Below are 56,829 nucleotides of genomic sequence, written 5' to 3'. Positions count from 1 at the left end.
TCCTCGGCCTTCTTCGCGGCGGCGGCGGCCTTGGCCTTCTCCGCGGCGTCGGCGTGGGCCTTGATGGCGTCCTCGGCCGAGGCCTTGCCCTCGGCGACCTTGACGGTGCTCTTGGCACCCTTCTCGCCCTTGAAGGTTCCCCAGTCGCCGGTCAGCTTGAGCAGGGCCTCGACCTGCTCGCTCGGCTGCGCGCCGACGGAGAGCCAGTACTGGGCACGCTCGGAGTCGATCTCGATGACCGAGGGCTCCTCGGTGGGGTGGTACTTGCCGATCTCCTCGATCGCGCGGCCATCGCGCTTGGTGCGCGAGTCCATCACGACGACGCGGTAGAACGGGGCGCGCTTCTTGCCGAAGCGCTTGAGGCGAATCTTGACAGCCATGGCTGTGTGCTCCTTGTATTCGGTGTGAGCCGGGCGGTGACCCTGCGGGGAAATCGCAGGACGCCTGGCAAGACGAATAGCGTGCGCGGGTAGAGGGCCACGCATGCCAGCGACCAAGTATGCCAGATCGGGCACGTCGTTCGCGACCCTGGGAGCGTCGGCCGTACGGTCCAGCGCGGCCCGCGCACGTGCCCGCCCGACGCGACGGCCGGGTCAGGCTGCCCAGGCCCACCCGGGCGAGCGCTCGGCGACCACGCGGCCCCCCTCCACGCGCAGCGCGAGCACGTCGAGTCCCCGCTCCTGGGCCGCGAGCGCGGCGGACTCGCCGCGAGCGACGATCGCCGTCGCCCACGCGTCGCACTCGATCAGGTCAGTGCCGATGACGGTCGCCTGCACGTAGCGCGTCGAGGACGCTGAGTCGCCCGCGGCGGGATCCCAGATGTGCTGCGCGTGGATGGTCGTGCCCGAGGTGGCGATCGCGGTGCGTCCCCTGCCGAGCTCGACGGCGCCGACGTGGCGAGAGCGATCCTCGGGGTGAGCGATGCCTACCCGCCAGGGCCCCGCGTCGGGCCCGAGCCCCGAGACCATCGCGTCGCCGCCGCAGCCCCACAGCCACCCGCGCGCCGGCAGCGCGTCGAGACGCCAGCGCACGCGGTCGATCGCCCACGTCTTGACGATTCCCGTGGGGTCGAGGGTGCCGTCGGGAGCGACCGCGTCGAACGCGCCGCCGGTCTCTTCCCGGTACTTCTCGCACAGCTCCAGTACCTGCGCGACGGCGGGCGGAGCATCGTCAGGAGAGATCTCACCGCGGTTGAGGCGCGAGACATGGGAGCCCGCCTTGAAAGTCGAGAAGACCTCGTCGATCCACCTCAGGTCGTGCTCCACGTGCGCCATCGTGCGCGCGAGCAGGGCATCGTCGGGGTCGCCTGTGGCGAGCTCCACGTCGAGCGTGAACTCCATGGCCATCGCCCGCGCTGTGAGGATCATGACAGCCCCGCTTGCGCGAAGGCGTCCGCGACGGACTGCGCGAAGCCGTCGGAGGTGTAGCTCGCGCCGGAGATGTAACTCACGTCCGAGCTTTGGGTGTCGAGCACTTCCTGCATCAGCGTGGGCAGCGCGTACGCGTTGATCTGGCGGGACTCGTGGTCGCTGTCACCTGACTCGACCATGGCGACGTCGGTGACCACACCGTCGACCGTGGTGATCTGGACCGAGAACGACCCATACCGGGTGCGGACGGACTCGCCCGTGAAGGTGCCGCTCGTGCCGGCCGTCGCGTCGGAGGTCGCGCTCGCCTCCGTCGAGGGCTCCTCCGTGCTCGTGTCCGTGGAGTCCTCCGTGGACGTGCCGCTCGAGCCGCTCGACCCGGAGTCGCCTGCCGTGCCGGCGGCGCCGGTCGCTGAGCCGGAGGATGAGGTCGCGGATGAGGTGGAGGCCGAGGCGCTCAGGGCCGCCTCGGTGGCCTTCGGCGAGACGGCCCATCCCGTGGTGAGGATGGCCGCGGCGGTGCCGCCGACGATGAATGCGCGTGAGGTCTTCATGGTGTTCCCGCCCTTACCAGGCGAACTCCTCTCGGTGGATGGCTTCCTTGGGGACGCCGGCTGCGAGCGCGTCGGCCTGGACCACGCGGCCCCACTCGTGCGGACCGCAGATGAACACGTCGGTGTCGTGCGGGCGGGCGATCGCGCCTACGAGGGTGACCTCGCGATCGGCCGTTCCCCACGTGCGGCCACGACCTCCGGCGAGCAGTGCATAGGACGCGCGCCGCTTCCGCGCGAGCGACTCGATCTCGTCGAGCAGCGGTACCTCGTCGCGGGAGCGGCCCCGCAGCACGACGGAGATGCGACCGCCCTCGGGAGCGTCCTCGAGCAGCGAGCGCAAGGGCGACACCCCGATCCCTGCGCCGATGAGCACGAGGTCGCGCCCGGACCGCGAGCCGTGCGTGAAGATCCCCAGCGGCCCTTCGATCCACGCCGCCGTGCCGACCTTCAGCGAGGCGATCCTCGCCGAGGCGTCACCGAGCGGCTTGACGGTGACGCGCAGCGTGTCCCCGGGCGCGGCGGAGAGCGAGTACGGGTGCATCTCGCGCGCGAATGCGAGCCGGCCGAAGGCGATGCCGATGAACTGGCCCGACTGCGCTCCGAGCGAGCGCACGGCGCGTCCCGCGAGCGTCACGGTGATGGAGCCGTCGCTCTCGCGCCGCAGGGCGCTGACGGTGAGTCGATGGCGACGGTTGACGACGACCGGCTTCACGACGCGCCAGAACAGGAACGCCGAGCCCGACCCAACCCACAGCGCGAACCAGAACCACCACGCGGCGCCCATGCCCCGGAACGTCTCGCCCTGGAGGAACTGGTGAGGAACCGCGAGCGCGATCGACACGTAGCTGAGCAGGTGGATCGCGTGCCATCGGTGATACGGGAGGCGCGCACGGGCCGAGGCGAACGAGGTCACCAGCACGATCGCGGTCGCCGCGAGCGAGACGAGCGCCCAGGCGAGGAACCAGTCATAGCTCCAGTACGCCAGCAGTTGCGAAGCGGGGTTGTCACCAGCGACGTGCGCGTCGGCCACCGTCACGGCACCGATGTGCAGGAGCATCACCACCACCGACGTGACGCCGTACTCGGTGTGGAGCGTGATGGCCTTGTCATGGCCGATCACACGGTCGATCCACGGCGCGCGAGAGGCGAGCAGCAGCTGCGCGAGCATCATCACCGCAGCGACGATGCCCAGAGCACGGCTGATCATCCTCAACCATCCCCACACTCCCCCGTCGAGGAACGCGCCGGAGGCGATCATGAAGGCGATGCCGGTGAGGGCGGCGAGCCATACGGCCGCCTGGAGCGCGTCGGCGCCCCGGGCGCGACGCCGGGCCGCGCCCGGGGGGACCACGGGCGCGCTCACGCGGGGAGGAGCATCGATCGCGGCAGGAGCCTCGCGGTCAGGGTGACTCGCGGGCGGAGCGGGCGCGGTGAGCGTCATGCGGGGTCCTTCCCGGGTGCGGCGAGTGCGTCATCTCTCGATGGCACTCCCCACTGTTCCGCGCAAGTCTCAGAGCACGCTGAGAGCCCCTCCGGAGTATCCCGGGAGCCGGGTGCGCTCACGCAGGTCGGGCATCCGGCCAACCGGGCGTGACGACCGCGTCGAAGCCCCCGCCCGAGCGTCGGCCGGTGACGGCGAGCACCTCGAAGCCGTCCGCGTGGGCACGCGTCAGCGCGCGGGGTCCGCCTCCGGCGATCGCCGTGGCCCACGCATCGCATGCGACGAGATCGTCGCCCAGCACGCTCACCTGCAGGTAGTGCCGCGCCACCTCGCCGGTCTCGGGGTCCCAAATGTGATCCCGCACCTGAGCGCCGCCCGACGTCGCAAGCGCACGAGGCCCGTCACCGCCCAGCTCGACCACGGTGATCGGGGCAGAGCCGGTCGGGTCGCCTGTGAGGGACGGGTCAGCGATTCCCACGCGCCACGCGCCGTCGCCTCCGACGCACACATCGCCGGCGGCATCGACGAGCCAGCCCGTGGCCCCGACGCTTTCGAGAGACGTCAGCGCCCGCGCGACCGCCCACGTCTTCACCAGGCCAGTGGGGTCCGGCGCGCCTTCCGGGTACGTCACCGGCAGGCCCCGCGCGGCCAGCGCCGTGAGCCGCGGCGAGAACGCGCCGGCGGTGCGTTCGACCCAGAACTCGCACAGCGCGAGCACCTCGCGCACCTCCGCGGGCGCGTCGGCGGTGTCCAGCTCGCCGCGCGCGAGCATGCTCAGCGGGCTGCGGGCGTCCCACAGCGAGAGCATCGCCTCGTCGTGGCGCAGAGAGCGTTCGAAGTCGAGCATCGCGGTGCCCAGCGCGGGACCTCCGACGCCGCGCGCACTGACGCGAAAGGCCATCGCCATGGCGCGTGCCTCGCGCGCGACCGCCTCGGTCACGCGGTCACAGGCCCGCTGCCTCGAACGCGCCTGCCACGGACTCGAGGAACCCAGGAGAGCTGTAGGACGCTCCCGAATAGGCGTCGACGTCCGCGCTCTGGGCGTCCAGCACCCGCGCGGAGAGCGCGGGGATCGCCTCGGCATTGATTCGCTGCGACTCAGCCGCGCTCGTTCCTGCCGCAAGCGCGACGACATCCACCACCACGCCGTCCTCGACCACGATGCGTGCCTGGAAGTCGCCCTTGATGTTCGTCACGACGGGTCCGTCGAACGTGTCGCCCGCGCCCGCGTCTGGCGTGCCCGACCCCGCGTCCTGAGGCTCGCCCGCGTCTTCGCTGGACCCGCCGTCCCCGGAGGAATCGAGGAACGACGTGTCAAGGCTTCTCTCCGCTGTCGCGAATCCCGCGGCGACGATCGCCGCCGAGCTCGCGACCACGCCTGCCATCCTGCTCGCTCTCATGCGCCCATCCTCCACGTGTCCATGAGAGTCACCAGCCGAACCTCTCGCGATGGATGGCACGGGGCTCGACTCCGCCCGCGAGCGCGTCGCGCTCGACCTGGTCGGCCCACGGCACCGGCCCACAGATGAACACGTCGCGATCGGAGAGATCGCCGACGAGCTCGGCGAGCGACACGTCCTTGTCGCGCGGCGCCCAACCGGACCCGCGCTCGCCGATGAGCACCGTGAGCTCGGCCCGAGCGCGTGCCGCGAGCTCAGTGATCTCGTCGAGCAGCGGCGCCTCGCCGAGCGAGCGTGCCCTCACGATCACCGCGCACGGCTCCGTCGGGTCGTGCGCTTCGAGAAGTGTGCGCATGGGCGTGATGCCCACGCCCGCGCTGACAAGCACCACGCCGCCACGGCACCGCGCGGCGTCGGTGAACACTCCGAGCGGACCCTCGACCATGACCCTCGTGCCGACCTCGACGTCAGCGAGCGAGCGCGAGTGGTCGCCGGACGGCTTCACGGTGAGCCGTAGCGCGTCGCCCGTGGGCGCGGCCGACAGCGAGAAGGGGTGCGCCTCGCGCCACCGCGTGCCGTCGAGGAAGCGCCACAGCATGAACTGACCGGGCTGAGCCCGCAGGCGGTCCAGATCGCGCCCGGTCACCGTGATCGTCGCGGAGCCGTCGGGTTCGCGACGCACGTGCGAGACGTGCGTCCCGTGACGACGCAACCGCGCGAGCGGCCGCACCACGCGGAACGCGAGCAGCGCGCCGAAGGCGACCACGTACAGCGAGAGCCAGTACCACGCGGCCGCGCTGAACCCCCGGAACGTCGAACCCTCGAGGAACTGGTGCGGCACCGCAGCGGCGACCGCGACGTAGACGATGAGGTGCACCGTGTGCCAGCGCTCGTAGCGCCACCGGCGCCTGACGATCGCGAGCGACAGCGCGAGCACCACGAGGAAGAGCGCCAGTGCGACCTGGGCGGTCGCAAGGAACCACGACTGGGTGAACAGCGCGACAGCCTGCGCGAAGGGCCCGCGTCCGTCGTAGTAGCCGTACATGGACGTGATGACGGCGGCGTGCGCGAGCATCAGCACGATGGCCCACTTGCCGAGCTTCGTGTGCAGCGCGGTGGTGCGGTCGTGGCCGACGGAGCGTTCGATGAACGGCGCGCGCGCGACGAGCAGCACCTGGGCGAGCATCAGCACCGTGGCCACGATGCCGAGCGCGCGGCCGGCGGAGTACACGTAGTCGATCGGCGCGCTGGCGAGCAGGCCGCCCGCGCGCAGCATGAGCGCGACGCCGATCGCGGCGGCGAACCAGATCGCTGCCTCGAGGCCGTCGGCCCACCAGGTGCGGCGTGCGGCGCGTCGTGCACGGTCGGCGGTGGGGATCCGCGGGCGGGCGGGCGCGGTTCCGTGGGTCGTCGACGAGGTCATGGGGGCCTCTCGCGGGTTTGGGGACTCGGAGGCGTCCGAGCGCGTGGCACCACTGTCGCCTGGCGGCGGCACGTCGGGCAAGGGTCCCTGGGGCATCCTCAGGCGTTCCTCAGGTCAGGGCGCCACGCGCGCGCCCCGCAGCACCACGTGCTGGGGGCGTGCGAGCTCGGTGATGTCCTCGCGGGGATCCCGGGCGTAGACGACCAGATCGGCGCTGGCACCCTCCTCGAGCGCGGGGACGCCGAGGAACGCGCGCGCACGCCACGTCGCCATCGCGACCACATCGCTGGCCGGGATTCCAGCGTCGACGAGCGCGGCGGCCTCGAGCGGCAGGAGCCCGTGACCGAGGGTCCCGCCGGCGTCGGTGCCGAGCAGCAGCGGCACGCCCGCCTCCCACAGCTCGCGCGCGTGGGTCGCGCGCCGCTCGTACATCGCGTCCATGCGCGTGGCGTAGGCGGGGAACCGCGCGCGCCCCTGGGCGGCGAAGCCCGCGAAGTTGTCGATCTGCAGCATCGTCGGCACCACGGGGATTCCCTCGGCCGCCGCGCGCTCCATGTGCGCAGGCGTCATGCCGGTGCCGTGCTCGAGGCAGTCGATGCCCCCGTCGAGCAGTGGATCGATGCTCTCGGTCGCGAACGTGTGCGCAGTGACGCGCGCGCCCGCGTCGTGCGCGGCGGCGATGCCCTCAGCGAGCACCTCGGCGGGCCACAGCGGCGCGAGGTCGCCAGCGTCACGGTCGATCCAGTCCGCGATGATCTTGACCCAGCCGTCGCCCTTGCGGGCCTCCTCCGCCATGACGCGCGGCAGGTCATCCACCTCGATCTCGCGCGCGTAGTACCGCAGGTAGCGCTTGGGCCGTGCGATGAACCGCCCCGCGCGGATGAGGCGTGGCGCCTCGACCACGCCGTCGAGGAAGCGCGTGTCGGTCGGCGAGCCGGCGTCGCGGATCAGCAGCGTGCCGGCGTCGCGATCGACGAGGGCCTGCTTGAGCGCGAGCTCGGGCTCGACCGCTCCCCCGCTGTCGAGGCCCACATGGCAGTGCACGTCCACGAGGCCCGGCACGGTGACACCCTCGAGCACCTGGTCGACCGGCGCGTCGGGCTCGTCGAACGTGACGGCACCGCCGACCACCCACGCGCCGTCGCGCACCTCGTCGTCTCCGACGATCACCGGGCCCTCGAGGCGCAGAGTCGGCACCTGCCCGACGCCGTGGTCGCCCGGTCGCGCGACGCTCACGTCAGCGGCCCAGGAACTTGCCGAGGTCGGGGATCGAACTCGGGTCGAACTGCTTGGGCTCCTCCTGCGCAGGAGCGCCGAAGGACGCCCCGGGGGCTGCCTCGCCTGCTGCCTTGGCACGGGCCGCGGCCTCCTGCTGCGCGCGCTTGGCGGGGTTGCCCGACTTGCCCTTGACCTTGCGCTGGGGCGCCTGCTTGCCCTTGGACTTCTTGCCGCCTGGCAGGCCGCCGAACGAGCCGGGAGCGCCTCCCATGCCGGGCATGCCACCGCCCTTGGCCATGGCCTTCATCATGCGCTGCGCGTCCTCGAAACGCTTGACGAGGGCGTTGACCTGCGCGACGGACGTGCCGGAGCCGCGCGCGATGCGCGAACGCCGCGACCCGTTGAGCGCCTTGGGGTTGTCGCGCTCGTAGGGCGTCATCGAGTGGATGATCGCCTCGGTGCGGGTGAGCTCGTTCTCGTCCAGGTTCTCGATCTGGTCGCGCATCGCACCCATGCCGGGCAGCATGCCGAGCATCTTCTTCATCGAGCCCATGTTCTTGAGCTGCTGCATCTGCGACAGGAAGTCGCTGAAGGTGAAGTCCTCGCCGCGCTCGACCTTGGTCGACATGCGTTCGGCCTCGGCCTTGTCGAACACGCGCTCGGCCTGCTCGATGAGCGTGAGCATGTCGCCCATATCGAGAATGCGAGACGCCATGCGGTCGGGGTGGAAGACCTCGAGGTCCTCGGGCTTCTCTCCCACCGACGCGAACATGATCGGGCGGCCGGTGACCTGCGCGACCGAGAGCGCGGCGCCGCCTCGTGCGTCACCGTCGAGCTTGGAGAGCACGACGCCGGTGAAGTCGACGCCGTCCTGGAACGCCTGCGCCGTCGCGACGGCGTCCTGACCGATCATCGCGTCGATGACGAACAGGACCTCGTCCGGTTCGATGGCCTTGCGGATGTCGCCCGCCTGCTTCATGAGCTCGGCGTCCACGCCCAGGCGGCCGGCCGTGTCGACGATCACGACGGAGTGCTGCTTGTCCTGGGCCTCCTTGAGGCCCTTCTTGGCGACCTTCACGGGGTTGCCGCGCACGCGCTCGTCCTCGCGCGTCACGCCCGGCTCGGGCGCGAACACTGGCACGTTCACGCGCTCGCCGACGACCTTGAGCTGCGTGACCGCGTTCGGACGCTGCAGGTCCGCGGCGACGAGCAGCGGCGTCGCGCCCTGCTGCTTGAGGTGCAGGGCGAGCTTGCCTGCGAAGGTGGTCTTACCGGCGCCCTGGAGACCCGCGAGCATGATGACCGTCGGCCCAGACTTGGCGTACCGCAACGGGCGCGCCTCGCCTCCGAGGACCGAGATGAGCTCCTCGTGGACGATCTTGACGACCTGCTGGGCGGGGTTGAGGGCCTCAGAGACCTCGGCGCCGAGCGCACGCTCGCGGATGGCCGCGGTGAAACTGCGCACCACGGCGACCGCGACGTCGGCGTCCAGGAGGGCTCGACGGATCTCGCGGATCGTGCCGTCGATGTCGGCCTCGGTCAGCCTGCCCTTGCCCCTCAGGGACTTGAAGGTCTCGGCGAGCCGATCGGAGAGGTTGGCGAACACAGGTGTCCCTTCACGATTGCTAGGCGTCCCAGCCTACCGGGGCCTCGCGTGACCGACCTCAGGCAGGGTCGGGCGGAGGCCCTGCCTCGAGCGCACCGCGCGCCTTCAGGTAGAGCTGGTCCACGAGCTGCGCGCGCCACGCCGTCCATGCCTTGGGGCCCGCGGCCTTGGCGTCGGCCTCGGTAAGAGCCCTGAGCGTGTCCAGCAGGTCGACGCGACGGTCCACCGCATCGAGCAGGCGCTCAGTCGTCGCCGGGTCGTCCGGGTCCGCGCTCGTGGCGAGGTCGGCGAGCGTGAGGTGTTCACGGATGAGGCGCTCGATGTCGGCAGCCATGCTTTCCGAAAGGCCGAGCCGTGCCGCAATCGCCGGCACGAGCGCCGCGCCAGCCGTGGAGTGATCGGACGCGCCCGCTCGCTTGCCGATGTCGTGCAGCCACGACGCGATCCTCAGCAGGTCGGGGTCCGGCACGTGACGTCGCAGGCGGCCCGCGAGCACGGTCGCCTCGATCATGTGGCGGTCCACGGTGAAGCGGTGGATCGGGCTGCGCTGCGGGCGGTTGCGCACGCCCTCCCATTCGGGGAGCCAGCGCACCGCGAGGCCCGCGAGGTCGATCGCCTCCCACACGGGAACCAGGTGGGCGGAGCCGCGCAGGAGCTCCTTGAGCAGCGCACGCGCCTCAGGCGGCCACGGGACCGGCAGGTCCGGGCAGCGCTGCAGCGTCGTGAGCAGCGTCGGGGTGAACGTCAATCCCGTCGAGGCGGCGGTGGCGGCCGCGCGCAACGGCAGCAGCGCATCGTCCTCAGCCGCGTACCCCGGCGCGAGTGCGAGCTCGCCGTCCACGTCGATGAGCCCCTCCGCGACGACGATGTGCCGCGGCGCCTTCGCTCGTCGGCGCGCAAGGAAGGCGCGCGATCCCACGCCTGAGCGTTCGAGCGAGCGCCGCGCGCCGCGCTCGGTCGTGTCGACCGCGTAGGCGACGGTGCGCCCGGCCTCAGCGAGCGCGGCGAGGAGCTCGTCGGGGTGGCCGAATCCGAGGCCCTCAGCCACCTCGTCGGCGATGTGCCGGCCCAGCACGCTCTGCTGGCGTCCCAGCTGCATCTGGATCTGGTCGCGCACATCCATGAGGAACGCGCCGGCGTCGTCGACGGCGCCATGCGGGCGGTCGGTGAGCCACGTCGCTGACAGTCCTGTCAGGCTCACGAGGTCGCGCAGGCCTCCCCGAGACTCCTTGAGGTGTGGCTCGATGAGGTACGCGAGCTCGCCGAAGCGCTCCGCCCGGGCGCGCGACGCCGCGAGCAGTTCCGGGAGGCGCTTGCGCGCCGCCGCGCGCCAGTCCTGATAGATCGTGGCGCGCGCGTGCTTGGCGAGCGCCTCGTCGCCAGCGATAGGCCTCAGGTCGAGCAGGCCCGACGCGGCGGCCAGGTCCTTCGCGGCCACCTGGCGCACCTCGGTGAGGGAGCGCGACGAATAGTCGAGTTCGAGCCCGGCGTCCCAGATCGGGTACCAGAGGCGCTGCGCGAGGTCCGCCACGGCATCGGCCTTGAGAGTGCGCCCGTCGTGGATCAGCACCAGGTCGAGGTCAGAGGCGGGACCGGTGTCGCCGCGCCCCAGTGACCCGACGGCGCCCAGCGTGACGCCTTCGCCCAGGTCTCCCGCCACCTCGTCCCAGTGCTGCCGGAGGGCAGAGACCGTAATCTCGGTGAGGCGCGTCCTGCGCGTGTTCCCCGGGGCCCCCACCCGGTACAGCTCGTGTGCCAGCTCCTGCCTCAGACGCTTGAGGTCCCGCACCCCATCGGGATGCGGGACCTCAGCGTGTGAGCCTTCGCGGAACTGGCCGTTCCGGCTCGGCATGTGCGGTGTGTCTCCTTAGAGAGCGTCCGCGCCGTGCTCGCCCGTACGGACGCGGGCGACGTCGTCCACCGGGACGACCCAGACCTTGCCGTCGCCGATCTTGCCGGTCTGCGCGGCCGAGACGATGGCCTCGGTCACGGTCGGGGCGTCGGCGTCGTCGACGAGGACCTCAAGACGGGTCTTGGGGACCAGGTCGACGGTGTACTCAGCACCGCGGTAGACCTCGGTGTGGCCCTTCTGGCGGCCGTAGCCGGCAGCCTCGGACACGGTCACACCCTTGACGCCGGCAGCCTCCAGGGCTGCACGGACCTCGTCAACGCGGTGCGGCTGAATGATGGCGGTCACGAGCTTCATGGTTTACACAGCCTCCTCGTAAGCGGACTCGCCGTGCTCGGCGAGGTCGATGCCGGACACCTCGACCTCCTCGGTGACGCGCAGGCCGATCGTGTACTTGATAGCAAGTCCAATGATCAGCGTAGCGATAGCCGAGTAGACGATGACGACCAGAGCAGCGAGAGCCTGGACGCCGAGCAGCGTGATGCCGCCACCGTAGAACAGACCCGCGTCGCCGTTGATGGTGCCGGAGGCGACCAGGCCGATGGCCAGGGTGCCCCAGAGACCCGAGACGAGGTGGACGCCGACGACGTCGAGCGAGTCGTCGTAGCCCAGCTTGTACTTGAGGCCGACCGCGAGGGCCGAGAACACACCGGCGAGGAAGCCGATGATGATCGCGCCCCACGTGTCCACCGAGGCGCACGACGGGGTGATGGCGACCAGACCGGCGACGACACCGGAAGCGGCGCCGAGCGACGTGGCCTTGCCATCGCGGATCTTCTCGGTGAGCAGCCAGCCGAGCATCGCGATACCGGTGGCGACCGTGGTGTTGACCCACGCGATAGCCGCGTAACCGTCGGCAGCGAAGGCCGAACCGGCGTTGAAGCCGAACCAGCCGAACCACAGGAGCGCGGCGCCGAGCATGACGAACGGCAGGTTGTGCGGCTTGAACGGCTCCTTGCCGAAGCCCTTGCGGACACCGAGCAGCAGCGCGAGGACGAGCGCGGCCACACCGGCGTTGATGTGCACGACGGTACCGCCGGCGAAGTCATACGGGCCGGGCAGGTCGCCGAACCACGGTCCATCGGGCCCGAGCAGCGCGGCGAAGCCATCTCCCCACACCCAGTGGGACACGGGCGCGTACACGAGGATGACCCACACGAAGGCGAAGAGCATCCAGGCGCCGAACTTCATGCGGTCGGCGACCGCACCCGAGATCAGCGCGACCGTGATGATCGCGAAGGTGGCGCCGAATCCTGCCGAGATGATGCCGGCAGCGTCACCGGACTCCATCGTGGCGATCATGCCGAAGTCGTAGCCGGGGTCACCGATGATGTCGTTCATGGTGTCGCCGGCCGAGATCGAGTAGCCGACCAGGACCCAGGCGAGCACGCCGACGCCCATGGCGCCAAAGCTCATCATCATCATGTTCAGAACGGACTTGCTGCGCGACATGCCGCCGTAGAAGAACGCCAGAGCAGGCGTCATCAGCAGCACCAGCGAAGCCGACACGAGGAGCCAGGCGACTGCCCCGACGCCGTCGGCGTAAGCCATTGCGTCTTCCATATTGATTCTCCCTTTCGCTGACCCTCCGGCCAGGTACAGCCACCCTCCCGCAGATCTGTTACACCCGAACTGCCCTTGTGTTTCCGGACGGTTACAAGACGGGTGTACGGGTAAAGAGTGTGTTGCCCTGTCCACCTGGTGAGACGCGCGGGAGAGTGCGAGGGGCGAGGCGCGCGGAAGCGTACGCGCCCGACGCCGCGGCCGGGCTCCGGGGAGGAACCGGACTATTCGCCGAGCAGGCCAGCGACGAACTGCTCCGCATCGAACGGCGCGAGGTCGTCCTCGCCCTCGCCGAGTCCGATGAACTTCACGGGCACGCCGAGCTCGCGCTGCACCGCGATGACGATGCCTCCGCGGGCAGTGCCGTCGAGCTTGGTGAGCACGATGCCCGTGAGAGGCGCGACCTCACCGAACACGCGCGCCTGCGTGAGCCCGTTCTGACCCGTGGTCGCATCGAGCACGAGTAGCACCTCGCGCGGTGCGCTGACCTTGGACACGACGCGCACGATCTTCCCGAGCTCGTCCATGAGGCCAGCCTTGTTCTGGAGGCGGCCCGCAGTGTCGACCAGCAGCACGTCGGTGCTCTCGTCGCGCGCCTTCGCTGCGCCTTCGAACGCGACCGAGGCGGGGTCCGCTCCGTCGGCATGCGAGCGAACGACGGGCACGCCGACGCGCGAACCCCACGTCTCGAGCTGGTCGGCTGCCGCGGCACGGAACGTGTCGGCGGCCGCGAGCACGACGGACTTGCCCTGCGCGACGAGCACGCGGGCGATCTTGCCGACGGTGGTCGTCTTGCCCACGCCGTTGACGCCGACAACCACGACGGTCGCCGGCGCCTCTCCGTCGAGCGCGAGCGAGCGGTCGAGCGAGGGGTCCACGATCTCCAGCAGCGCCTCGTGGAGCAGTGCGCGAGGATCCTCGTCGGGCGTGCGCTGGAGCCGGGCGCGCAGGTCCGCCAGCAGCTCGTCGGTGGCCGCCGCTCCCACGTCTGCCGCGAGGAGCGTCTCCTCGAGCTCGTCCCAGTCGTCCTGAGAAAGGGAGTCACGCGAGAAGATCGCGAGGAGCGAACCGCCGAGTCCCCCGCCCAGCCGCGAGCGCAGCCGCTGAAGCCTGCTCGCCGGCGCCTCGGGGGCGGCGACCGTCGTCGCGGTCGACTCCGCGTCGACATCGCCCGATGCGGGTGTGGCCGGCGTTGCGGGCGACTTCGGCGCCGGCAGTCCACGCCTGCGGGTCAGGAGCGCCGCGGTGCCGCCTCCGACGGCAAGCACGGCGACGATGACGACGACGAGGTCAGCGCTTCCAGGAATCCATGAGACGTCCACGGGCACAGTCTCTCAGAGGCGCGCGGCGCGTCAGCGCTTGACGACCTCGCGCACGGTCTCGCGGAACGACACGCGGGGCCCCTCTGGCGCGTCCACGTCGCCGACCAGCTCCCACTCGCCCGAGCGTGGCACCTCGGTGCCGAACATCTCCGCCCGCACCTCTTCGACGATCTCGGCGCGAGGTCGGCCCTTCAGGGGACGCTCGGTGAGTCGCAGAACGCTGCGCACGAGGTGCGCGCCGCGGCCCTCCGCGAGCAGCGCGGCGACGATCACGATGACGGACAGCGCGATCGCGGGGATCATCGCGCCCTGCATGTCGTCGAACGAGAACAATGTGCCTCCCAGGCTCAGCGCCACCAGGGGCGCGAAACGGATATTCCGGACACCAGCATCAGGCGTGCGCCACGATCGAGCAAGCCCCCTGCATAGGGGGCGCCACCGCGAGCGTCCTCCCCCTCAACGCGCGAGGCGCCGTCTACGCTTCCCTCATGAGTGATCGCGAGCAGCCGGACGAGGCGTCGGCGGCACCCGAGGCCACGGAGACCGCATCTTCTGGCCCGCTCGCGAGGTACGTGATCATCGCCGCGATCGGCGTGGCCGTGATCGCCGCCGGCGCGCTCGGCTGGAGGCTCGCGCGTGGCGAGGACCCCGAGGCGACGGAGTCGCCGACCGCGGGCGCCTCCGCATGCGAGGCCCTGGGCGTCGAGCAGATCGCGCTCGACAGTCAGACCACGGACGCGCCCAGCGAGTTCTGCCTCGTGCTCGAGGACCGCGTCGAACTCACCTTGGGCGTCGCGGCACTCGACGTCTCCGAGGGCATCTCCATCACTCTCGAGAACTCCGGGGGCACGCCGCTCGCCCGCGCGGATTCCTCGCTCGGCGCCGACCCGGTGCTGACGCTCGTGCTCGATCCCGGGACGTACGTGGGCCGGGTCACTGCGCTCGACGGGGGCGACGCTCCCCCGTTCCTCGTCTACAGCGCGACGTTCGCGGCCTCGTCACAGGCGCCCTCCGCGTCGGGCGCCGTCACCCCCACGGCCGACGCGTGCGGCGCCGAGGTGCCCCTAGTCACCGGGGCGGGCGAGATCGAGGCCTCGTCCGACGCGCCGTTCCTGTGCCTCGAACTCGAAGAGCCCACCTTCATCGTCGCAGGCGCGATCTCGCACTCCGACCTCGCGCCAGACCAGGGCGGCCCGGACCTCCAGCTCGCAGTCTCCACGTTCGACGCGGACGGCATCGCACGCACCGTGCGGGCGAACGACGACGTGTACGGCTACGACCCCGAGGTCACCGTCGACCTGCCTGCAGGACTGCACCTGATCGCCGCCGAGGCGTGGTTCGGCGTGGAGACGGGCGACCTCACTCTCTACGCCGGTCCGGCGGGCTCCGTGATGCGCACCGGGGAGGTCAGCTCCGTGCTCGCCAGCATCACCGCGTCGGTGTGCGACGGCTCCCCCACGATCGCAGCCGGGGAGCAGCGCACGTTCGCCGAGCCCACCCAGTACGTGTGCCTTGACAATCCGACCGCACAGCGGCTGAGGGTAGAGGCTGCCACGCTCGGCGAGCAGGACCTCGTGCTCGAGCTCGTCCAGTTCGTGGACGGCACGCCGGTGCGGATCGGCTGGACCGATGACAGTCCCGAGGCGACCTCGCTGGCGCTGACCGACCCCATGATCGATAAGGTGCTGCCCGCCGGCCGCATCATCATCGCCGTGACCACGTTCTTCGGTGGCGAGGCTGAGAACTACGACCTGCGGGTCGTGCTGATCGACTAGGCGGCGTCGCCCTCGTCGCGCAGTCGCTGCGAGATGACCGTCGTCACGCCGTCGCCGCGCATCGTCACGCCGTACAGCGCATCGGCGATCTCCATGGTGCGCTTCTGGTGCGTGATGACGATGAGCTGCGAGTCCTCCTGCAGCTCCGTGAAGATCTCCAGCAGACGCCCCAGGTTGACGTCATCCAGCGCCGCCTCGACCTCGTCCATCACGTAGAACGGGCTCGGGCGTGCCTTGAAGATCGCCACGAGCATCGCGACGGCCGTGAGGGAGCGCTCGCCGCCCGACAGCAGCGACAGCCGCTTGACCTTCTTGCCTGCGGGACGCGCCTCGACCTCGATGCCCGTGGTGAGCATGTTCTTGGGGTCCGTCAGCACGAGCCGTCCCTCGCCCCCGGGGAACAGTCGCGGGAAGATCCGCTCGAACTGCTTCGCGGTGTCCTCGAAGGCCTCGACGAAGATGCGCTCCACGCGCTCGTCGATCTCCTTGACGATCTCGAGCAGGTCCTCACGCGACTTCTTGATGTCGGCCAACTGCTCCTGCAGGAACGTGTAGCGCTCCTCGAGCGCCGCGAACTCCTCGAGTGCGAGCGGGTTGACGCGGCCCAGCTGGCCCATCGCGCGCTCGGCCTGGCGCAGCCTCTTCTCAAGTGTCTCGCGCACGAATGGCTCGGTGGGCGTCCAGTCCTCGGGCAGCTGCTCGCCCGACTCCTGCGCCGATGCGCGCGCCCGGTCACCCGCCTCGCCCAGCAGTGGCACGGGAAGGTGGGGCCCGAACTCCTCGACGAGCACGGCGGGGTCGGTGTTCAGCTCGTCGATGGCGCGCTGCTCGAGCTGCTCGAGTCGCACCTTCATCTGGGCCTTCGCCACCTCGTCGCGGTGCGCGTCGTCCGTCAGTCGCGCGTACTCCTGCGCGAGGTCATCGACCTTGCGGCGCACCTCCGACAGCTCCCCCGCCCGCTCGGAGCGCGCGAGCTCAGCCTCGGCGCGCGCGTCGTCGGCGCGCTGCACGGACACGTCGATCGCCTGGAGGGCATCGGTAGCGCCCGCGATGACCTCGCGCGCCGCGACCGCCTGGCGCTCGCGCCGCGCCGCCGCTTCCGCCGCGCGCGCTCGCGCGTCCCGTTCCGCCTGGGCCGCCTTCTCGAGGCTCTCCGCCCGCGCGGCGAGGGCGCGTGCGCGCTCCTCAGCGGTGCGCAGCGCAAGACGCGCCTCGGTCTCCCGCGCACGGGCCGCCACTGCGGCCTGCGCGTCGGCATCGCGCGCCTGCTGCGCGGTCGCGACGTCCGCCTCGAACTGCTCCGGCTCGGCCTGGGCGGCGGTGAGACGCTCGGTGAGCTCCACCAGCGCCTCCTGATCGGCGGCGATCCGCTGCGCGGCCTCGTCCAGCTGCACCTGCAGGCGCTCTCCCTCGGCCTTCGCGGCCCTCGCGGAGGCGTTGAGGTGGCCGAGTTGCTCGGCGACGGCGGCCATGCGCGCATCGGACTCGTTGAGGCGCTCCAGCGTGTGCTGATAGGCGGCGCGCGTCGTGGCCTCCGCCTCCTCGGCTCCGCGGATCTCGAAGCTCGTGGCCTCGACGGTCCGCGCGGCGGCGTCGCGCTTGTCGCGCGCGTCATCGAGTGCGGCCTGCATGTGCAGCACGCTGGGCGCATCGCCGGCGCCGCCGTACGCGCTGCGTCCGCCCAAGAGGTCGCCACGCCGGGTGACGGCAGTGATGCCGCGGTGAGCCGTGACCAGCGAGCGAGCCGCGACGAGGTCCTCGACGACGGCGACGCCGGACACGGACGCCCTGACGGTGTCGACGATCCCCGCGGGCCCCGACAGAAGCTCGGACGCCCACGCGGCACCCTCGGGAAGAGCGATGCCGGGGTTGTCAGCGACCGCGTCCGAGTCCGCGACGACGAACCGAGCGCGGCCGGCGTCCTCGTCGCGAAGCCACCGGATCGCGTCCACGGCATCCTCGACGGAGTCCACCGCGAGCGCATCTGCCAGAGGTCCGAGCGCCGCGGCGATCGCGTCCTCGGCGCCCGCCTCGATCTCCACCAGAGAGGCGACGGTGCCGCGCACCGCGCGCACACCCTCGGCGAGAAGCGCGCCCGCGCCATCCTTGCGCGCAAGCGAGAGTTCGAGCGCCTCGGCCTTCGCGGCCCACGTGTCGCGCTCCCGCATCGCGGTGTTGAGCGCATCCTTCAGTTCCGACAACCGCTCCTTGGCGGCGTCCCACGCCTCGGTCGCGCTCTCGTGCTGCGTGTCGAGGTCCTCCTCGCCCTCCTCCACGGAGGCGACGGTGGTCTCGAGCGCCTGGAACTCGGTCGTCGCCTCGTGCGCGCGCTTCTCGGCGGAGGCGAGCGACTCCTGGAGTCGGCCGATCTCGGCCTCGGACGCTTCCACTCGCGAGCGCTTGGCCGCGACCTGGCCCGCCACGCGGGCGACGCCCTCGCGCCGGTCGGCGACCGAGCGCAGCAGGGTCGCGTGGTGCCGCTCCGAGTTGTAGGCCTGGTCCTCGGCGTCCTTGCGCGCCGCCTCGGCGGCTTCGAGTTCCGCGCCGGCGGCCGTCAGCTCGGAGTGCAGCTCCGCGCGCGCGGACTTGGCGCGCTCGACCTGTTCGTCCAGATCCACCAGGTCGGTGGGCGGCGACGAGTCGACGTGCGTGCCGAGCATGCGGAGGCGCTCGTCGGCGAGGTTCGCGAGGTTGCGCAGGCGTTCGCGGATGGCGCTGAGCCGGTAGTAGACGTCGTTCGCCTTGGTGAGGGCCGGCGTGGCCTCGGCAGCGATGCGCTCGAGCTCCGCGAGGCGCGTGCGCGCGGCAGTGAGCGAGGCCTCGAGCGTCGCGCGCTGCTCCTGCAGCGCGGTCTCGTCGGCCTTCTCCTGCTCAAGTTGGGCGGTAAGGCGTGCGAGGTCATCGGCCAGCAGTCGAGACCTCGCGTCGCGCACCTGGATCTGAATGACCTGCGCCTGTCGCGCCACCTCAGCCTGCTTGCCGAGCGGCCCCAGCTGGCGGCGGATCTCCGTCGTGAGGTCCTGCACGCGCGTGAGGTTGGCCTGCATCGCGTCGAGCTTGCGCAGCGCCTTGTCCTTGCGGCGGCGATGCTTGAGGATTCCCGCGGCCTCCTCGATGAAGTGCCTGCGGTCCTCGGGTGTGGCACGCAGCACCGCGTCCAGCTGACCCTGGCCCACGATGACATGCATCTCTCGGCCGAGGCCCGAGTCCGACAGCAGGTCCTGGATGTCGAGCAGGCGGCACGGCGAGCCGTTGATCGCGTACTCGGACCCGCCCGAGCGGAACAGCGTGCGCGAGATCGTGACCTCGGCGTAGTCGATCGGGAGCGCGCCGTCGGCGTTGTCGATCGTGAGCGACACCTCGGCGCGACCCAGCGGTGCGCGACCGGAGGTTCCGGCGAAGATGACGTCATCCATCTTGCCGCCGCGCAGGGTCTTGGCGCCCTGCTCTCCCATCACCCACGCGAGCGCGTCGACCACGTTCGACTTGCCGGAGCCGTTGGGCCCGACGACGCACGTCACCCCTGGCTCGAACTCAAGGGTGGTCGCCGACGCGAACGACTTGAAGCCGCGCAGCGTCAGCGTCTTGAGATGCATGCCAGGGAGTCTAGGGGACGGGAGTACCCGGCTCGGGGAGCCTCACGGGAGACCCTCCAGGTCGCCAGCCGCGCCCGACGCCCTTTCAGGAGAGTCGCGCCCGACGCCGGTGCGGTCAGGCGGTGACGGCCGCTCCGGGGATCGCTGAGATGAGCTCGCGCGTGTAGGCGGTTCCCGGGGCCTCGAGGACCTGCGCGGCCGGCCCACGCTCGACGATCGCGCCCTGGGACATCACGGCGATGCTGTCGGAGATCTGGCGGACCACCGCGAGGTCATGAGAGATGAAGAGATACGTGAGGCCATGCTCCGCCTGGAGATCCACGAGCAGCTGCAGGACCTGCTCCTGCACGGACACGTCGAGCGCCGAGACCGGCTCGTCGAGCACGAGCAGCTCGGGCCGCACGGCGAGCGCTCGGGCGATCGCGACGCGCTGCGCCTGGCCTCCCGAGAGCTGGGCGGGCCGCCGCTCGAGATGCTCCGGACCGAGCCTCACCTGGTCGAGCAGCTCGGCGGCCGTCGCGGCGCGCTGCCTGCGCGACATCGTGCCGCCCGCCCGGAGCGGCTCCGTGACGAGCTTCTCCACGCTCATCCGCGGGTCCAGCGATCCGACGGGGTTCTGGAAGACGACCTGGATGTATCGGCGGAAGCGCCGCAGCCGCTCCCCTTCCATCGCGGAGAGCTCCTCGCCGTCGAAGCGGATCTCGCCCGAGTCTGCATCGATGATCCGCGCGATCATGCGCGCGGTGGTGGACTTGCCGGATCCCGATTCGCCGACGATGGAGAAGGTCTCCCGCCGACGAATCTCGAGGTCGACCCCCGTGACGGCGTGGACCGCGCCGGAGCCGCCGTCGCCCGGGTAGGTCTTCACGAGACCTCGCGCGCTGAGCAGCGGAGTCCCTGACGCGTCGGCCGTGACCGCAGTGACCTCGGCACGCGGACGGAGCCGGGCCGAGTGCAGACCCGGCGCTGCCGCGACGAGCGCACGGGTGTACTCGTGCTGGGGCGCCGCGAGGACCTCCGCCGCGGGGCCGGACTCGACGATGATCCCCTGCTGCATGACGACGATGTCGTCGGCGCGATCGGCCGCGACGGCGAGATCATGCGTGATCAGCAGCACGGCGGTGCCGTGGGCCGCGCGCAGTGACTCCATCCGGTCGAGCACGTGCCGCTGGACGGTCACATCGAGTGCGCTGGTGGGCTCGTCAGCGACGACGATCTGGGGTGTGCACGCCCATGCGATACCGATGAGCACGCGCTGCCTGAGCCCGCCGGACAGCTCGTGCGGGTACTGGCGGGCTCGCCGCTCGGGGTCAGGGATGCCCACCTCGTCGAGGATCTCGATGGCGCGCGAAGCGGCGTTGGCACGGCTCGCGCCGGTGTGGCGACGCAGAGCCTCGGCGATCTGCTCGCCGATCCTCAGCACCGGGTTGAGACTGCGCGACGGGTCCTGAGGGACGAAGCCGACTACGTCTCCCCTGAGGCGTCGGAGCGCACGCTCGCGCAGCGCGGTGAGCTCGATGCCGTCGACCTCGACCGTGCCCTCGGTGCGGCGCGCCCCGTCAGGCAGGAGCCCGAGCACCGCGTTGGCGACGGTGCTCTTGCCGGACCCCGACTCGCCGACCACAGCGAGGATGCGGCCCGCGGCGAGCTCGAGATCGACGCCGCGCACGGCGTGATGGCGGGCAGCGCCGGAGCCGTAGGTGACGTGGAGGTCGGTGACCTTCAGCACAGGGACATCGCTCATCGGTTGCCTCCGAGGTTGCGGGCGACGCCATTGACGGCGAGCACGACGACGAGGATCACGGATCCGGGCATGATGCTCAGCCACGGCGCGGTGGCGATGAACTGGCGTCCGTCGGATACGAGCGACCCCCACTCGGGAGTCGGCGGCTGGGCGCCGAAGCCGAGGAAGCTCAGCGCGGACACCGCAAGGATGGCGAGCGCCAGTTCGGTGGACGCCATCGCGACAATCGGCTTCGAGGCGTTCGGAAGCACGTGCCGCAGCAGGATCGTGGGGCGCCGCAATCCCATGGTGCGGGCAGCCTCGATGTACTCCTCGTTCCTGACGCGCATCACCTGGGCGCGCATCACGCGAGCGAACGAGCCGGTGGCCCCGAGGCCGACGCCGATCGCGATCGAGACCGCGCCAAAGCCCAGCGACGCGACGACGATGAGTGCGAGGAGAATCCCGGGGATCGCGAGCATGACGTCGACGACTCGCATCACCGCGAAGTCGACGCGACCGCCTGCGGCGCCGCTGACGAGTCCGATCAGAGCACCGAGCACCGCACCCGCGGTGGTGGCGAGAACCGCGGCGAGGAGCGAGAGACGTGCACCATGGACGACGCGGGAGAAGACGTCACGGGCGAGCGCATCGGTGCCGAACAGGTGGTCCCAGCTGGGCGGCTCGAGTCGTGCGGTGCCGACGGAGTCGAACGGGTCATAGGGCGCGAGCAGCGCGGGCCAGATCACGGCGACCAGGGTCACCGCGAGCACGAGCACTGAGAGCAGCGCCACGGGGTTGAGCAGCCGCCTCATGCGTCTGCACCTCCTGCCGGAGTCGTCGCGCGTGCGCGGGGCTTCGCGGCGACGCGAGTGCGGATGCGGGGGTCGAGCACGCCGTAGAGGAGATCCACGATCATGGTCGTGACCGCATAGATGACGGCGACCACCATGACCACGCCGGTGACGACGTTGATGTCGCGAGCGAGGACCGCGTCCACGGTGATGCGTCCGATGCCGTCGCGGGAGAACACCGTCTCGACGACGGCGGTGCCGCCTGCGAGGTAGCCGATCTGGATGCCGATGATCGTGATCGCGGGCAGCACCGCGTTGCGGAGGATGTGGCGCCCGATGACGACAGGCTGGCTGAGGCCCTTGGCCTGCGCAGTGCGGACGAAGCCCGCATCGCCGGCCTCGAACACCGCCGCGGAGAAGACCTGATAGAAGACGGCACCGGTGGGAAGGGACAGCGTGATGGCGGGCAGCACGATCGAAGAGAATCCGTTGGCGCCGGAGGCGGGGAACCAACCGAGCTGGAACGAGAAGACGCTGATGAGCACCACTCCCGTGAGGAACGCGGGGATCGCGATGCCGAGCGGCGGGATCTGAGAGATCGTGCTGCGCAGCCAGTGGGGGCGGGCGAGGTACGCGGCGATCGTGAAGGAGAGCGCACCGGCGAACCCGAGCGCGAGCGCGAGTGCCGCGACTGCGGCCGTCTTCGGGAGCGCCCGCGCCACCATGTCGGACACCTCGTATCCGGTGGCCATGGAGACGCCCAGGTCTCCCCTGAACAGGGCGAGGAAGTGGGTGACGTACTGGTGGAGGACCGACCCGTCGAGGCCGTACTGCGCCCGGAGCGCGTCGAGCACCTCCGGGTCGGTGGTCGCGGCGTCCCCGGCGCGCACCGCGAGAGCGGCGAGCACCGGGTCGCCGGGCAGGGCGTGGATCAGCAGGAAGGTCACCGTGTAGGTGGCCCACACCACGAACAGGGCCTGGAGCACCTTGGGAGCCACGAACCGCACGAGCGGTCCCGCCCGGTGAAGCCTTCCTGCTGATCTCACGTGGGTCGCCCTTCGCTTAGTCGACGACCACGGCGTCGTAGAGGTTGATGCGCGCAGCCGAGTCGAAGGTCAGACCCTCGACGGACGACGACGAGGCGTGCAGCTGCACGGTCTCGAGCGTCGGGATGACGTAGGCCCTCTCGGCGACGAGCTGCTGGATCTCGTCGATGATCGCCTGGCGCGCGTCGGTGTCGACCGTCGCGGCCTGCTCCTGGAGCAGCGCCTCGAGCTCGTCGTCCTCCGCGATCGCCCAGCGCGAGCCCCCGTCGACGGACAGCAGCACCCGGAGAACGTCAGGGTCGGTGCGAGTGAGGCCAGCGCCGAGAGCGTCGTAGTCGCCCGTGGCGATGGCACCGAAGAAGTCACCTGCGGAGACCATGTTGATCTGCATGTCGATGCCGTTGTCGGCGAGCTGGATCTGCGCCGCCTCGAGCACGTCCTGCGCGTAGAAGGCGGTCACGGTGAACGTCAGGGCCTCACCGTCGCGCTCGTAGATGCCATCCGCTCCGAGCTCCCAGCCATCCGCCTCGAGCAGCGCGGCAGCGCCCTCGGGGTCGTACGCGAGGGTGTCGCCGAGATCGGTGTAGCCGGGAGTCGAGGAGGTCAGGACGCTCGTGGGCGCCTGACCGCTGACCGAGCCGGTGAGCACGTTGATCTGATCGCGGTCGAGCGACTTGGTGATGGCCTGGCGCACGGCCTCTTCGCCCATGAGCCCGTGCGTGGTGTTGACGAGGAACGCGTTCGGGACACCGGGGTTGGCAGCGGCGTAGAGGTGGTACTCGTCACCGGCGAATCGCGCTTCGTCGATGTACGGCACGTCCTGGATGAGGTCGTACTCGCCGGACTCGAGGCCACCGGTGCGGACTGAGGCCTCGGTGATGATCGGGAAGGTGACCGAGTCGAGGTACGCCTCTCCGGTGTGGCCACGCAGCTCGGAGCCCCAGTCATATCCTTCACGCTTCACGATCTTCACGGAGTCGTTGACGACGTAGGAGTCGAGCACGAACGGGCCAGTGCCCACCAGGGACAGGCAACGCTCCTCTGCCGAGGCCGCGACGGTCTCCGCGGACAGGATGCCGAGGCTCATGGTGGTGGCGCCCTGAGCGAACTGGACGTTCGGCGCGGAGAAGTTCACCGTGAACTCGGTGTCACTGATGACGTCGGTACCGGCGTAGCCACCCAGGTAGGCGCTCGCCAGGGACGCGGCGGCCCCGAGCTCCACGATCGCGTCGAAGTTCGCTGCGACCACGTCAGAGGTCAGCGCGGTGCCGTCCGAGAACGTGACCCCCTCGGCGAGGGTGAACGTGTACGCGGTCGCGTCGTCGTTCACCGACCAGTCGGAGGCGAGCCAGGGCACGATATCCCCAGTCTCAGCATCCTGGTCGAGAAGAGAATCGGTGAGCTGGCGGCCGACGTTCAGCGAGGTGGTCATCGAGGTCTGCTGCGGATCGAGGCAGGTGGGGTCTTCCTTGAGTGCGAAGACGACGTCCTGCACTGCGGCCGGCTCGGCGTCTGGGGTGTCCGACGTCGGCGTCTCCGACGCGCCGGAGCACCCGGCGAGCACGGTGGCGAATGCGACGGCGGCCACTGGCATGGCCAGGCGCCGCGGGGGAATGCGGGCGGGGATGGTCACTTGCTTGCTCCTTGAGTGGGGGTGAGCTCCGGCAGCGCGCCGAAGATGGTCTCGCCGCGGCTGACCACGGCGACGATCGAGTCAGAGGTGAGGTCCTCGAGACGCTCCCAGGGGCGTCCCTTGACCACGACGAGATCGGCCTCGGCACCTCGCGCGATGCGACCCAGGCTCGGCATTCCGATCGCGTCGGCGGCGTCGGAGGTCGCGGCGATCATCGCCTGCTCGGCCGTCCATCCGAAGAGCGCCTGCATGTGGCGCAGTTCCTCGTGCTGGTCACCGAACCGCACCATCACCCCATTGGCGTCGGTTCCGAGCACGAACCTCACCCCGGCCCTGGCGGCGCCGACGAACCGCTCGTCACGCTCAGCGACCACGCCCTTGGCCTTGTCAGCCGCCTCGTCCGTGACCGGGATCTCACGTGCAGCGATGCGGTCGTTGATCAGGAGCGTGGGCGCAACAGGAATGCGCCGCTCGGCAAGCTCGGCCCAGTGACGCTCGAGAATGCCCGTGCCATGCTCGATCGAGTCGACCCCGTGGGCGAGAGCACGGTCCACGCCTTCGACCGAGTGCGTGTGCGCCGCTACCAGCATCCCCAACGCGTGGGCCTCGTCGATGGTCGTGGCAATCTCAGCGTCGGTCTGGTTGCGCCAGCCCACGCCGTCTCCCATCGACAGCACGCCGCCAGACAGGTGGATCTTGATGCCGTGCACGCCCTGGCGTGCCCACTGCCGCACAAGCTTCCGGCACTCGTCGGGCGAGTCTGCGGTCGGAGCCCGGTGTGGGTAGTGCGGAGGAGTGAAAAGGTCGCCGTGCCCTGCCGTCATGCCGACCGTGCCATACACGCGCAGGCGGGGACCAGGAACGAGTCGATCGTCGAGTCCACGCGCCGCTGCGAGCTGCACCTCTGAGCCCGCGAGATCACGCAGGGTCGTGACGCCAGCGCGCGCGGCAGCGGCAGCATGCGCGACGACGTGAAGCGATTTCTCCGCTGCGGGGGTGATGATCGGCCAGGTGGCCCAGTCCGTCGGCGCGCTGCCCGCCGACGAGTCGAGGTGCACGTGGGTGTCGATCAGGCCCGGAATGACGCTGTACTCGTCGGCAAGAACGGAGGCCTCGGATGCTGTGACGTCGTCGATGCGGCCTGCGCTCCAGGTCACTGTCGCGACGCCGCGCGCGGCCGTGCCGTCCCAGACGGGCAGTCCTGCGAGGGTGCGTGCGGGGTCGCTCAAGAGGGCTCTCCTCAGTGCTGTGGGGGTGTGCCGCGACCGGCGATGTCGCGTGGGGATGTGTGCCACGTTAGCGCCGACCGGAGGCTCAAATGTCAACAAGTGGGAAATGCAACGAGAAGTTAACACGCAGGAAATGCGCGTCGCCGTGCGTGTAATGCGCACGTGTACGTGACAGAACTAGGATCGCAATCAGCGCCCTTGTCAATAAGTGCGCGCGCACCACTCTTCTCTCCCCGACCTCAGGAGGCACCATGCACTCGACAGAGATCGCCAGCGGGCGCCGCCTCGCTCTCGCGCTCGAGCCCGGGGACGACGTCCTCGGATCGATCGGACAGGCGTGCTCCGATCACGGAATCGCGCAGGCAGTGATCGTGACGTTCAGCGGTGCGTTCCGGCGGGTACGCCTCATCGCGACGCACCACGATGACCGCCTGGACCCGGAGGAGCCGCTGACAGACGCGGTCGAGGTGACGCACGTCGAGGGAGTCGGCTCCGGCACCGTCGCCACGCTCGACGACGGCACGCTGTCCGTCCACGTGCATGTCGCAGTCGGCGTCCGCGCGGAGGCGGGCGCCGCCTACGCGGGACACCTGCTTGCAGGTGAAGCCCAGTATGTGGTCGAGGTCGTGCTGGACGAGGTTCTGGAGCCGCGCACCTTCCGAAGTGCGAGCGACGCCACCCGGGGGGTTCCTGCGTGGCGGTTCCTGGACACTTCCGCCGATGCGCCCCCGGCACTAGCCTTGCGGCAACGACACGAGGGGACGATGCCGTGACCTTCCTTCCGTTCTCCACGCCCGATGTGGACTCGATCCAGATGCAGCTGCTGCGGTTCGCGCGCGAGGCTGCCGCGCAGCGCGCACCGCTGCCCGGCGAGCTCGAGCTCACGAGCCGGCTGGGCTGCACGCGTCAGCAGCTGAGGAATGCGCTGCAGGCACTCGAGCGGCAGGGAATCGTGCGCCGCCGCCAGGGCACGGTCACCACGGTGGACCCGATCGCGCTGCGGATGAGCGTGCGCCTGGAGGAGCAGTTCGAGCACACGGATCTGCTCAACCGGCTCGGGTATTCCGCGACGGTGGAGGGCCTGTCCTCCGAGACGATCCCGATCCCCGGCCACATCGCCGCGCTCATGGAGCTCCCCGACTCGACTCTGATCGCCTCGATGCGCAAGCGCTGGAGAGCGGACGGCAAGGTCGCGATGATCGCTGACAACTCGATGCCCCTGCCCGACGGAGGCGACGTGGACCCGCAGGAGTCGGTCTTCGACGCGATTGCGAGACTTCACGGAGAGGCCGTCGTGTGGGAGGTCACGACGCCGGGGCTCGCCACGCTCGAGGGCGAGCTCGCTGAACAGTTCGAGCGCGAGCCGGGCACCCCGGTGATGACATTCGAGTTCATCGGCATCGGCGCGAGCGGCACGCGGCTGCTGCACTCGATGGAGTACCACGACCCCTCGCTCGTGAGCTACTCCATGGTGCGCACCGCGCGCCCGCCGTGGGCATGAGCCGCGGAACGCTCACCACGCGATCCATCACTAGTTGACAAGCGGACGCCGAAGACTCGCAGTAGTCCCAAGCGCCGTGCTCCGGTTTCGTCGATGTTACGAGTGTGAAAAAGGTTCGCGACCGGCTTGTCAACAAGTGCCCCGCTCGTGTTGAGTGGCACCATGACCGGTTCCTCCCTGACCTCCGCCCCCGCCGAGACCCTCGGCATCGACATCGCGACCGCACGCGCCCTGCCCAAGGCCGAGGTGCACGTGCACCTCGAGGGCGGGCTCGCGCTCGCCGACCTGCTGTGGCTCGCGAAGGAGAACGGCGAGTCGCTTCCCGGGCCGGCTGCCACCCTCTTCGACGTCTCCACCCATACGGACTTCGAGATGCCGGAGGAGACCACAGGAGGCGGCGACGGCGTCGGCACCGGCGGGCTCAGCGGCTTCCTGCGCTTCCTCGACTGGCAGTGCGGCCTGGTCCGCACCCCCGACCAAGCCGCACGCGTGGCATACGCCTTCGCCGCGCGCCAGTCGAGCTCCGGGGTGCGCTACACCGACGCGATCGTGAACCCCACCCATTGGCACGGCTGGCGGGGCAAGGAGCACGACCTCATGGCCGCTATCGCGGCTGGCCTCGCCGAGGCCGAGCAGGATGGGCTGTGCGTGGTGAACCTCGCGTGGTCCCTGCTGCGCAGCCAGACGGCCACCGAGGCCCGCGAGATCGTCGAGCGCATCGTCGCAGGCCCTTCGCCTCGCATCGTCGCGCTGTCCGTCGACGGCGATGAGAAGGTTGCCGGACGCACCGGCGAGAAGTTCTCCGAGGCGTTCACCCTGGCGCGTGACGCGGGACTGCATCGCACGGTGCACGCGGGCGAGTCGTCCGGTCCCGAGGGCGTGTGGGACGCGGTGGACCTGCTGCACGCGGAGCGCATCGATCACGGCGTGCGTGCGATCGAGGACCCGGCGCTGATCGAGCGCCTGATCTCGGACGGCATCGCGCTCGGCGTGTGCCCGCGCTCGAACCTCACGCTGGGCGTCTACGACGGCTGGGCGTCACACCCCCTGCCCGCGCTGCTCGATGCGGGCGTGCTGGTCACGCTCAACACTGACGATCCGGAGCCGCTCGGCACGACCCTCGCGCACGACTGGGTCGAGACGTCGGCGCACTTCGGCTGGGGACTCGACGTCATGGCGGGCTTCGCGGCGCGCTCGATCGACGCCAGCTTCGCCGACGACTCCCTCAAGGCCGCACTGCATGCCGACCTCAGCGAGACCGTGGCCACGGCGCGCGCCAAGCAGAAGAGCACGGAGATGGCGCGATGACGCAGATGCGTGACCTGTACCCCAGTACCGCCGAGCTCGTCCGCCTGCGGGCGGTGGCGTCGGGCGCCGAGACGCCAGACCTCATCATCCGAGGCGGGCTCGTGCAGTCGCCCGGCACCGAGGAGTGGCTCGAGCGCGACGTGGTCGTCGCCGGCCGCCACATCGCCGCGCTCACGCCATGGGGAAGGTTCGCCTCGGCGACCGAGGAGGTCGACGCGTCGGGCTCGTACGTGGTGCCGGGGTTCATCGACGCGCACCTGCACATCGAGTACACGAACCTCACCCCCGGGGAGCTCGGCCGCGTCAGCGTGCCGCAAGGCACCACGACCGTGCTCACGGACCCCAATGCCGCCGCCAACATCTGGGGCGAGCGGGGCCTCGAGTTCATGCTCGACACGACCACTCCCCTGAGAATCCTCCATCAGGTCTCCCCCACCGCACCCGCGTCCGACACGCTTGAGCGCGGCGGCCAACGGCTCGCGGAGGAGACGGTGCTCGCGCGGCTCGCAGAGAATTCCGCTGTGACGCTGGGCGAGTCCAATCCCTTCGACTACTCGGAGGTCTCGAGCGCGCGCTTCCGCGAGGCCCTCATCCAGGGGCGCCGCATCACGGGTCACACCGCCGCGCAGACCGAGGAGTCGCTGTGGGGCTACCTCGCTGCCGGAGTCAGCGACGACCACAACTCGGTGACGATCGACGAGGTGCTTGAGCGCACTCGTCTGGGCGCCATGATCACGGTGATGGCCTCGTCACTCGCGGACAACACGCACAGCATCTTCGCCGATCTCGACGCCGTCGCACCCGCGCTCAGGTCGCTGTGCTTCTGCGCTGACGACAAGCAGGTCGCGGACCTGGTGAGCGAAGGCCACATCGACCACCACGTGCGCCGGGCGATCAGCATGGGAGTGGACCCGCAGCTCGCCTACCGCATGGCCACCACCCAGCCGGCGCAGTACTACCGGCTCGACCAGGTCGTCGGCGTGCTCGCGCCCTCGCGGCTCGCCGATGTGCTGGTGATCCCCGAGCTCGCCGAGGCCCGTCCGTCAGTGGTGCTCAGCTCAGGCGCTGTCGTCGCCCGCGAGGGTCAGCCGCTGTTCACCAACGAGGACGTGCTTCCTGAGTGGACTCGCGGCACGATCCGCCTGCCCGACACCCTGGACCCGACGACGCTCGCGGTCACCGCTCCGGCGGGCGTCGCCGCCGTCGAGGTGCGCGCCATGGAGATGTACCACGGGTACTTCAAGCGTGCCGTGACGGCCACCCTCCCCGTGGTGGACGGCACCGTGCGTGCAGATCCCACGCAGGACATGCTGAAGATCACCGTCATGGACCGCCACCACGGCAGCGGCGAGCGCGGCGTCGGCTTCGTCCGCGGCTTCGCCCTCACGCGCGGAGCCATCGCGGTCAGCATGAACTGCATGAACATGAACATCGCGGCAGTGGGCGTCACCGACGCGGACATGCTGCACGCCATCGAGGAGCTGCGTGCGCTCGGCGGCGGCTTCGTCGCTGTCGCCGACGGCGAGGTGCTCGCGCGCGTTCCGCTGCCGATCGGCGGGGTGATGAGCGACGCCCCGTTCGAGGAGACGAATGCTCTGCTGGTTGCCGCACACGACGCCGCTGCGTCGCTCGGATGCGAGATTCGCGCGCCGTACATCATCCTCTCGTTCGTCGGCATGTTCGTCGTCCCCGAGATCGGGCTCACCGAGCTGGGCCTCATCGATGTGGAATCCCAGCGATTCATCGACCTGCTCACCTCCGGCGACACTCACTCCCACTCCCACTGAACCGCACCCCGAGCGACAAGGACTGCCTCATGACCACCGCCTCCGCCGCCCCCGTCGACGTTGCCCCCAGCCCCACCGCCGTACCCGAGCACGAGCGAGTCTGGCTCGACAGGGTCGCCGCGCTCCTGCCTGAGCTCGCCGCCACCGTCGCGCAGGACGATAGGGACGCACGGATCCCGCTCGAGCACCTCGAAGCGCTGCACGCGACGGGCCTCGACGCCGCCTTCCTGCCGCGTGAGCACGGCGGCGAGGCGCTGTCCTACGCGACGCTCGTGGCCGTCGTGCGCATGATCGCCACGGCTCACCCGTCGGCCGCGACGCTGTGGCTCATGCACCTCGGAGCCGCTCACGCACTCGTCACCCTCTCGGCTCCGGAGCAGGCGACCTTCTTCGCGTCGGAGCTTGCGCGTGGCGCGCGGTTCTCGAACGCGCTGTCCGAGCCGGGCGGGGGCAACCTGTTCCTCACCTCGCAGACGGACGCGCCCGCGACCGATGCCGGCTGGTCTTTCACTGGCCGCAAGATGTTCATCACCGGCTCCGAGGTCGCGACGCACTTCTTCATGAACGCCCGCGTCGACGGCCACCGCGGGTTCTTCGGGGTGACGGTGGATGACACGGTGTCCTTCCCGCCGATCGACGAGACCAGCGGCATGCGTGCCACCCGCTCGCGCGGCGTCGCGTTCGCCGCCACTCCTCTGCTGAAGGAGCGCCTGTGCGCGCCGCCTGCGCCGACATACGCGAACCTCATCACGGTCGGCTTCGCCTTCATCTCGATCGGCATCGCCGAGGCCGCGCTCGCGCAGCTCAAGGCGTCCGCCACCAAGCCCAAGCCCGGCGCCACGGCGACCCTCGCGGACGCTGAGTGGGTGCGCATGGAGACCGGCATGGCGTGGGCCGAGGTCGAGGCCGCCAAGGCCCTCGCCGAGCGGGCCGCGTGGCTCGCCGATCAAGGCGACGAGGCCTGGATCCAGGCGTCGACCACCGCGAAGATGCTCGCCAACGAGGTGGCCAAGCGCACCGCTGCGCTCATGGTGCGCGTCGCGGGCGGTGGCGGCTACCTGGTGAAGTCTCCGGTGCAGCGGATCCAGCGCGACGCGCAGGCCGGCGCCCTCATGGCGTACTCGGTGCCGTTCAGCCAGGGGCTGGTCGGCGGCTGGTTCCTGGACGAGGCATGAGCCTCCTGATGCCCGAGCGCGACCAGGTCCTCGCCGCCCATATCGCGGGAGTTCTCACCGACATCGTCGAGCATGCGGCCGCCGACCCCTCGTCGCGCCGTCCCTCTCCCCTGCCCGACGCTCGTGCCGGCTCCCGCGCGCGCGACGAGCTGGGCGTGGATAGGGATCAGCTGAAGGCAGCGCTCGGCACGTTCGGCTCGGGCGTCACCATCGTGACGGGCATGCACGACGGTGCACCCGCAGGATTCACCTGCCAGAGCTTCTTCTCCGTGTCTCTTGACCCGCCGCTGGTCGCCCTGAGTGTGATGTCGACCTCGACCACATATCCGACGATCCGTGACGCCCACCGCATCGCCATCTCGGTGCTCGCGGAAGATCAGCGCGAGCTGTCGAATCAGTTCGCGCGCTCAGGCACCGACAAGTGGGCCGGCGTCGCGTGGGCGGCGACGCCGGGCGGCGCGCCCGTGATCGCTGGCTGTGTGTCCTGGTTCGAGTGCGAGATCGAGAGCGAGATCGAGGCGGGCGACCACATCGTGGTCATCGCCCGCGTCACGGCCCTGCGCGGATCCCAGGACGCAAGGCCGCCGCTCATGTACTGGTCGGGCGGGTACCAGCGCTTCGAGGCGTAGCCAGCCCAGGCGTCGGGCAGGCAGCTCTCACGGGATCCTGTCGACCGGAGCCGACTCCACGTGCGAGACCCCGCCCGCATGGGGGCCTGCGACCGACGTCGGCTCGTCCTGGTGCGCCTGCGCGAGCAGCACCTGCCGTTTGGCGGCCCAGTAGTCCATGACGGAGAACAGCACGCCGGAGATCACGAACGTCACGTGCAGCCCGATGCGCCACGCGATCGGCTCGTAGTCGACGTCGGGGTCGTCGGCGACCGCCACGAAGTCCTTGAGCAGCAGGATCACGGAGATCGCGACGAGCGAGCCGATGAGCTTCATCTTGAGGCCGGAGAAGTCCACGTGGCCCATCCACGAGGGACGGTCCACGGAGTCCTCCGCGGTCTTGATCTTGGACACGAAGTTCTCGTAGCCGGCGAAGATCACGATGAGGATCAGGTTTCCCAGCAGCGCGATGTCGATGAGCGTCAGGATGGCGACCGTCACCTCGTCGGCGGGCGAGTCGAGGCTGAACCCTTGGGCGAGATGGATGAACTCCAGGAAGAACTTCACCGTCACCAGCACGAGACCAGCGACGAGCCCCAGATACATCGGCGCCAGGATCCATCTGCTCGCGAACAGGACGGTCTCAAGCGCGTCCTCGTATCATTCCCTCACGGCGCCTCCCTCAGCACGGTGCCCTGCGGATCAGATGCGATCGCGGGCCGAGCCCAGCACAGGGCGCCGACGCGGGGGACGTCCGGTTCCGTGTGATCTACGTCACACCGACCGCATTCGCACCATACCGGTCAGGGCATGCGGAAGGAAGGCCCCACGTACACAGAAAGCCCTGCTCGAGGGGACAAAAGGGAGAAACCGGGAAGGGCGGTGCCCTGCGCTAGAGCTCGGGGAACCAGATGCCGATCTCGCGCGCAGCCGACTCGGGCGAGTCCGAGCCGTGCACCAGGTTCTGCATGACCTTGAGGCCCCAGTCGCGTCCCAGGTCGCCCCTGATGGTGCCTGGAGCCGCCGACGTCGGGTCGGTCGTGCCCGCGAGGGATCTGAACCCCTCGATTACTCGCTGGCCTTCCGCGACGATCGCGAGCGTCGGGCCGGAGAGCATGAACTCGACGAGCGCCTCGTAGAAGGGCTTGCCCGCGTGCTCCGCATAGTGCTTGCCGAGCAGCTGCGGCGTCGCCTGGCGAAGCTCCACCGCGACGAGGCGGTAGCCCTTCCCCTCGATGCGGCGCAGGATCTCCCCCGACAGGCCGCGCTTGACGCCGTCGGGCTTCACGAGGATCAGAGTGCGTTCCATGCCTGCGAGCCTATCGCCCTCGCCGCGGACCGCGCCCGGCTCGTGCCAGGATGGATGCATGATCACGCTCGAGGACTTCGACACGTATCCCGACTTCCCCGTCGACGGCATCCTGTTCTACGACATCGCGCCCATTCTGGCGAGCCCCGAGCGCTTCCGCGAGGCGTGCATCGACCTCATGCCACCGCGTGGTTCCCAGGTGGACATCGTGGTCGGGGTGGATGCGCGCGGCTTCATCTTCGCGCCCGTCGTGGCGCAGACGCTCGGCGTCGGCATGGCGATGGTGCGCAAGAAGGGCAAGATGCCCGGGGACCTCCTCGAGGCCGAGGTCACGATGGAGTACGGCTCGTCCGAGCTGACGATCAACCCGCAGGGAATCGAGGGCAAGCATGTCCTCGTGATCGACGACGTGCTCGCGACCGGCGGCACCGCTCTCGCGGTCGCGGAGATGCTCGAGCGTGCGGGTGCCGCGAGCGTGCGCTTCAGCTTCCTCATGGAGATCGCCGACCTCCCCGGCCGCGAGGCGCTGGCGGCGTACGACCTGAACGCGATCGTCTCCGTCTAGGCCACACGCCCGACGCCGCACTCCCGGTCGCTTCGCACGCGCCTTCGAGGCGGGTCCGGTCAGATCAGGCGGGCACGTGCTTGTAGCCGGGCGCCCATCGCGCGCCGAGGAGCACGAGGCAGATGCCGATGATGGCTCCCATGGACGCCTGGAAGGCGATGTAGCCCTGGTTGGGGTCCACCGGCACCACGCTCAGGGAGCGTATGTAGGCGGCGTGCGTGGCGATGGCCGTGACGAGTGCCGCCACCGCGAGGCCGCCGACGATCACGAGCAGCCACACGGGCGCCTGCGGCGTGCCGGGGTGATCCCGCAGGTAGCGCGACCATCGCAGCAGCGCGAGGAAGCCTGCGATGCTCGAGATCGACAGGCCCAGGAACAGCAGCACGTAGATCCTGAGCGGTGGGTTCGCGTCGGCGCCAGCCGCGTAGCTCACGAGCACGGTGCGTTCGAGAGCCCAGAACAGCATGCTCAGTCCGATCACGCCTGCGGCGAGCAGGCCGCCGACGCTCCACAGCAGCCGGCTCATGCGTCGTCCTCATGGCCCGCAGCCACCGCTGCGCGCTCGGCACGCTCGCGGTCGATGCGGCCGCCGAGCCGCAGCGCCGTGATCCACAGCGCGAGGAACATGAGGCCGATGACGCCGATCGCAGGCACCGCGACGCCGGCGGCGATCATCGGCGCCTGAAGCACCCATCCCAGCCAGCGCCCCCAGGGGCGCTGCTGCACTCCCGAAGCAGCAAGGAGCAGCAGCATCAGGACGAGCCCGCCGATCACGAGCGCCTGGGGCGCGAGGTCGACCCAGCCGCCGAGCATGCCGGCCTTGCCGAGACCCAGCGACACGATCGCGGCGAAGAGCGCCGCGATCCCCTGCAGCGCGAGCACCGTCTGCGTGAAGATCAGCCGCGCCGAGCGCTGCGGCCTGGTCTGCGTCTCGCTCATCGCGCCTGCCCCGTCCCCTTGCGCTTGTCGGCTCCGAGCAGCACCCGCGCGTCGGCGACGAGCGTGATCGAGCCCACGACGAGCACGCCCGCACCCATGTCGTGATCGCGTTCCGCGATCTGCACGGCCTGGTCGAGCGCGTCGGGCACCGAGCTGGCAACCGAGACCCGATCATCCCCGAAGACGTCGCGCGCGATGGCCGCGAGGTCGTCCGCCGGGATCGCGCGCGGCGAGCTCGACGCGGTGACCACGACGTGGTCGAGCGCAGGCTCGAGCGCGCCGAGGATGCCCTCGGCGTCCTTGTCGGTGAGCACGCCGACCACGCCCACGAGCGCCTCGAAGTGGAACGACTCGTCGAGTGCGCCCACGAGCGCCTCGGCGCCCGCCGGGTTGTGCGCGGCGTCCACCAGGATCATCGGCGAGGTGCGCACCGCCTCGAGACGCCCGGGCGACGTCACGGCGCCGAACCCCGCCTCGACGGCGGAGCCGTCCAGCGCGCGCGGCTCTCCCCCGTCTGCCATGAGCGCCTCGACCGCCGTGAGCGCGAGCAGCGCGTTGTGCGCCTGGTACTCGCCGTACAGCGGCACGAAGACGTCGGCATAGGTGGCCGCGGGAGTGCGCAGCGTCACGAGCTGACCGCCGACGCCGGGGCTGCGGTCCACGACCTCGAGCTCCTCGCCCTCCCACAGCGCTCGTGCGCCACGTTCCCTGGCGGCCTCCGCGAGGACGGGCTCGACCGCGTCGGGCTGGTGCGCGACGACCGCGACGGCGCCGTCCTTGATGATCCCCGCCTTCTCGCTCGCGATGTCGACGAGCGAATCGCCCAGCCACTGCGCATGATCCATCGCGACGGGCGCGATGACGGAGACGTCGCCGTCCGCGACGTTGGTCGCGTCCCACACGCCGCCCATCCCGACCTCGACCACAGCGACGTCCACGGGGGCGTCGGCGAAGGCCGCGTACGCGAGCACCACGAGCACCTCGAAGAAGCTCATGCGAGGTCCGCCTTCGGACGTCGAACGCGCGTCCACCATGTGCAGGATCGGCGCGACGTCCTGCCACAGCCGGATGAAGTCCTCCTGCGAGATCGGCTCGCCGTCGATCTGGATGCGCTCGCGCACCGTGGTGAGGTGCGGCGAGGTGAACAGTCCGGTGCGCAGCCCGTGCTCGCGCACCAGGGACTCCGCCATCCTCGCTGTGGAGGTCTTGCCGTTGGTGCCCGTCAGGTGGATCACCTTGTAGGCCCGCTGTGGGTCGCCGAGCAGTTCGCACGCCGCCTGCACACGCTCGAGCGTGGGCTCGAAGTCGTGCTCGGGGCTGCGGGAGATGATGTGGGCGTAGATCTCACGCTCGGCTTCGTCGAGCGACAGGCCGCCGAGGTCCAGGTCCGTCATGCGCACCAGTCTCCCATGCCCGACGCGGGGCCGGGCATGGGCGGCGCCGCCGGGTGCGCGCATTGCTACGGTGGGCGGAGGGGTCGCCGCGCGAGCGGCGCCCGCGGCATCCAAGGGGGGATCCGTCATGACATCACCACGCCGCTCCGACCCGACGCACGGTGACGTATGGGAGTCGCCGACCGAGTCGGGAGGCCCGTCGCCGCGACGGCGCGGGCCGCGCACAGACCGGCTGATCCCCATCACCCTGGGGGTCCTGGTGACCGTCGGCGTCGTCCTGATGCTCGCGTTCCGCATCAGCGCCGCACTCTCGGCACCGCCCCCGGGCGATCACGACGAACTCTCAGGGGTCGAACTCAGGTACGCGCAGGCCGACGACGCGCGCATCGACGCGAGACGCGTGTGGGATCAGGTGGACCGCTACCTCATCCGACACCCGGGCGAGGGCCTGCCGCGCATCGAGAACGAGGACGACGCGTACCTGGTGATCGGCCCCGGCACCGAGGTGTTCGCGGAGGTGCCCGCCACTCCCGGCGTCGCGTGGGGCGGCATGACCGGCACCTCCAGCGAAGACCTGTGCGTGTACATGGCCTCGGCAGGAGGGGACTACGCCCGTTGGCCCTGGGAGGTCGACAAGGAGTTCAGCCCCTGCATGCCCTGAGTCCCCGCGTGAGCGCGCTCAGGCAGGCTGGGTCTCCGACGTGCCATCCGCCGCGCCGTGACGCGAGGGCCTCGCCTGCGTGACCCCGGCGTCGGGCATTTGCACCCCGGCCACACTGTCCAGGGACGGCACCGCGAGCGCCCGACGAGCCTCTCCCACGAGCGTGATGGAGCCGGCGACGAGCACGCCGGCTCCCTCGCCGTGAGCCGCAGCGAGCGCGCGCGCCTGCGTGAGAGCCGTCGCGACGTCGGGAGCGACCGAGACGCGCTCGTCGCCGAGCGCCAGACGCGCCTGCGCCGCGAGCGCGTCCGCGGGAAGAGCGCGCGGGGACGCCGTGCGGGTGATCACGGCGTGGTCGAGGATGGGCGCAAGGCCCGCGAGGATGCCCTCGTAGTCCTTGTCGGCGAGGACGCCCACGACGCCCACGACGCGGGTGAGACCGAAGGCCTCCTCGAGAGAGTGCGCGAGCGCGGCGATGCCGTGCGGGTTGTGCGCGGCGTCGCCGACGACGATCGGGTCGGCGGCGATCACCTCGAGACGACCGGGCGACGTGGCAGCCGCGAAGCCGCGGAGCACCACCTCGCGGTCCAGCGAACGAGGGATGCCGTCGCCGAGCGCGACCTCGACCGCGGCGAGCGCCGTGAGAGCGTTCTGGGCCTGGAACTCGCCGTGCAGCGGCACGAGGACGTCCTCGTACGTGGCCGCGCCGGTGCGGAGGGTGACGATCTGGCCTCCGGGGCACACGCGTCGGGCCTCGACGCTCATGTGCGCTCCCTCCCAGAACACGTCGGCTCCGCGCTCGGCAGCGACGGCCGTGATGATCTCGGCCGCCTCGTCGCGCTGCGTCGCCGAGATGACCGCGGCGCCGGGCTTGATGATGCCGGACTTCTCCTGCGCGATCCCCGGCAGGCCGCCGGTGAAGTAGCCGTCGTGGTCGAGCGCCATGGGCGTGAGCACCGCGACGCGACCGTCGCCCACGTTGGTGGCGTCGCGTCGGCCGCCGATGCCCACCTCGATCACCGCGATGTCCACGGCGGCGTCGGCGTACGCCGTGAAGCCCAGGACCGTCAGCACCTCGAAGAAGCTCATGCGCGGACCGCCGCGCTGCAGCGACGCGGCGTCGACGGCGTGGATCGCCGGTGCGACGCGTTGCCACAGGCGCACCAGGTCCTCCTGCGGAAGCGGGCGCCCGTCGATCTGGATGCGCTCGCGCAGGGTCGTCAGATGAGGCGACGTGTACAGGCCCGTGCGGAGGCCAGAGGCGCGCAGCAGGGACTCGATCATGCGGCTCGTGGACGTCTTGCCGTTGGTGCCGGTGACGTGCACGATCCGCAGGGATCGCTGCGGATCGCCGAGCATGCCGAGCGCCTCGGAGACGCGCAGAAGCTTGGCCTCGTGGTCGGACTCGGGGTGGCGGGCGAAGATGTGCGAATCGATCTCGCGCTCAGCCTCGTTCAGGCTGATCTGGGGGAAACCTGGTGTGGTCACCGGGCAATTCTGAGGCACGTGAACGAGTGCTCGTGACCACTTCCGGGAACATTTTTCCGGAGGTGTCACTCTCCCTCTATCACCCCTGGCAGATCTACAGATTCGGGCGACTGCGTGTCGCCCGTCGGCAGGCTGCGACCGAGGTCAGAACATGCCCTCGAAGAACTTCAGCGCCACGATCACACTGAAGATCGCCATGGCGACCTTGCCGACGTTGGACTTGGGCGTGGCGCCCGTCCCGGTCGGGGGCTTCGGCGGAGCCTGGAGCGGTCGCACCGGCCCGGCCTGAGGCGCGCGGGGAGGCGGCGGCGCACCCGCGCCCGACGCCGGCACTGGCGCTGCGTTCGGGGCGCCCACAGGGCCTGCGACAGGTGCCGGAGCGGAGCGGGCGGCGGAGGGCCGTGCGTGCCCCAGCATCTCTGGCGACAGCGTGGCCGGATCGAAGTCACCTCCGACCCACTGCAGACCGTCCCAATAGCGGGCACGCCCGCCCACGATGTGCCATCCTGCCGCTCGCGTCACTGCGCACCCCTTCGTTACTCCCATCCTGGCACGGGGTTCACCCACGCGACCAGGACCGTTAGCGTGGGTGGTGGACGAAGGGAGCATCATGTCCTCACTCGTGGTCTGCGGCTCGCCCGCGCTCGGCATGCCGGCCCAGCCGTCTCGCCTCGAGGACCCGTCCACCCCCCTGGCCTCTGCCACTGATCTGGGGCTCACACGCGGCGACGGCGTCTTCGAGTCCGTGGGCGTGCACCATGGCGTGATCCACGACCTCGAGCCCCACCTGGAGCGGCTCGCGCAGTCGGCACGCATGCTCGACCTGCCCGCGCCCGACCTCGACGCATTCCGTGCCGCGATCCTCATGGCGATCGATGACCTCCTGTCGCGCCGCGACCAGCCGCCAGTCACCGCGCTGTGCAAGGTGGTCTACACCCGCGGACTCGAGGCCGCCGCCTCGACGCCGCCGGGCCACCCGCTGGGCTTCGCGCTCGCATACGAGTTCCCCGACCCGACCGACGCGCGTCGCGACGGCTGCTCGGCGGTGATGCTGTCGCGTGGCTACCCGCTGCGCATCGGCACGCAGGCGCCCTGGCTGACCATCGGCGCCAAGACGCTCTCGTACGCCGTCAACATGGCGGCCCTGCGCCACGCCGCCTCGCTCGGAGCCGAGGAGGTCATCTTCACGACGACGGACGGCTTCGTGCTCGAGGCTCCTCGCTCCACAGTGCTGCTGCGCACCGGCGGCACGGTGCTGACGCCCGCCGTGGACGGCGGCCTGCTGCACGGCACCGCGCAGCAGGCCGCGTTCGAAGCATGCGAGGCCGAGGGGCTCGCGTGCGAGTACCGCGACATCACCGTGGAGCAGCTCGCGAGCGCGGACGCGGTGTGGCTCGCGGACTCGGCGTTCCTCCTGCGGCCCGTGCACACGCTCAACGGCCGCACCCTCGACGTGGACCGCTCGCTCACGCAGGCGGCGATCACCCGCATGCTCGCGCGCTGACGCGCTCGCGAACGCGCGGAGTCGAAGCTAGCGGGGATCGGGTCCGCGCACGACGTCCCTACCCTGGTTCGACCACTCGGACCATGAGCCGGGGTACAGCGCCGCGCCGGTGAGGCCCGCGATCTCCATGGCCGCGATCTGGTGCGCGGCCGTCACTCCCGAGCCGCAGTACACCGCCACAGGGCCAGACTCGTACCCGATCTCGGCGAAGCGCGTCGCGATCGCCTCGGGCGTGCGGAACGTCCCGTCGGGCTCGGCGTTGCCGGTGGTGGGCGCACTCACGGCGCCGGGAATGTGGCCTGCCACCGGGTCGATGGGCTCCACCTCGCCGCGGTACCGCTCGCCAGCTCGCGCGTCGAGCAGCATGCCGGGGAACTCCGCCGCCTGATCTGCGTCGATGACGGGCATGTGGCCCCAGCCGAGCGTGATCCCACCCTCCCACGGCTCAGACGGACCCTCGGCGACGGGAAGTGCGAGGTCCTCCCACGCGGGCAGCCCTCCGTCCAGGATGCGCACGTCGACCCCTGCATGTCGCAGCAGCCACCACGCGCGCGCCGCACCGAACGAGGTCCCACCGTCCATGACGACCACGCGGTCGCCGTCGTTGAGCCCCCAGGCGCGCGCGACCTCCTGGAAGCGCTCGTGCGTGGGCAGGGGGTGCCGGCCCTCGGTGGGCTCACCAGGCGTCGACAACTCCGTCTCGAGGTCCACGTAGACGGCGCCCGGGATGTGCCCGGCCTCGAACTCGGCGCGGCCGTCGGGCTGCGCAAGCGACCATCGCACGTCCAGCACCACGGGCGGGTGCGCGCCGGCGCGCTCCTCCGCGAGCTCTGCGGCCGTGATCAGCACGGTCATGTCGTCACCTCTCGTCACCGTCGGTCGTCATCATTGCGGGGGACGTCGCCTTCGAGGCTAGCCCCGTCCCGGCGCTCGGGTCAGCCGAAGACGCCTGTGGACAGGTAGCGGTCGCCACGGTCGGGCGCCACGAAGAGCACGACCGATCCAGGCTCCTCGACCGCCAGGTCGATCGCGATCGCGGCCGCACCTCCTGCGCTGAGCCCCAGCAGCAGGCCCTCGCGCTTGGCGAGGTCGCGCGCGGTGGCGACGGCGCGCTCCGCGGAGACCGTGCGGACGCCCGCGAGGTGAGTGTCGTCGAAGATCGCGGGCAGGTACTCCTGGGGCCACGCGCGAATGCCGGGGATCGACTCGCCCGGCTCGGGCTGCACGCCGTACACCTTGACGTGCGGCGTGATCGCGGCGAGACCGCGCGAGACTCCGGTGACCGTGCCCGTCGTGCCCATCGTGCACACCACGTGCGTCACCCGCCCGTGGGTCTGCTCCCAGATCTCGCGGGCAGTCGCATCCACGTGCGAGGCGGGGTTGGCGGGATTGGAGAACTGGTCCAGACGGACGGCACCTCGGTCGCGCTCGATCTCCTCGGCGACGTCGCGCGCGTGCTCCATGCCCAAGTCCTTGGGCGTCTCCACGACCTCGGCACCGTAGGCACGCATCGCGTCGATCCGTTCGCGCGACGAGCCCTCGGGGATCACGAGCACGAAGCGGTAGCCCAGCACTGCGGCGGCGGCCGCGAGCGCGATGCCCGTGTTGCCGCTGGTCGCCTCGACGATCAGAGAGCCCGGCGCGATGCGTCCGTCGCGCTCGGCGGCGGCGATCATCGAGAACGCCGGGCGGTCCTTCACCGACCCCGCGGGGTTGTCCCCCTCCAGCTTCGCGAGCACCGTGGACCCCTGGGGCGCGAGCCGCTGAAGCCTCACCACGGCGGTGCCGCCCACGAGGTCGGCGAGCGTGGGGAAGGCGCCCGACGCGTCGGCCGGGCCGCCCTCTCCCTCACCCCGAGCGTCGGGCATGTCAGGCCTTGGCGACCGCGATGGCCTGGTCGCCTGCGGTGACGTCGAGCGAGGTCGCGAGGACCTCGCCGGCGATGAGGTCGCGGTGCGCCTCGACCGCGGGGACGCGCTCGGCGGGCACCGTGAGCGACAGCGCGATGCGGTCGCCCACGTTGAGGCCTGCGGCCTTGCGCTCGTCCTGGATCGCACGGATGAGGTCGCGCGCGAAGCCCTCGGCCTCGAGCTCGGGGGTCAGTGCCGTGTCGAGCGCCACGAAGCCGCCGCTGAGCAGCACGGAGGCAGCCAGCGCGTCGTCGCCTTCACCGCCGATGACGGTCACGAGCTCGTACTCGCCCTCGACGAGCGCGATGCCGCCCGAGGTGACGACGCCATCGACCTCGGACCAGTCGCCGGTCTTGGAGCCCTTGATGGCCTCCTGAACCTGCTTGCCGATGCGCGGGCCGGCGGCGCGGGCGTTCACCGTGAGGCGACGCTCGACCGGGTTGGCCTCCGTGAACTCCCCCGTCGTGGTGAGGCGCACCGCCTTGACGTTGAGCTCCGACGCGATGAGGTCCGCATAGTCCGCGAGCGCGGCGGGGTCGGCCACCGCGACCTCGAGAGCCGGCAGCGGCTGGCGCACGCGGATCTGCTCCTTCTTGCGCAGCGCGTGGGCGGAGGAGACGACCTCGCGCACCTGGTCCATGACCGCTCCGAGCGTGTCGTCGTGCCAGGCCGACGGTGCGGTCGGGTAGTCGGTGAGGTGCACCGAGCGCTCGCCCGTGAGTCCGCGCCACACCTCCTCGGTGGTCAGCGGCAGCAGGGGCGCAGCGAGGCGCGAGACGGACTCGAGCACGGTGTAGAGCGTGTCGAACGCGTCGCGGTCCTCGTCCCAGAAGCGGTCGCGCTGCGTGCGGACGTACCAGTTCGTGAGCAGGTCCATGAACTGCGCGAGCGCGTCGGAGGCGCCCGGCACGTCGAACTCGTCCATCTGCGCGGTGACCGTGTCGATCAACTCTGCGGTCTTGGCGAGCACGTAGCGGTCCATGACCGGGAGTTCTGCGATGCGCTCGGGCACGAGCTTCTTGCCCAGCAGCCCCTTGCCGCCGTTCGCGGCGCCTGCGTACAGCGTGAAGAAGTAGTACGTGGACCACAGCGGAAGCATGACCTGGCGGACGCCCTCGCGAATGCCCTGCTCGGTGACGATGAGGTTGCCGCCGCGCAGGATGGGCGAGCCCATGAGGAACCAGCGCATCGCGTCGGAGCCATCGCGGTGGAACACCTCGTTGACGTCCGGGTAGTTGCGGCGCGACTTGGACATCTTGGTGCCGTCGTCGCCCAGCACGATGCCGTGCGAGATGCACGTGGTGAACGCGGGGCGGTCGAAGAGGGCGGACGCGAGCGTGTGCATCACGTAGAACCAGCCGCGCGTCTGCCCGATGTACTCCACGATGAAGTCCGCCGGGTTGTGGCTGTCGAACCACTCGCGGTTCTCGAACGGGTAGTGCACCTGTGCGAACGGCATGGAGCCCGAGTCGAACCACACGTCGAGCACGTCGGGGATGCGGCGCATGGTCGACGTGCCGGTCGGGTCGTCCGGGTTGGGGCGCGTGAGGTCGTCGATGTACGGGCGGTGCAGGTTGGGCTCGCCGTTCTCGTCGAGCGGCAGACGGCCGAAGTCGGCCTCGAGCTCGGCCAGCGAGCCATACACGTCGATGCGCGGGTGCTCAGGGTCGTCGGACACCCACACCGGGATGGGCGTGCCGAAGTAGCGGTTGCGGCTGACCGACCAGTCGCGCGCGCCCTCGAGCCACTTGCCGAACTGGCCGTGCTTGATGTGCTCGGGCACCCACGTGATGTCCTCGTTGAGCTCGACCATGCGGTCGCGGAACTCCGTGACGCGGATGAACCACGAGCTCACGGGCTTGTAGATCAGCGGGTTGCGGCAGCGCCAGCAGTGCGGGTAGCTGTGGTCATAGGTCTCGTGGCGCACGACGACGCCGCGCTCCTTGAGGTCAGTGATGATCTGCTTGTTCGCGTCGAACACCTGGACGCCCTGGTACTCGGGCACCAGCGACGTGAAGCGGCCCTTCGCGTCGACGGTCTCGACCGGGTGCACGCCCTTCTCGCCGAGCACGTGCAGGTCGTCCTCACCGTACGGGGCGAGGTGGACCATTCCGGTGCCGTCCTCGGTGCTCACGAAGTCCGCGACCCACACGCGGTGCGCGTTCTCGTTCCCCACGAAGTGCGGGAACGGCGGCGTGTACTGCAGTCCGTCGAGGTCAGCGCCCTTGACGGTCGCGAGCGTCTCGTAGCCCTCTCCGAGCTCGCGGGAGTATGCGCCGACGCGGGAGGCGGCGAACACGAGGCGGCGGCCCACGAAGGCGCCCTCGACGGGACGCACGACGACGTAGTCGATATCAGCGCCGACGGCAGCGGCGAGGTTGGACGGCAGGGTCCACGGCGTGGTGGTCCACACGACCAGCTCGGCGCCCGCGAGGTCACTGGGGCCGTCGACGAGCGGCAGCGTCACCGTGAGCGCCGGGTCCTGACGCATCGCGTACACGTCGTCGTCCATGCGCAGCTCGTGGTTGGACAGCGGCGTCTCGTCGCGCCAGCAGTACGGCAGCACGCGGAAGCCCTCGTACGCGAGTCCCTTGTCATACAGCGTCTTGAAGCCCCAGATCACGGACTCCATGAAGGTGACGTCGAGCGTCTTGTAGTCGTTCTCGAAGTCGACCCAGCGGGCCTGGCGGGTGACGTACTCTTCCCACTCCTTGGTGTACTTCAGCACCGAGTCCTTGCAGGCCTTGTTGAACTGGGCGATGCCCATCTCCTCGATCTGCGCCTTGTCCGTGATGCCGAGGATGCGCTCGGCCTCGAGCTCGGCAGGCAGACCGTGGGTGTCCCACCCGAAGCGGCGCTCGACCTTCTTGCCCCGCATCGTCTCGAAGCGCGGCACGACGTCCTTGACGTAGCCGGTGAGCAGGTGGCCATAGTGCGGCAGTCCGTTGGCGAACGGCGGTCCGTCGTAGAAGACGAACTCCTCGGCGTCGGCCCTGTTGTCGATCGACGCCTGGAACGTCCCGTCGGCCTTCCAGTACGCGAGCACGTCCTCCTCGATGGAGGGGAAGCTCGGCGAGGCGGGGACCTCGGAGGTGGGCCGGTGGAGCGGATAGCGGGCGTCGCTCATGCCTGTATTCCTTCTGCTGGTGGTGCGTCGACTCGGGGACCGTGATGCTGGTCTCCTGCGAGGACGCTCGCCGCCGGCCTTCACCGGGGGCACGCGCGGTACCACCTCGCTTGCCGCTCTCCCCTGCCTCGCAGGCGGATCACGGCCGCTCATGCCCCGCAGCCACGGGACGGACGCTGTGACGGGCTGCCCGTGCGGTTCTACCGCCCGACGCTGGGGCCGGGTTTCTTCCGCAAGCTCGCCGGTGATGGCCGGGTCGACGCTGTTGGTGCCAGAGTCTACGGCACCGCCCCCGGAGGAGGCCACCTCCACCTGCTCGAGCGCCCCACCGCTCCCGCACGCAGTTCGCGCTGCATGCGGCGTGTCGGGCCGCTCAGCCCCGGCGACACGCCGTGTGCAGCGCAAGGTGCGTGCGTCACGGTCGGCGGGCGCCGTGGACCGCATACTCGGCGGCCCCTTCGGACACACGGCGCGAGCCAGCTCGGCGCGTCCCACGAGCCTGCCGGGCCAGGTGACCGACCCACGTCAGAGAGTGTCCGCGGCACCGTCTCGGACCTCCCTGCGGGAACCGCGGCCAGGACGCGACGTCAAGCGCCTCTCGACCCCTCGTCAAGGCCTCGCAAGGACCCCGGCGTGTCCGCTGCGACACGCCGACGCGGTTCGACGCGTGGAGGCTCGGAAACATACGCTGACCTGCGTCGTTGATCATTCCGAGGGACCCGGCTCCCCGGCGTGCGGCGCACATCCCCATGTGACCCGACCTGCAGATGCGGGCGCCGCCGCATGCCCCCACACTGATCCGTACCAGCACCTGCCACACCCGGGAAGGAACGCGTTGTCACCCACCACCCGCACCCTCGAGCTCCCCGTCCTGGAGGAGCTCTTGGATTCGCACGCGCCGGTGGAGCCTGCACACGCCGATCCTCACGAGGGCGAGCCAACCACCGCGACGATCCCCATCCTCGGCAGCGCCGAAGCGATCGTCATCGAGGAGACCGATCCGGCGGAGCGCTCCCTCACCGAGCTGACGCTCTCGAGCCGTCGCGCGAAGACCGCACTGTGGGTGCTCGCCGCCACCACGTTCGCGACCGGCGTGAACGAGGCGGCGATCGTCGCGCTGAGCCCGGCCATCGCGTCGGGCCTGAGCGTGCCCGTGACGCAGGTGGGGCTGCTGGTCACGGCTTTCGCCCTCACCGTGGTGATCGCGACCGTGCCGCTGACGCTGCTCACGGGCCGCTTCGCTGCACGCACCACCCTGACCGCGACCCTCGCAGTGTGGACCGTGGGCGTCACGATCGCCGCGACCGCGGACTCGTTCGCGCAGCTCGCCGCGGGACGAGTGGTGTCCGCGGCGGCTCACGCACTGTTCTGGGGCATCGTCGCTCCCACGGCGGCGAGCCTGTTCGCGCCGCACCTGCGGGGCATGACGGTCACGCGCATCATGGTCGGAGGTGCGGCGGTCGGCGTGATCGGCACGCCGCTGATCACGGTCGCCGGCAACCAGATCGGGTGGCAGGCGCCGTTCTGGGCCTTTGCGGGACTCGGCGTGATCCTGACGATCGCGCTCGCGCTCGCGCTGCCGGGACCCCCTCCGAAGATCGTCGACGCCGAGCCGGACGAGGACGAGCCCGAGCCTCCGTTCCCTGAGACCGTTGCGCCGCATTCGCGAGGCGACCTGCCTTCGCTGCCGCTGTTCATCCGCGTGCTCGCCGTGGGCTTCGCCGTGCAGATCGGCATGAGCGCCACGTGGACGTACATCGTGACGTACTACGTGGACGTCTCAGGGGTGGGGACCTCCTCCGTACCTGTGCTGTTCGCGCTCGGCGGCATTGTGGGCGTGGCCTGCACGCTCGCGATCGGTCCGGTGCTGGCGCGGCGGCCTGTGCACACCGTGGGGCTGGGCCTCGTCGGCGTGACCCTGTCGTGGATCCTGTTCGCGACCGGCGAGCGGTGGGGCGCGATCCTGGGCCAGGTGGTGGTCTCCGCAGGCTGGGCGGTGCTGGTCGCTGCGCTGCTCAACTGGGCCATGCGCCACACGCCGTGGCGCACGGACGTGGGCGCGAGCATCTACATGGTGACGGTGAACTCGGGCGCCGCTCTCGGTCCCCTGCTGGGCGCGTTCGTCGTGTCGCAATGGGGTGCACGCATGCTGCCGTTCGTGTCGCTGGGTCTCACCCTCGTCGCGGTGGTCGTGGTCGGCACTGTCGATCCCAAGGTGCTCGGTCGCCTTGCCGTGCCGCGCAGCGTGCGCCTCGCGCTCGAGAGGCGCGAGGAGCTGCGGGTGCGTCGCGACGAGTGGCGGCGCCGTGCGGCGCAGCCTGCCCGACGCCCGATCGGCGCCGCCTGGTTCGCAGGCCAGAACGCCGCACGCCACGCGGGCAAGCAGGCGCGCACGCTCACCGCGAAGCGCATGCCGAAGGCGCCCAAGCCCGCCAAGGCTCCCAAGGAAGCAAAGCAGGTCAAGAAGGTCAAGGCAGCAAGGCCACCCACGCCTGCGCCCCCGCACGCACCCAAGGAGCGCTAGGACCGCGGCCCCTGGCCGAACGCGGCACGCGGTGTCACGAAGCGGCGGGAGCCGGGCGTGCGGGGGTAGCGTCGCTTCCATGACGCAACTGACTGATCTCGCCGATGACTTCTACGACTTCGCCATGGCCGCGAGCCCCATCGCGCTGCTGTGGAATGGCAAGCTCCAGCGCCTCGCGGACTGGGACGACTTCTCGCCCGAGGCGCGCGCCGCGCTCGACGCCCGCTTCCTGGAGTTCGCCGAGGAGGCGGAGGCCATCGAGATCGACGGCGAGGGCGAGCGCGCGCTGCGTGACGTGATCGCCACGACAGCGCGCTCCGAGGTGCGCGGCGGCGCCTGGCAGCCGGAGCTGTTCATGCTGAACCCGCGCATGGGCGCGTGGGAGATGATCCTCTCGTTCGGCGTCTCGTTCCCACTGACGACGGCGCAGCACGGCGCGGACTACATTGCGAAGCTCCGCGCGATGCCGGCGATGCTCGAGCAGCTCATGGACGTCGCCGAGGCCGCCGCGGGCGAGGGCCGCGTCGCTCTCGCACGCCATCTCAAGGAGACCGCCGCGTCGGTCGAGTCCTACCTGGCCACGCCGTCGGGCCCGGACGAGAGGCTCGCCCAGCAGGCGCCGCCCACCGAGCTCGACGAGGCCACCCAGAAGGCGTGGCGCGCCGAGCGAGACGAGGCGCTGCGCTCCGTGGTGCGCCCCGGCCTGGCCGAGTTCCGCACGCGTCTGCTCACGCTCGCTGAGCGCGGCATGCCGGACGAGAAGCCGGGCCTGGTGCACCTGCCGGGCGGCCTCGACGTGTACCGCGACAAGATGTGGTCGCACCTGTTGCTCGACAAGACCCCCGAGGAGGTCCACCAGCTGGGCCTCGACCAGATCGCGAAGCTCGAGGACGAGTACCGCGCGATCGCGGGCCCGCTGCTGGGCACCGACGACATCCAGGAGATCTACCGGCGTCTGCGCGAGGACGAGAGCCTCAAGTACACCTCGGCGGAGGCGATCATCACCGACGCGCGCGCCGCGCTGGCGAAGGCCGAGGCGGCCGCGCCGGAGTGGTTCACGAACCTCCCCGACTCGAAGTGCTCGGCCAACGCGACCGACTTCGGCGCGATGGGCTACTACAGCGCACCCGACCCCGAGACGGGCAAGCCCGCCGCGTTCTTCGTCAAGACCTCGAACCCCTCGGCGTGGTCGAGCTACGAGCTCGAAGCCCTCACGTTCCACGAGGCGATCCCGGGCCACCACCTGCAGATCGCGCTCGCCGCGGAGAGCACCGACCTGCACAAGGTGCAGCGCGAGTTCCACAACACTGCCTACATCGAGGGCTGGGGCCTGTACACCGAGCGCCTGTCGGACGAGATGGGCATGTACTCCTCGGAACTGTCGCGCGTGGGCATGCTGAGCCACGACTCGCTGCGCGCCGGCCGCCTGGTGCTGGACACCGGCATCCACGCGCTCGGCTGGAGCCGCGAGCAGGCCATCCAGTACATGTGCGACCACTCCCCGATCGACCGTGCCCACGTGGAGCAGGAGGTCGACCGCTACGTCGGCATGCCAGGCCAGGCGCTGTCGTACATGGTGGGCCGGCTCGAGATCCTCGACATTCGCGCGGAGGCAGAGAAGGCGGCGGACTTCGACATCCGCGACTTCCACGACAAGGTTCTGCGCCACGGCGCGGTCCCCCTGACGACGCTGCGCGCGCAGGTGCTGGGTTCCTGACGCCCGACGCGAGGGCCGGGCGGGTGCACCGTCTCAGCGAGCGCGTCGGGCATGCCTGACGCACACTGGAGACGACACCGCCCGGCTCCGCGGGGGCCGGCGCCGGACGGCGCCACGACCGCAAAGGAGCCCCCGCCATGACCATCACTGCCACCGCCGTCGCGACGTTCTCGACGGACTCGATCGATGACGCGATCGACTTCTACGGCACCAAGCTGGGCCTCAAGGTTCTTGGCCCTGACACGATCGGCGTCGAGGACGCTATCGCACTGGCGCTCGCGCACGACAGCACGGCGTTCATCTACCTGAAGGACGACCACGAGCCTGCCAAGCACACGGCGCTCACGCTGCTCGTGGATGACATCGACGCGACGGTCGCCGCGCTCGATGCCGCAGGGATCAAGCCCGAGCCTCTCGAATGGACGGACGAGACCGGCGTGGCACGCGGGGTCGAGGGCATGCCGCCCTCGGCGTGGGTGCGCGATCCGGCGAAGAACTGGGTGTGCTTCACCGAGGCGCGGCTGACGGACCTGCCTGCCTAGGCCCCGTCCTCCGCTTTCACCGTGTGCGGGAACGCCGTGATGTTGAGCACGGTGGCCGTGGTGCCGGGCCGGGGGCGCGAGGCCTGCACGCGCTCGATGATGCTGCGCAGCTGACCCTCGATCTCCTCACGCTCCTCGTCGGTGAGATGCGCCACCTCACGGCTGACGATCGTGAAGTCATCCACCCAGCTCGCGCCCTCGGACGTGATGTAGCGCGTCGCGTCCTGCGCGAGCATGCGGCTGTACGCCTCGATTCCGGCGACGAACTCGGGCCCGCTCAGGGCGCCGATGTCCTGGCGCGACAGCAGGTCCTCGCCGCGCTCGGCGCGGAAGAAGCGCTCGGTGGCGCCGCCGCGGCGCTCCTCGCGCATGACGGTGATGAGGCCCGCCTCGTGAAGTTCGGTGACCGCGCGGTAGAGGGAGGCCTGAGGAACGTCGTCGAGCAGCCTCGCGAGCTGCTTGACGCTGAGCTCTTCCTGCGAGAGCGCGAGCACGACGCGCATGCGGACGGGATGGAGCAGAGTCTGGATGCGTCGAGCTGTCATCTGTCTATTCTAGATGGCGAGATTGAAGAGTTGAGAACGTCGCATAGCGGCCCTTTCCAGGTGCGATCGTCCAGGTCCGGCCAGCGCCGGGAATGGTGGACGCGTCACGGGCGGCGTCGTCCCAGCCACGGCACGAACTTCCCGGTGCGCGACGCATACTCCGCATATCCCTCATACTCCGCGAGAAGGTAGCGCTCCTCAAGCCTGGTCTTGGACTCGAAGAATACCGCGAGCACTGCGACGAGGCCCCATACGACGACCTCCCCGCGCGCGATCGCCACGCCCAGGCAAATCACGACGACAGCCGTGTACACGGGATGGCGCATCCACCGGTACAGGCCCCTCGCGACGAGGCCGGTGCCGTTGGGCGTCGGCAGCGGTGTGAGGGCACGCCCCAGGTGATATCCGGACAGCACCAGCCCGACCGAGCCGAGCAGCACCACGGCGAGCCCAGGCAGCGGCGCCGACGCGGTGTCGGGGCTCCACGAGGGCGGCCAGAACCCGATGCCCAGGAACAGCAACGCCTGCGCGCCCACGAGCGCCCAGTCGATGCGTGCCTGCCTGTCGAGGAGCTTCATCCGGTGAGCCACCATCCTTCCTTCGGAGGCCGCTCGCGAGACCTCCACGTCTTTGCTGTCGATCCAGCGGTCCACTGTCTCCCACCAGTCGAAGAGCCACTCAGTGCGCGCCTCCGCGTCCGCCGGGATCTCGTTCGGCATCGCGGTCCAGCCCTTCATGGTGATGCGCTTGTCGACCGGCAGAGCGCGCCACACGTCGCGCACGGAGGAGAGGTCCTCGAGGCCTGTGTGCGCGACGACGACCACGGCTGCCTGCGGGCACGCCTCCATCGCGGCCATGACGCCGCCCACGTGCGGCGGCATCACGTGGGGCATCGCCGCTGCCCGTTCCGCGAGCGCCTCGTGCCCGGCGTCGCGCAGCGCGGCGATGCGCGCCTCGCGCCGACGCGGCGTCGCGTTGGCGCCCTCGGGGAAGATGAGCACCGCGTCGTCGTCATCCATCCCGGCGGCGAGCTGGCCCACGGCCTCCGCGCCCCCGGGGGCGCCTGCCCGACGGTGGCGTCGGGGGGTGACGAAGCGCGACGGGATGCGGTGCAGCAGCACGTCGATCGCGGGATCCCACTGCAGCGTGTCCTTGAGGACGATCATGGGATCGCGCGAGAAGCGGTTGAGAAGTGCCTCCACGATGACGAAGGAGTCTCCGGGGCCGGCATGGCGGCTCACGACGATGATCGGCAGACCGCGCGCGGCGCTGTCAAGGTCGGCGTCCACGTGCACGATGTCCAGGCGGAGCGTCCAGCGGATCTGCCAGAACAGGATCGCCATGAGCCTGCTGGTGAGCGTGTAGTGCGCCTCCTGGAACGCGGGGCGCTTGAGGAGCAGGCCGAAGCCGGATGCGACCCACAGCGCGAACAGCGCCACGAGCGCGAACGCGTCCCACATCAGGTAGAAGACGCCCATGAACAGCACGCGGGTCAGGCGCAGCCGCCCCGGGAGCGCCCAGCTCACGACGCCCGCGACGAAGGCCGCGAGCAGCACCACCACCGGGACGCCTGCGACCGCGAGCAGCACGACCAGCGGGGCGATCACGACGCGGCGCACCCACACGGGCGGCAGTCTCAGGCTCTTCACGCGTCTCCCTTGAGGGCGAGGTACGCGGCGGACGCCTCGTACGCCGCCGCGATGCGCGCGTGAGTGGCGTCCATCTTGCGGTACGAGGCGAGGCTGGCGTCGTCCGGCTGCGGCCCTCCGTAGGGCAGCACGTGGACGTCGACTCCCTCGGGAACCTGGGACAGCTCGCGCGCGAAGCGGTGGCGGCGCGAGATCTCGAAGGCGACGCGCGCCACCTCGGACGGCTTGGTCGGCGCCGTGAGGGGCTCCTCGATGCGCCCCACCTGGAGGACGTACACCTCGGTGGCGCCGCGCGCGATCGCCTCTCCGAGTGGGATCGAGTTGACGATGCCGCCGTCCACGAAGTGTTCGCCGTCGATCAGCGTGGGAGGCAGTGCAGCGGGGACGGAGGCGGAGGCGAGCACCGCCTCGACCACGGGCCCGGAGTCGAACCACCGCTCGGCCGCGCCCTCGATGCTGGCGGCGCACACCGCGAGCGGCACCCGCAGGTCGGCGAACGTGGTCGTGCCGCCCACCATGTCTGCGATGAGGGTGCGCAGGGGTGCGGGGTCGTTGAGGTGGATGCGGCTGGTCGCGAGCCGCTGCATCTGGCGCAGCCACGAGTCGCCGTACACGGCCGAGGCGGCGGGCGACGCCCACACGTCAGCGAGCCTCTCCACGACCTCCTGCGAGGGGTCGGCGGCAACCGCAGCGCCGTTGATCGCGCCGATGGAGGTGCCCACGATCAGGTCGGGACGGACCTCGGCCTCGAACAGGGCCTTGAGCATGCCGATCTCGACGGCGCCGCGCACGCCACCGCCGCCCAGCACGAACCCGACCGTCATGCTCACGACTCTTCCACCTGCGCGCGCCCGTGTCACCCGGCCACGGCGTCGGGCATATGCGCTGCCCCTCCCCCGACGCTTCGAACCAACGGACACTGCGAACCAATCTGAGCGCGACACTCCGGGTGACCATGGCGTCGGGCGTGAGCCTGCGGCATGTCGCGTGCGGAACTGGTTCGTGCTGAGACACGGGGCATGCGCCACACTGGGGTCAGACGGAGCGTCCTGGGGGAAGAGGGGTCCGATGCCGTTCCTGAGTGGGAATCCACAGCTCGAGCAGACCGGCGAGCGCGAGTGGACGCTGCTCGCCGACGTCGTCTATCGCGACCCGGATACGCCCGACGCGGGGGTCGGCGACGTCTGGATCGCACCGGCGGGCATGACGACGGACCTCGCCTCAGTCCCCGCGGTCGCGTGGGGCGTACTGAGCCCTTCTGGCCTGCACACGCGGCCCGCCATCATCCACGACCACCTGAGCCAGTCCGTCCCCGACGAGCTCGCGCAGTCGCCGCTGCGATGCCGCGAGTGGCGCGCGCATCGTCAGGTGGTGGACCGCCGCTTCCGCTCATCGATGATCGAGGTGGGCGTGCCGCGCTTCCGGGCGGCGCTGCTGTGGATGGGCGCGGTCGTGGGCCGCTGGTGGGTGCACGGGCACCCGCTGCAGGTGGTCGCGATGGTGGTTCAGCTCGCGGCGACGTACGCGTGCATCGTCGCGGGGCTCGCGCTGCTGCCCTCGTGGTGGTCGTTCGTGCTGATCGCGGGCCCGGCGCTGCTCGCGTTCCTGTGGGGGCGCGACCGTGCGGCGATGTGGGTCGCGCAGTATCCGGGGCTCGTGCTCATCGCGCTCGGCGTGGTGACGGCGGCAGTGTCCCTCACTGAGTGGGCGTTGTCGCAACTGTCCGGACCGCGCGAGACGATCCGCCGACGCGAGGCGAGTCCCGTGCCGCTGCGTCCCGTCCCCGCACACGCGCCGCAGACGGGCCACCCCGTCCCCGAGGAGCGCGCCTCCGAACACCAGACATGACCACACTGATCATCGTCGGACTCGTCTCCGGCATCATCACCGCCATCAGCCCCTGCGTGCTGCCCGTGCTGCCCGCGATCCTCACGAGCGCCATCCAAGACGGGGCCGCGTCGCGGCGCCGTCCTGTGGTGGTCGTCGCAGGCCTCGTCACCAGCTTCGCGATCTTCACGCTCCTGGGCGGCATCCTGCTCTCAAGCCTGGGCCTTCCCGACGACCTGCTGCGCTGGATCGGCATCGTCGTGCTCGCCGTCGTGGGCCTGGGCCTCGCCGTGCCGGCCGTGGGCCACGTGCTCGAGCGCCCGTTCCAGAGCACGAAGATTCCGCAGCTGAACCGCGACGGCAACGGCTACGTCATGGGACTCGCCCTGGGCCTGGTGTTCGTGCCGTGCGCGGGGCCGGTGCTCGCCGCGATCACCGTGCTCGCCGCGACCAACGGGGTGAGCTGGGGGCTCGTCGCGCTGACGCTGGCGTTCTCGGCGGGCATCGCGATCCCCCTGCTCGCCTTCGGACTCGCGGGGCAGGCGATCGGCTCGCGCATCAAGGCGGTGCGCACGCGCCTCGCGGGAATCCGCATCGCCTCGGGCGTGATCCTCATGCTCACCGCGCTGGTGATCGCGACCAACATCGCGGAACCCCTGCAGCGCGCCGTGCCAGGCTTCCTCGCCCAGATCCAGGAGCGCATCGAGAACGACGACGCGGTGCGCACCGAGCTCGACGACCTCGCCGGCCGCGAGGAGGCCGTCGCCGCGTCGGGCGATGCGATGACGTTCGACGAGTGCGAGGAGACGGGCGGGACCGAGCTGCTCAACTGCGGCCCCGCACGCGACTTCGTCGGTATCGAGACGTGGCTCAATACGCCCGCCGCGGCGGCGCCTGACCTCGGAGGCAAGGTTGTGCTGGTCGACTTCTGGACCTATTCGTGCATCAACTGCCAGCGCACGTTCCCGTTCCTCACCCAGTGGTACGACAAGTACAAGGACCTGGGGTTGGAGATCGTGGGCGTCCACTCCCCTGAGTTCGCGTTCGAGAAGGTCGTGGGCAACGTCGAGGATGCGACCGAGCGTTACGGCATCGACTACCCGGTGGCGATCGACAACGACTTTCTCACGTGGCGCGAGTGGGACCAGCGGTTCTGGCCCGCGCACTACCTGATCGACACCGAGGGCGTGGTGCGCCAGGTGCACTACGGCGAGGGCCGCTACGAGGAGACCGAGGCGCTCATCCAGGAGCTGCTCGGCATGCCGGACGGCGGCTTCGTGGACGCGGACGCGGGCAACCACACCGCGGATCGCACGCAGGAGAGCTACCTGGGGTACGGACGCCTGCAGTACGCCGAGAACGCCTCCGTGCCGCGCGACGAGCCCACCGTGTTCGGAGGCACGCCCACTCCGCCCCTGCACCACTTCACTTACGAGGGCGAATGGACCGTCACGGAGGAGTATGCGGAGGCCGGCGCCGGCGCGAGGCTGTTCCTGCACTACTACGCGGCTGATGTGCACCTGGTGATGGCGGGCCAGGGCACTGTCAAGGTGACGGTGTTCGGCTCAGACGAGACGACCGAGGTGGAGGTGGACGGCACGTCCGATCTCTACACGCTGATCTCCGGCGAACCGGGCGAAGCGGTCGTGATGCTCGAGTTCTCTCCTGGCATCGAGGCGTACGCCTTCACCTTCGGGTGATCCCCGCGGCGCACCCATCCGCCCGGCCGCCTGCCTCGAACCCCTCGTGAGCGGCGCCCGCCGTTCACCAAGCACTGGGAGGGAACATGAAGCTCGCACCCCGAATGCTCGCGGCCCCGGCCGTGGCCCTGCTCGTCGCCGGATTCGTCGCCGGCTGCGATGAGTCGACGCCCGCCACCTCGTCCGACGCGCCAACTGCGACCGAGGACAGCATGATGGAGGAGGACGACACCATGGAGGAGGACTCCATGGAGGACGACAGCATGGAAGACGACTCGATGGAGGACGACTCCATGGACGAGTCCCACGACGACGAGATGACGGATGACTCCATGGAAGAGGACTCCATGGAAGACGACTCCTGAGGCGGGAGCGATGGCTGAGCGGCATCTGCGTGCGGTGCGAGGCGGCGACGAGCCGTCTCGCACTGCCGCGCGCCCGGAGGACGGGGCGTCGCGCTCCGCTCGCCTGGACGCGCTGCTCAGCCTGACGGCGCGCGGCGACGCCCGCGCGTTCGAGGATCTGTACGACGCCGTCTCCGCGTCGGTGCTCGGCCTCGCTCTGCGCGTGGTGCGCGACCGCGACATGGCGGAGGACATCGCGCAGGAGGTGCTCGTCGAGGTGTGGCGCAGGGCATCGCGCTTCGACCGCTCGCAGGGCACGGCACGCAGTTGGATCCTCACGATCGCGCACCGGCGTGCGGTGGACCGCGTGCGCTCGGAGCAGGCGCACAGCGAGCGGCTGCGCCAGCACGGCGCACAGCACGAGGTCGACCCCGACCGCCCCGACCACGTGGTGGATACGATGCACCGCGAATGGGAGTCGGCGAGGGTCCGCGCCGGCCTCGCCCACCTGACTGAGCGTCAGCGCGAGGCCATCGAGCTCACGTTCTACCAGGGCCGCACGCACCGCGAGATGGCGCAGTTGCTGGGCATCCCGCTCGGCACCGCCAAGGCACGCGTGCGTGACGGCCTGATCAAACTTCGGGACGCATGGGAGGTGGAGTCGTGAACGAGGACGTGCACTCCCTGCTGGGCCCGTACGCGGTCGGCGCCCTGGACGACGCCGAGCGCGAGGCGTTCGAACGCCACCTCGACGCGTGCGCAGACTGCCGCGAGGACGTCGCGTCGTTCGGCGAGGTGACCGCGTCGCTTGCGGAGGCCGAGGCGGTCGCGCCGCCGGTCGAGTTGCGTGCGCGCGTCATGGACGCCGCCGCGCGCACGCCGCAGCTGCCGCCGATCGTGGGCGACCTGCCCGACGCTGGGGAAGCCGGGCCGCGGCTCGCTCCTCTGGGCCGCCAGGGGCACCCGTCGGCGCTCGACTCTCAGCCCGACGCGTCAGTGACGCCTCTCAGCCGCCCCGTCCGCGGCATGGCGGACGAGACCAGCGATGCCGTCGACCCCAATCAGGAGAGCCGACCGCGCGAGCACGCCCGCGCTCGGCGCAGCCG

Annotated in this window: 51 protein-coding genes (2 of these 51 running past the window's edge); 18 read left to right on the top strand and 33 right to left on the bottom strand. The window is 70.5% G+C overall.

The annotated features are described in order from the left end of the window. The 14 genes from rpsP to B7K21_RS11330 form a co-directional block, all read right to left on the bottom strand. Positions 1–380, bottom strand: partial view of a 30S ribosomal protein S16 gene (rpsP, locus tag B7K21_RS11390; protein ID WP_084075657.1) — the 5' portion only. It extends 127 nt beyond the left edge of the window; 380 of the gene's 507 nt are visible here — the first part of the coding sequence; the start codon lies at positions 378–380; its stop codon lies beyond the left edge, outside the window. A gap of 213 nt (positions 381–593) precedes the next feature. Further along, positions 594–1,367 (bottom strand): FAD:protein FMN transferase, encoded by a 774-nt coding sequence (locus tag B7K21_RS11385; RefSeq protein ID WP_084075655.1) that lies wholly within the window; start codon positions 1,365–1,367, stop codon positions 594–596. Beyond that, positions 1,364–1,921 (bottom strand): FMN-binding protein, encoded by a 558-nt coding sequence (locus B7K21_RS11380; RefSeq protein ID WP_084075653.1) that lies wholly within the window; start codon positions 1,919–1,921, stop codon positions 1,364–1,366. Before B7K21_RS11380 ends, B7K21_RS11385 begins: the two co-directional genes overlap by 4 nt. 13 nt (positions 1,922–1,934) lie before the next feature. Further along, on the bottom strand, positions 1,935–3,362 hold the full coding sequence (locus tag B7K21_RS11375; RefSeq protein ID WP_084075651.1) for a ferric reductase-like transmembrane domain-containing protein: 1,428 nt from the start codon (positions 3,360–3,362) through the stop codon (positions 1,935–1,937). A gap of 118 nt (positions 3,363–3,480) precedes the next feature. Further along, positions 3,481–4,302 (bottom strand): FAD:protein FMN transferase, encoded by an 822-nt coding sequence (locus tag B7K21_RS11370; RefSeq protein WP_159448523.1) that lies wholly within the window; start codon positions 4,300–4,302, stop codon positions 3,481–3,483. Between the two features lie 4 nt (positions 4,303–4,306). Next, a complete protein-coding gene (locus B7K21_RS12690; protein ID WP_159448522.1) occupies positions 4,307–4,762 on the bottom strand; it encodes an FMN-binding protein in 456 nt (151 codons plus the stop codon). A gap of 28 nt (positions 4,763–4,790) precedes the next feature. Continuing rightward, positions 4,791–6,185 carry a ferric reductase-like transmembrane domain-containing protein gene (locus tag B7K21_RS11365; RefSeq protein ID WP_159448521.1) on the bottom strand — a complete coding sequence of 465 codons (1,395 nt, stop codon included), beginning with the start codon at positions 6,183–6,185 and terminating at the stop codon, positions 4,791–4,793. Between the two features lie 114 nt (positions 6,186–6,299). After that, positions 6,300–7,421 carry an amidohydrolase family protein gene (locus B7K21_RS11360; RefSeq protein WP_234989296.1) on the bottom strand — a complete coding sequence of 374 codons (1,122 nt, stop codon included), beginning with the start codon at positions 7,419–7,421 and terminating at the stop codon, positions 6,300–6,302. A gap of 1 nt (position 7,422) precedes the next feature. After that, entirely contained in the window at positions 7,423–9,009 is a 1,587-nt protein-coding gene (gene ffh / locus B7K21_RS11355) for a signal recognition particle protein (protein WP_084075645.1), read from the bottom strand. 58 nt (positions 9,010–9,067) lie between these two features. Beyond that, positions 9,068–10,861, bottom strand: coding sequence for an HD domain-containing protein (locus B7K21_RS11350; RefSeq protein ID WP_084075643.1), 1,794 nt, complete (start codon positions 10,859–10,861; stop codon positions 9,068–9,070). Positions 10,862–10,876: 15 nt separating this feature from the next. Then, positions 10,877–11,215 carry a P-II family nitrogen regulator gene (locus B7K21_RS11345; protein WP_084075641.1) on the bottom strand — a complete coding sequence of 113 codons (339 nt, stop codon included), beginning with the start codon at positions 11,213–11,215 and terminating at the stop codon, positions 10,877–10,879. A 3-nt stretch (positions 11,216–11,218) separates the two neighbouring features. Continuing rightward, entirely contained in the window at positions 11,219–12,481 is a 1,263-nt protein-coding gene (locus B7K21_RS11340; RefSeq protein ID WP_234989295.1) for an ammonium transporter, read from the bottom strand. A gap of 224 nt (positions 12,482–12,705) precedes the next feature. After that, positions 12,706–13,809 carry a signal recognition particle-docking protein FtsY gene (ftsY, locus tag B7K21_RS11335; protein ID WP_373994286.1) on the bottom strand — a complete coding sequence of 368 codons (1,104 nt, stop codon included), beginning with the start codon at positions 13,807–13,809 and terminating at the stop codon, positions 12,706–12,708. 24 nt (positions 13,810–13,833) lie between these two features. Beyond that, positions 13,834–14,136, bottom strand: coding sequence for a hypothetical protein (locus B7K21_RS11330; protein WP_144016210.1), 303 nt, complete (start codon positions 14,134–14,136; stop codon positions 13,834–13,836). Positions 14,137–14,291: 155 nt separating this feature from the next. Between B7K21_RS11330 and B7K21_RS11325 the strand changes: the two genes are divergently transcribed. Continuing rightward, the gene (locus tag B7K21_RS11325) at positions 14,292–15,578 is read left to right on the top strand and encodes a hypothetical protein (protein ID WP_084075636.1); all 1,287 of its coding nucleotides are present in this window, start codon (positions 14,292–14,294) and stop codon (positions 15,576–15,578) included. On the opposite strand, the gene smc is transcribed toward B7K21_RS11325, so the two are convergent. The 6 genes from smc to B7K21_RS11295 all read right to left on the bottom strand — a co-directional run bounded on the left by smc (position 15,575) and on the right by B7K21_RS11295 (position 25,599). Further along, the gene (gene smc, locus B7K21_RS11320; protein ID WP_084075632.1) at positions 15,575–19,174 is read right to left on the bottom strand and encodes a chromosome segregation protein SMC; all 3,600 of its coding nucleotides are present in this window, start codon (positions 19,172–19,174) and stop codon (positions 15,575–15,577) included. The genes B7K21_RS11325 and smc overlap by 4 nt on opposite strands. A 115-nt stretch (positions 19,175–19,289) precedes the next feature. After that, on the bottom strand, positions 19,290–20,918 hold the full coding sequence (locus tag B7K21_RS11315; RefSeq protein WP_084075631.1) for an ABC transporter ATP-binding protein: 1,629 nt from the start codon (positions 20,916–20,918) through the stop codon (positions 19,290–19,292). Continuing rightward, positions 20,915–21,712: an ABC transporter permease gene (locus B7K21_RS11310; RefSeq protein WP_084075630.1), complete on the bottom strand. Its 798-nt coding sequence runs from the start codon at positions 21,710–21,712 to the stop codon at positions 20,915–20,917. Before B7K21_RS11310 ends, B7K21_RS11315 begins: the two co-directional genes overlap by 4 nt. Next, entirely contained in the window at positions 21,709–22,737 is a 1,029-nt protein-coding gene (locus B7K21_RS11305) for an ABC transporter permease (RefSeq protein WP_144016209.1), read from the bottom strand. Before B7K21_RS11305 ends, B7K21_RS11310 begins: the two co-directional genes overlap by 4 nt. 16 nt (positions 22,738–22,753) lie before the next feature. Next, complete coding sequence (locus B7K21_RS11300) at positions 22,754–24,370, bottom strand: ABC transporter substrate-binding protein (protein ID WP_084075626.1); 1,617 nt, start codon at positions 24,368–24,370, stop codon at positions 22,754–22,756. Next, entirely contained in the window at positions 24,367–25,599 is a 1,233-nt protein-coding gene (locus tag B7K21_RS11295) for an amidohydrolase family protein (RefSeq protein WP_159448520.1), read from the bottom strand. Before B7K21_RS11295 ends, B7K21_RS11300 begins: the two co-directional genes overlap by 4 nt. Before the next feature lie 251 nt (positions 25,600–25,850). On the opposite strand from B7K21_RS11295, the gene B7K21_RS11290 reads away from it, so the two are divergent. The 6 genes from B7K21_RS11290 (at position 25,851) to B7K21_RS11265 (ending at position 31,999) form a co-directional block, all read left to right on the top strand. Then, positions 25,851–26,372 (top strand): PPC domain-containing DNA-binding protein, encoded by a 522-nt coding sequence (locus B7K21_RS11290; RefSeq protein WP_084075622.1) that lies wholly within the window; start codon positions 25,851–25,853, stop codon positions 26,370–26,372. Beyond that, on the top strand, positions 26,369–27,100 hold the full coding sequence (locus B7K21_RS11285; RefSeq protein WP_084075620.1) for a GntR family transcriptional regulator: 732 nt from the start codon (positions 26,369–26,371) through the stop codon (positions 27,098–27,100). Before B7K21_RS11290 ends, B7K21_RS11285 begins: the two co-directional genes overlap by 4 nt. Positions 27,101–27,262: 162 nt before the next feature. Further along, on the top strand, positions 27,263–28,408 hold the full coding sequence (add, locus tag B7K21_RS11280; protein WP_084075618.1) for an adenosine deaminase: 1,146 nt from the start codon (positions 27,263–27,265) through the stop codon (positions 28,406–28,408). After that, on the top strand, positions 28,405–30,195 hold the full coding sequence (locus tag B7K21_RS11275; RefSeq protein ID WP_084075616.1) for an adenine deaminase C-terminal domain-containing protein: 1,791 nt from the start codon (positions 28,405–28,407) through the stop codon (positions 30,193–30,195). Before add ends, B7K21_RS11275 begins: the two co-directional genes overlap by 4 nt. 29 nt (positions 30,196–30,224) lie before the next feature. Further along, on the top strand, positions 30,225–31,370 hold the full coding sequence (locus B7K21_RS11270) for an acyl-CoA dehydrogenase family protein (protein WP_159448519.1): 1,146 nt from the start codon (positions 30,225–30,227) through the stop codon (positions 31,368–31,370). Next, positions 31,367–31,999, top strand: coding sequence for a flavin reductase family protein (locus tag B7K21_RS11265; RefSeq protein WP_200806309.1), 633 nt, complete (start codon positions 31,367–31,369; stop codon positions 31,997–31,999). The genes B7K21_RS11270 and B7K21_RS11265 overlap by 4 nt, the downstream gene beginning before the upstream one ends. Positions 32,000–32,026: 27 nt before the next feature. Here B7K21_RS11265 and B7K21_RS11260 read toward each other — a convergent pair whose 3' ends face one another. Together B7K21_RS11260 and ndk are read right to left on the bottom strand one after the other, a co-directional pair. Then, a complete protein-coding gene (locus B7K21_RS11260; protein ID WP_084075612.1) occupies positions 32,027–32,614 on the bottom strand; it encodes a YqhA family protein in 588 nt (195 codons plus the stop codon). 256 nt (positions 32,615–32,870) lie between these two features. Beyond that, positions 32,871–33,287 (bottom strand): nucleoside-diphosphate kinase, encoded by a 417-nt coding sequence (gene ndk, locus B7K21_RS11255; RefSeq protein WP_084075611.1) that lies wholly within the window; start codon positions 33,285–33,287, stop codon positions 32,871–32,873. A 58-nt stretch (positions 33,288–33,345) separates the two neighbouring features. Here ndk and B7K21_RS11250 point away from each other — a divergent pair, with 58 nt between their 5' ends. Next, complete coding sequence (locus B7K21_RS11250; RefSeq protein ID WP_159448518.1) at positions 33,346–33,852, top strand: adenine phosphoribosyltransferase; 507 nt, start codon at positions 33,346–33,348, stop codon at positions 33,850–33,852. Between the two features lie 64 nt (positions 33,853–33,916). On the opposite strand, the gene B7K21_RS11245 is transcribed toward B7K21_RS11250, so the two are convergent. Genes B7K21_RS11245 through B7K21_RS11235 form a run of 3 tightly spaced genes read right to left on the bottom strand, consistent with a single transcriptional unit; the run spans position 33,917 to position 36,185 of the window. Next, positions 33,917–34,378 carry a hypothetical protein gene (locus B7K21_RS11245; protein ID WP_084075607.1) on the bottom strand — a complete coding sequence of 154 codons (462 nt, stop codon included), beginning with the start codon at positions 34,376–34,378 and terminating at the stop codon, positions 33,917–33,919. Continuing rightward, positions 34,375–34,791 (bottom strand): DUF4233 domain-containing protein, encoded by a 417-nt coding sequence (locus tag B7K21_RS11240; protein ID WP_084075606.1) that lies wholly within the window; start codon positions 34,789–34,791, stop codon positions 34,375–34,377. Before B7K21_RS11240 ends, B7K21_RS11245 begins: the two co-directional genes overlap by 4 nt. Then, the gene (locus tag B7K21_RS11235; protein WP_200806308.1) at positions 34,788–36,185 is read right to left on the bottom strand and encodes a folylpolyglutamate synthase/dihydrofolate synthase family protein; all 1,398 of its coding nucleotides are present in this window, start codon (positions 36,183–36,185) and stop codon (positions 34,788–34,790) included. The genes B7K21_RS11240 and B7K21_RS11235 overlap by 4 nt, the downstream gene beginning before the upstream one ends. 127 nt (positions 36,186–36,312) lie before the next feature. Between B7K21_RS11235 and B7K21_RS12500 the strand changes: the two genes are divergently transcribed. Then, a complete protein-coding gene (locus B7K21_RS12500; RefSeq protein ID WP_200806307.1) occupies positions 36,313–36,846 on the top strand; it encodes a hypothetical protein in 534 nt (177 codons plus the stop codon). An 18-nt stretch (positions 36,847–36,864) separates the two neighbouring features. Here the strand turns inward: B7K21_RS12500 and B7K21_RS11225 are convergent, their stop codons facing one another. Next, entirely contained in the window at positions 36,865–38,334 is a 1,470-nt protein-coding gene (locus tag B7K21_RS11225) for a folylpolyglutamate synthase/dihydrofolate synthase family protein (protein ID WP_144016207.1), read from the bottom strand. A 144-nt stretch (positions 38,335–38,478) separates the two neighbouring features. Next, on the bottom strand, positions 38,479–38,856 hold the full coding sequence (locus B7K21_RS11220; RefSeq protein WP_144016206.1) for a hypothetical protein: 378 nt from the start codon (positions 38,854–38,856) through the stop codon (positions 38,479–38,481). Between the two features lie 88 nt (positions 38,857–38,944). Here B7K21_RS11220 and B7K21_RS11215 point away from each other — a divergent pair, with 88 nt between their 5' ends. Beyond that, a complete protein-coding gene (locus B7K21_RS11215) occupies positions 38,945–39,838 on the top strand; it encodes an aminotransferase class IV (RefSeq protein ID WP_159448517.1) in 894 nt (297 codons plus the stop codon). A 27-nt stretch (positions 39,839–39,865) separates the two neighbouring features. Here the strand turns inward: B7K21_RS11215 and B7K21_RS11210 are convergent, their stop codons facing one another. From B7K21_RS11210 to ileS, 3 genes are all read right to left on the bottom strand, one after another. After that, a complete protein-coding gene (locus B7K21_RS11210; protein WP_084075595.1) occupies positions 39,866–40,693 on the bottom strand; it encodes a sulfurtransferase in 828 nt (275 codons plus the stop codon). An 80-nt stretch (positions 40,694–40,773) separates the two neighbouring features. Next, positions 40,774–41,706: a pyridoxal-phosphate dependent enzyme gene (locus tag B7K21_RS11205; protein WP_084075593.1), complete on the bottom strand. Its 933-nt coding sequence runs from the start codon at positions 41,704–41,706 to the stop codon at positions 40,774–40,776. 1 nt (position 41,707) lies between these two features. Next, entirely contained in the window at positions 41,708–44,875 is a 3,168-nt protein-coding gene (gene ileS / locus B7K21_RS11200; RefSeq protein ID WP_084075591.1) for an isoleucine--tRNA ligase, read from the bottom strand. A gap of 835 nt (positions 44,876–45,710) precedes the next feature. On the opposite strand from ileS, the gene B7K21_RS11195 reads away from it, so the two are divergent. The 3 genes from B7K21_RS11195 to B7K21_RS11185 all read left to right on the top strand — a co-directional run bounded on the left by B7K21_RS11195 (position 45,711) and on the right by B7K21_RS11185 (position 49,658). Then, entirely contained in the window at positions 45,711–47,399 is a 1,689-nt protein-coding gene (locus B7K21_RS11195; protein ID WP_159448516.1) for an MFS transporter, read from the top strand. Between the two features lie 79 nt (positions 47,400–47,478). Continuing rightward, the gene (locus tag B7K21_RS11190) at positions 47,479–49,116 is read left to right on the top strand and encodes a DUF885 family protein (RefSeq protein WP_084075587.1); all 1,638 of its coding nucleotides are present in this window, start codon (positions 47,479–47,481) and stop codon (positions 49,114–49,116) included. A 137-nt stretch (positions 49,117–49,253) separates the two neighbouring features. Then, positions 49,254–49,658, top strand: a complete 405-nt coding sequence (locus B7K21_RS11185) for a VOC family protein (RefSeq protein WP_084075585.1) — start codon at positions 49,254–49,256, stop codon at positions 49,656–49,658. On the opposite strand, the gene B7K21_RS11180 is transcribed toward B7K21_RS11185, so the two are convergent. From B7K21_RS11180 to B7K21_RS11170, 3 genes are all read right to left on the bottom strand, one after another. Next, positions 49,655–50,203: a helix-turn-helix domain-containing protein gene (locus B7K21_RS11180; protein ID WP_084075583.1), complete on the bottom strand. Its 549-nt coding sequence runs from the start codon at positions 50,201–50,203 to the stop codon at positions 49,655–49,657. The two genes, B7K21_RS11185 and B7K21_RS11180, sit on opposite strands and share 4 nt — an antisense overlap. Positions 50,204–50,307: 104 nt before the next feature. Then, positions 50,308–51,852, bottom strand: coding sequence for a 1-acyl-sn-glycerol-3-phosphate acyltransferase (locus B7K21_RS12685; protein WP_159448515.1), 1,545 nt, complete (start codon positions 51,850–51,852; stop codon positions 50,308–50,310). Then, on the bottom strand, positions 51,849–52,676 hold the full coding sequence (locus B7K21_RS11170; RefSeq protein WP_084076105.1) for a patatin-like phospholipase family protein: 828 nt from the start codon (positions 52,674–52,676) through the stop codon (positions 51,849–51,851). Before B7K21_RS11170 ends, B7K21_RS12685 begins: the two co-directional genes overlap by 4 nt. Positions 52,677–52,920: 244 nt before the next feature. On the opposite strand from B7K21_RS11170, the gene B7K21_RS11165 reads away from it, so the two are divergent. The 5 genes from B7K21_RS11165 to B7K21_RS11145 all read left to right on the top strand — a co-directional run. Continuing rightward, positions 52,921–53,700, top strand: coding sequence for a DUF1353 domain-containing protein (locus B7K21_RS11165; RefSeq protein WP_159448514.1), 780 nt, complete (start codon positions 52,921–52,923; stop codon positions 53,698–53,700). After that, positions 53,697–55,379 carry a cytochrome c biogenesis protein CcdA gene (locus tag B7K21_RS11160; protein WP_084075581.1) on the top strand — a complete coding sequence of 561 codons (1,683 nt, stop codon included), beginning with the start codon at positions 53,697–53,699 and terminating at the stop codon, positions 55,377–55,379. The genes B7K21_RS11165 and B7K21_RS11160 overlap by 4 nt, the downstream gene beginning before the upstream one ends. Positions 55,380–55,465: 86 nt before the next feature. Continuing rightward, entirely contained in the window at positions 55,466–55,744 is a 279-nt protein-coding gene (locus B7K21_RS11155; protein WP_084075579.1) for a hypothetical protein, read from the top strand. A 10-nt stretch (positions 55,745–55,754) separates the two neighbouring features. Further along, positions 55,755–56,390, top strand: a complete 636-nt coding sequence (locus tag B7K21_RS11150; protein WP_084075577.1) for a sigma-70 family RNA polymerase sigma factor — start codon at positions 55,755–55,757, stop codon at positions 56,388–56,390. Next, on the top strand, positions 56,387–56,829 hold the 5' portion of the coding sequence (locus B7K21_RS11145) for an anti-sigma factor (protein WP_159448513.1). It continues 436 nt past the right edge of the window; the window shows 443 of its 879 coding nt (coding positions 1–443); the start codon lies at positions 56,387–56,389; its stop codon lies off the right edge, out of view. Before B7K21_RS11150 ends, B7K21_RS11145 begins: the two co-directional genes overlap by 4 nt.

Source organism: Demequina sp. NBRC 110052, from assembly GCF_002090075.1.
Taxonomy (GTDB): domain Bacteria; phylum Actinomycetota; class Actinomycetes; order Actinomycetales; family Demequinaceae; genus Demequina.
The sequence above is the reverse complement of the archived record's forward strand: the minus strand, read 5'-3'. Positions and strand labels throughout refer to the sequence as shown.

Bases quoted from the DNA above. Each gene is read 5' to 3' on its own strand.
- B7K21_RS11385 (WP_084075655.1), bottom strand. From the start codon at position 1,367: ATGATCCTCACAGCGCGGGCGATGGCCATGGAGTTCACGCTCGACGTG.
- B7K21_RS11380 (WP_084075653.1), bottom strand. From the start codon at position 1,921: ATGAAGACCTCACGCGCATTCATCGTCGGCGGCACCGCCGCGGCCATC.
- B7K21_RS11375 (WP_084075651.1), bottom strand. From the start codon at position 3,362: ATGACGCTCACCGCGCCCGCTCCGCCCGCGAGTCACCCTGACCGCGAG.
- B7K21_RS12690 (WP_159448522.1), bottom strand. From the start codon at position 4,762: ATGAGAGCGAGCAGGATGGCAGGCGTGGTCGCGAGCTCGGCGGCGATC.
- B7K21_RS11365 (WP_159448521.1), bottom strand. From the start codon at position 6,185: ATGACCTCGTCGACGACCCACGGAACCGCGCCCGCCCGCCCGCGGATC.
- B7K21_RS11350 (WP_084075643.1), bottom strand. From the start codon at position 10,861: ATGCCGAGCCGGAACGGCCAGTTCCGCGAAGGCTCACACGCTGAGGTC.
- B7K21_RS11345 (WP_084075641.1), bottom strand. From the start codon at position 11,215: ATGAAGCTCGTGACCGCCATCATTCAGCCGCACCGCGTTGACGAGGTC.
- B7K21_RS11340 (WP_234989295.1), bottom strand. From the start codon at position 12,481: ATGGAAGACGCAATGGCTTACGCCGACGGCGTCGGGGCAGTCGCCTGG.
- B7K21_RS11325 (WP_084075636.1), top strand. From the start codon at position 14,292: ATGAGTGATCGCGAGCAGCCGGACGAGGCGTCGGCGGCACCCGAGGCC.
- smc (WP_084075632.1), bottom strand. From the start codon at position 19,174: ATGCATCTCAAGACGCTGACGCTGCGCGGCTTCAAGTCGTTCGCGTCG.
- B7K21_RS11315 (WP_084075631.1), bottom strand. From the start codon at position 20,918: ATGAGCGATGTCCCTGTGCTGAAGGTCACCGACCTCCACGTCACCTAC.
- B7K21_RS11310 (WP_084075630.1), bottom strand. From the start codon at position 21,712: ATGAGGCGGCTGCTCAACCCCGTGGCGCTGCTCTCAGTGCTCGTGCTC.
- B7K21_RS11290 (WP_084075622.1), top strand. From the start codon at position 25,851: ATGCACTCGACAGAGATCGCCAGCGGGCGCCGCCTCGCTCTCGCGCTC.
- add (WP_084075618.1), top strand. From the start codon at position 27,263: ATGACCGGTTCCTCCCTGACCTCCGCCCCCGCCGAGACCCTCGGCATC.
- B7K21_RS11275 (WP_084075616.1), top strand. From the start codon at position 28,405: ATGACGCAGATGCGTGACCTGTACCCCAGTACCGCCGAGCTCGTCCGC.
- B7K21_RS11270 (WP_159448519.1), top strand. From the start codon at position 30,225: ATGACCACCGCCTCCGCCGCCCCCGTCGACGTTGCCCCCAGCCCCACC.
- B7K21_RS11265 (WP_200806309.1), top strand. From the start codon at position 31,367: ATGAGCCTCCTGATGCCCGAGCGCGACCAGGTCCTCGCCGCCCATATC.
- ndk (WP_084075611.1), bottom strand. From the start codon at position 33,287: ATGGAACGCACTCTGATCCTCGTGAAGCCCGACGGCGTCAAGCGCGGC.
- B7K21_RS11250 (WP_159448518.1), top strand. From the start codon at position 33,346: ATGATCACGCTCGAGGACTTCGACACGTATCCCGACTTCCCCGTCGAC.
- B7K21_RS11245 (WP_084075607.1), bottom strand. From the start codon at position 34,378: ATGAGCCGGCTGCTGTGGAGCGTCGGCGGCCTGCTCGCCGCAGGCGTG.
- B7K21_RS11240 (WP_084075606.1), bottom strand. From the start codon at position 34,791: ATGAGCGAGACGCAGACCAGGCCGCAGCGCTCGGCGCGGCTGATCTTC.
- B7K21_RS11235 (WP_200806308.1), bottom strand. From the start codon at position 36,185: ATGACGGACCTGGACCTCGGCGGCCTGTCGCTCGACGAAGCCGAGCGT.
- B7K21_RS12500 (WP_200806307.1), top strand. From the start codon at position 36,313: ATGACATCACCACGCCGCTCCGACCCGACGCACGGTGACGTATGGGAG.
- B7K21_RS11215 (WP_159448517.1), top strand. From the start codon at position 38,945: ATGTCCTCACTCGTGGTCTGCGGCTCGCCCGCGCTCGGCATGCCGGCC.
- B7K21_RS11210 (WP_084075595.1), bottom strand. From the start codon at position 40,693: ATGACCGTGCTGATCACGGCCGCAGAGCTCGCGGAGGAGCGCGCCGGC.
- B7K21_RS11205 (WP_084075593.1), bottom strand. From the start codon at position 41,706: ATGCCCGACGCTCGGGGTGAGGGAGAGGGCGGCCCGGCCGACGCGTCG.
- ileS (WP_084075591.1), bottom strand. From the start codon at position 44,875: ATGAGCGACGCCCGCTATCCGCTCCACCGGCCCACCTCCGAGGTCCCC.
- B7K21_RS11190 (WP_084075587.1), top strand. From the start codon at position 47,479: ATGACGCAACTGACTGATCTCGCCGATGACTTCTACGACTTCGCCATG.
- B7K21_RS11185 (WP_084075585.1), top strand. From the start codon at position 49,254: ATGACCATCACTGCCACCGCCGTCGCGACGTTCTCGACGGACTCGATC.
- B7K21_RS11180 (WP_084075583.1), bottom strand. From the start codon at position 50,203: ATGACAGCTCGACGCATCCAGACTCTGCTCCATCCCGTCCGCATGCGC.
- B7K21_RS11170 (WP_084076105.1), bottom strand. From the start codon at position 52,676: ATGACGGTCGGGTTCGTGCTGGGCGGCGGTGGCGTGCGCGGCGCCGTC.
- B7K21_RS11165 (WP_159448514.1), top strand. From the start codon at position 52,921: ATGCCGTTCCTGAGTGGGAATCCACAGCTCGAGCAGACCGGCGAGCGC.
- B7K21_RS11160 (WP_084075581.1), top strand. From the start codon at position 53,697: ATGACCACACTGATCATCGTCGGACTCGTCTCCGGCATCATCACCGCC.
- B7K21_RS11155 (WP_084075579.1), top strand. From the start codon at position 55,466: ATGAAGCTCGCACCCCGAATGCTCGCGGCCCCGGCCGTGGCCCTGCTC.
- B7K21_RS11150 (WP_084075577.1), top strand. From the start codon at position 55,755: ATGGCTGAGCGGCATCTGCGTGCGGTGCGAGGCGGCGACGAGCCGTCT.